The 53399-nt window shown below is 25.8% G+C and carries 53 protein-coding genes, 1 tRNA gene and 3 pseudogenes; 8 read left to right on the forward strand and 49 right to left on the reverse strand.

From position 1 onward, the window contains the following. Positions 1 to 67: 67 nt before the first annotated feature. The 11 genes from I2A66_RS15055 to I2A66_RS15105 form a co-directional block, all read right to left on the reverse strand. Positions 68 to 568, reverse strand: a complete 501-nt coding sequence (locus I2A66_RS15055) for a VanZ family protein (protein ID WP_195251920.1) — start codon at positions 566 to 568, stop codon at positions 68 to 70. Between the two features lie 168 nt (positions 569 to 736). Next, positions 737 to 1282, reverse strand: a complete 546-nt coding sequence (locus I2A66_RS15060) for a flavodoxin family protein (protein WP_147516081.1) — start codon at positions 1280 to 1282, stop codon at positions 737 to 739. A gap of 649 nt (positions 1283 to 1931) precedes the next feature. Continuing rightward, complete coding sequence (locus I2A66_RS15065) at positions 1932 to 2222, reverse strand: hypothetical protein (RefSeq protein ID WP_122639690.1); 291 nt, start codon at positions 2220 to 2222, stop codon at positions 1932 to 1934. A 371-nt stretch (positions 2223 to 2593) separates the two neighbouring features. Next, complete coding sequence (gene rbr, locus I2A66_RS15070) at positions 2594 to 3187, reverse strand: rubrerythrin (protein WP_122639692.1); 594 nt, start codon at positions 3185 to 3187, stop codon at positions 2594 to 2596. 93 nt (positions 3188 to 3280) lie between these two features. After that, the gene (locus I2A66_RS15075) at positions 3281 to 4255 is read right to left on the reverse strand and encodes a lysozyme inhibitor LprI family protein (RefSeq protein ID WP_195251921.1); all 975 of its coding nucleotides are present in this window, start codon (positions 4253 to 4255) and stop codon (positions 3281 to 3283) included. 253 nt (positions 4256 to 4508) lie between these two features. Beyond that, positions 4509 to 5018, reverse strand: coding sequence for a GNAT family N-acetyltransferase (locus tag I2A66_RS15080; protein ID WP_122639695.1), 510 nt, complete (start codon positions 5016 to 5018; stop codon positions 4509 to 4511). A 143-nt stretch (positions 5019 to 5161) separates the two neighbouring features. Next, positions 5162 to 5995, reverse strand: a complete 834-nt coding sequence (locus I2A66_RS15085) for a peptidoglycan recognition protein family protein (protein ID WP_195251922.1) — start codon at positions 5993 to 5995, stop codon at positions 5162 to 5164. A gap of 245 nt (positions 5996 to 6240) precedes the next feature. Next, a complete protein-coding gene (locus tag I2A66_RS15090) occupies positions 6241 to 7353 on the reverse strand; it encodes an AI-2E family transporter (protein WP_122639699.1) in 1113 nt (370 codons plus the stop codon). Positions 7354 to 7564: 211 nt separating this feature from the next. Next, a complete protein-coding gene (locus I2A66_RS15095; protein WP_147516084.1) occupies positions 7565 to 9883 on the reverse strand; it encodes a hydratase in 2319 nt (772 codons plus the stop codon). Positions 9884 to 10205: 322 nt separating this feature from the next. After that, positions 10206 to 10661, reverse strand: a complete 456-nt coding sequence (locus tag I2A66_RS15100; protein ID WP_122639702.1) for a hypothetical protein — start codon at positions 10659 to 10661, stop codon at positions 10206 to 10208. Positions 10662 to 10871: 210 nt separating this feature from the next. Next, the gene (locus tag I2A66_RS15105; protein WP_122639704.1) at positions 10872 to 11438 is read right to left on the reverse strand and encodes a hypothetical protein; all 567 of its coding nucleotides are present in this window, start codon (positions 11436 to 11438) and stop codon (positions 10872 to 10874) included. 324 nt (positions 11439 to 11762) lie between these two features. Here I2A66_RS15105 and I2A66_RS15110 point away from each other — a divergent pair, with 324 nt between their 5' ends. From I2A66_RS15110 to I2A66_RS17905, 3 genes are all read left to right on the forward strand, one after another. After that, complete coding sequence (locus I2A66_RS15110) at positions 11763 to 12614, forward strand: Cof-type HAD-IIB family hydrolase (protein WP_195251923.1); 852 nt, start codon at positions 11763 to 11765, stop codon at positions 12612 to 12614. A 64-nt stretch (positions 12615 to 12678) separates the two neighbouring features. Next, positions 12679 to 13266, forward strand: a complete 588-nt coding sequence (locus I2A66_RS15115; RefSeq protein WP_243238748.1) for a MurR/RpiR family transcriptional regulator — start codon at positions 12679 to 12681, stop codon at positions 13264 to 13266. 12 nt (positions 13267 to 13278) lie between these two features. Beyond that, the gene (locus I2A66_RS17905) at positions 13279 to 13530 is read left to right on the forward strand and encodes a hypothetical protein (protein ID WP_442970898.1); all 252 of its coding nucleotides are present in this window, start codon (positions 13279 to 13281) and stop codon (positions 13528 to 13530) included. 34 nt (positions 13531 to 13564) lie between these two features. Here the strand turns inward: I2A66_RS17905 and I2A66_RS15120 are convergent, their stop codons facing one another. From I2A66_RS15120 to I2A66_RS15170, 12 genes and pseudogenes are all read right to left on the reverse strand, one after another. Continuing rightward, on the reverse strand, positions 13565 to 14695 hold the full coding sequence (locus I2A66_RS15120; RefSeq protein WP_195251924.1) for a deaminase domain-containing protein: 1131 nt from the start codon (positions 14693 to 14695) through the stop codon (positions 13565 to 13567). Between the two features lie 177 nt (positions 14696 to 14872). Then, entirely contained in the window at positions 14873 to 15094 is a 222-nt protein-coding gene (locus I2A66_RS17810; RefSeq protein ID WP_243113351.1) for a hypothetical protein, read from the reverse strand. Beyond that, positions 15095 to 15352: pseudogene (locus I2A66_RS17910) on the reverse strand (GNAT family N-acetyltransferase); the annotation flags it as partial. It lies immediately after the preceding gene. A 141-nt stretch (positions 15353 to 15493) separates the two neighbouring features. Beyond that, positions 15494 to 17008 (reverse strand): bifunctional metallophosphatase/5'-nucleotidase, encoded by a 1515-nt coding sequence (locus I2A66_RS15130; RefSeq protein ID WP_195251925.1) that lies wholly within the window; start codon positions 17006 to 17008, stop codon positions 15494 to 15496. 73 nt (positions 17009 to 17081) lie between these two features. After that, positions 17082 to 18344 (reverse strand): ABC transporter substrate-binding protein, encoded by a 1263-nt coding sequence (locus I2A66_RS15135; RefSeq protein WP_195251926.1) that lies wholly within the window; start codon positions 18342 to 18344, stop codon positions 17082 to 17084. Between the two features lie 15 nt (positions 18345 to 18359). Continuing rightward, the gene (locus I2A66_RS15140) at positions 18360 to 19655 is read right to left on the reverse strand and encodes an MBL fold metallo-hydrolase (protein WP_122639713.1); all 1296 of its coding nucleotides are present in this window, start codon (positions 19653 to 19655) and stop codon (positions 18360 to 18362) included. Further along, a complete protein-coding gene (locus I2A66_RS15145; protein ID WP_122639715.1) occupies positions 19639 to 20457 on the reverse strand; it encodes a carbohydrate ABC transporter permease in 819 nt (272 codons plus the stop codon). The genes I2A66_RS15140 and I2A66_RS15145 overlap by 17 nt, the downstream gene beginning before the upstream one ends. Before the next feature lie 8 nt (positions 20458 to 20465). Continuing rightward, a complete protein-coding gene (locus tag I2A66_RS15150; protein WP_147516090.1) occupies positions 20466 to 21347 on the reverse strand; it encodes a carbohydrate ABC transporter permease in 882 nt (293 codons plus the stop codon). Next, entirely contained in the window at positions 21347 to 22417 is a 1071-nt protein-coding gene (locus I2A66_RS15155; RefSeq protein WP_122639719.1) for an ABC transporter ATP-binding protein, read from the reverse strand. The genes I2A66_RS15150 and I2A66_RS15155 overlap by 1 nt, the downstream gene beginning before the upstream one ends. Before the next feature lie 156 nt (positions 22418 to 22573). Continuing rightward, entirely contained in the window at positions 22574 to 23041 is a 468-nt protein-coding gene (locus tag I2A66_RS15160) for a hypothetical protein (RefSeq protein WP_195251927.1), read from the reverse strand. A 367-nt stretch (positions 23042 to 23408) separates the two neighbouring features. Further along, positions 23409 to 23795 (reverse strand): MerR family transcriptional regulator, encoded by a 387-nt coding sequence (locus tag I2A66_RS15165; protein ID WP_122639723.1) that lies wholly within the window; start codon positions 23793 to 23795, stop codon positions 23409 to 23411. Positions 23796 to 23911: 116 nt separating this feature from the next. Continuing rightward, entirely contained in the window at positions 23912 to 25036 is a 1125-nt protein-coding gene (locus I2A66_RS15170; protein WP_195251928.1) for an aldo/keto reductase, read from the reverse strand. 236 nt (positions 25037 to 25272) lie between these two features. Here I2A66_RS15170 and I2A66_RS15175 point away from each other — a divergent pair, with 236 nt between their 5' ends. Next, positions 25273 to 25839 (forward strand): cupin domain-containing protein, encoded by a 567-nt coding sequence (locus I2A66_RS15175; RefSeq protein WP_122639727.1) that lies wholly within the window; start codon positions 25273 to 25275, stop codon positions 25837 to 25839. 111 nt (positions 25840 to 25950) lie between these two features. Here the strand turns inward: I2A66_RS15175 and I2A66_RS15180 are convergent, their stop codons facing one another. After that, complete coding sequence (locus I2A66_RS15180; RefSeq protein WP_147516092.1) at positions 25951 to 27294, reverse strand: MATE family efflux transporter; 1344 nt, start codon at positions 27292 to 27294, stop codon at positions 25951 to 25953. 198 nt (positions 27295 to 27492) lie between these two features. Then, entirely contained in the window at positions 27493 to 28302 is an 810-nt protein-coding gene (locus I2A66_RS15185; protein WP_122639730.1) for an HAD family hydrolase, read from the reverse strand. A 262-nt stretch (positions 28303 to 28564) separates the two neighbouring features. On the opposite strand from I2A66_RS15185, the gene I2A66_RS15190 reads away from it, so the two are divergent. Both I2A66_RS15190 and I2A66_RS15195 read left to right on the forward strand, forming a co-directional pair. Next, positions 28565 to 28885, forward strand: a complete 321-nt coding sequence (locus tag I2A66_RS15190; protein WP_195251929.1) for a hypothetical protein — start codon at positions 28565 to 28567, stop codon at positions 28883 to 28885. A 160-nt stretch (positions 28886 to 29045) separates the two neighbouring features. Further along, positions 29046 to 29121: transfer RNA gene (locus I2A66_RS15195), tRNA-Asn, on the forward strand. A gap of 34 nt (positions 29122 to 29155) precedes the next feature. Here the strand turns inward: I2A66_RS15195 and I2A66_RS15200 are convergent. The 11 genes and pseudogenes from I2A66_RS15200 to I2A66_RS15255 form a co-directional block, all read right to left on the reverse strand. Then, the gene (locus I2A66_RS15200) at positions 29156 to 30097 is read right to left on the reverse strand and encodes an ABC transporter ATP-binding protein (RefSeq protein WP_122639734.1); all 942 of its coding nucleotides are present in this window, start codon (positions 30095 to 30097) and stop codon (positions 29156 to 29158) included. Next, a complete protein-coding gene (locus tag I2A66_RS15205; protein ID WP_207734792.1) occupies positions 30090 to 31169 on the reverse strand; it encodes an ABC transporter ATP-binding protein in 1080 nt (359 codons plus the stop codon). The genes I2A66_RS15200 and I2A66_RS15205 overlap by 8 nt, the downstream gene beginning before the upstream one ends. Positions 31170 to 31177: 8 nt before the next feature. Continuing rightward, the gene (locus tag I2A66_RS15210) at positions 31178 to 32191 is read right to left on the reverse strand and encodes an ABC transporter permease (protein ID WP_122639738.1); all 1014 of its coding nucleotides are present in this window, start codon (positions 32189 to 32191) and stop codon (positions 31178 to 31180) included. Then, positions 32184 to 33137, reverse strand: coding sequence for an ABC transporter permease (locus I2A66_RS15215; protein ID WP_147516095.1), 954 nt, complete (start codon positions 33135 to 33137; stop codon positions 32184 to 32186). Before I2A66_RS15215 ends, I2A66_RS15210 begins: the two co-directional genes overlap by 8 nt. 84 nt (positions 33138 to 33221) lie before the next feature. Then, positions 33222 to 34844 carry a peptide ABC transporter substrate-binding protein gene (locus I2A66_RS15220; protein WP_147516096.1) on the reverse strand — a complete coding sequence of 541 codons (1623 nt, stop codon included), beginning with the start codon at positions 34842 to 34844 and terminating at the stop codon, positions 33222 to 33224. A gap of 184 nt (positions 34845 to 35028) precedes the next feature. Continuing rightward, positions 35029 to 35634, reverse strand: a pseudogene (locus I2A66_RS17325) (DUF3786 domain-containing protein). Between the two features lie 383 nt (positions 35635 to 36017). Then, positions 36018 to 37856, reverse strand: a complete 1839-nt coding sequence (locus I2A66_RS15235) for a sensor histidine kinase (RefSeq protein ID WP_195251931.1) — start codon at positions 37854 to 37856, stop codon at positions 36018 to 36020. Between the two features lie 60 nt (positions 37857 to 37916). After that, positions 37917 to 38555: a ligand-binding sensor domain-containing protein gene (locus I2A66_RS15240; RefSeq protein ID WP_195251932.1), complete on the reverse strand. Its 639-nt coding sequence runs from the start codon at positions 38553 to 38555 to the stop codon at positions 37917 to 37919. Then, positions 38509 to 39195 carry a ligand-binding sensor domain-containing protein gene (locus tag I2A66_RS15245; protein WP_195251933.1) on the reverse strand — a complete coding sequence of 229 codons (687 nt, stop codon included), beginning with the start codon at positions 39193 to 39195 and terminating at the stop codon, positions 38509 to 38511. Before I2A66_RS15245 ends, I2A66_RS15240 begins: the two co-directional genes overlap by 47 nt. A 240-nt stretch (positions 39196 to 39435) precedes the next feature. Next, the gene (locus I2A66_RS15250; protein WP_195251934.1) at positions 39436 to 42594 is read right to left on the reverse strand and encodes an FtsX-like permease family protein; all 3159 of its coding nucleotides are present in this window, start codon (positions 42592 to 42594) and stop codon (positions 39436 to 39438) included. Between the two features lie 9 nt (positions 42595 to 42603). Then, on the reverse strand, positions 42604 to 43305 hold the full coding sequence (locus I2A66_RS15255) for an ABC transporter ATP-binding protein (RefSeq protein ID WP_147516101.1): 702 nt from the start codon (positions 43303 to 43305) through the stop codon (positions 42604 to 42606). 224 nt (positions 43306 to 43529) lie between these two features. Here I2A66_RS15255 and I2A66_RS15260 point away from each other — a divergent pair, with 224 nt between their 5' ends. After that, positions 43530 to 44096, forward strand: a complete 567-nt coding sequence (locus I2A66_RS15260; protein WP_122639749.1) for a TetR/AcrR family transcriptional regulator — start codon at positions 43530 to 43532, stop codon at positions 44094 to 44096. A gap of 63 nt (positions 44097 to 44159) precedes the next feature. Here I2A66_RS15260 and I2A66_RS15265 read toward each other — a convergent pair whose 3' ends face one another. Further along, positions 44160 to 44687: a dihydrofolate reductase family protein gene (locus I2A66_RS15265; RefSeq protein WP_122639751.1), complete on the reverse strand. Its 528-nt coding sequence runs from the start codon at positions 44685 to 44687 to the stop codon at positions 44160 to 44162. A 93-nt stretch (positions 44688 to 44780) separates the two neighbouring features. On the opposite strand from I2A66_RS15265, the gene I2A66_RS15270 reads away from it, so the two are divergent. Next, positions 44781 to 45722: a helix-turn-helix transcriptional regulator gene (locus tag I2A66_RS15270; RefSeq protein WP_122639753.1), complete on the forward strand. Its 942-nt coding sequence runs from the start codon at positions 44781 to 44783 to the stop codon at positions 45720 to 45722. Between the two features lie 50 nt (positions 45723 to 45772). Here the strand turns inward: I2A66_RS15270 and I2A66_RS15275 are convergent, their stop codons facing one another. The 12 genes and pseudogenes from I2A66_RS15275 to I2A66_RS17915 form a co-directional block, all read right to left on the reverse strand. Continuing rightward, positions 45773 to 46657 carry an FAD-dependent oxidoreductase gene (locus tag I2A66_RS15275; RefSeq protein WP_330615492.1) on the reverse strand — a complete coding sequence of 295 codons (885 nt, stop codon included), beginning with the start codon at positions 46655 to 46657 and terminating at the stop codon, positions 45773 to 45775. Continuing rightward, positions 46618 to 46731 (reverse strand): FAD-dependent oxidoreductase, encoded by a 114-nt coding sequence (locus I2A66_RS17330; RefSeq protein ID WP_122639757.1) that lies wholly within the window; start codon positions 46729 to 46731, stop codon positions 46618 to 46620. The genes I2A66_RS15275 and I2A66_RS17330 overlap by 40 nt, the downstream gene beginning before the upstream one ends. A 188-nt stretch (positions 46732 to 46919) precedes the next feature. Continuing rightward, positions 46920 to 48797, reverse strand: coding sequence for an FtsX-like permease family protein (locus tag I2A66_RS15280; protein WP_195251935.1), 1878 nt, complete (start codon positions 48795 to 48797; stop codon positions 46920 to 46922). Next, positions 48784 to 48981, reverse strand: coding sequence for a hypothetical protein (locus I2A66_RS17725; RefSeq protein WP_330566198.1), 198 nt, complete (start codon positions 48979 to 48981; stop codon positions 48784 to 48786). The genes I2A66_RS15280 and I2A66_RS17725 overlap by 14 nt, the downstream gene beginning before the upstream one ends. Before the next feature lie 9 nt (positions 48982 to 48990). Continuing rightward, positions 48991 to 49431 (reverse strand): annotated as a pseudogene (locus tag I2A66_RS17730) (ABC transporter ATP-binding protein). A gap of 294 nt (positions 49432 to 49725) precedes the next feature. After that, positions 49726 to 50013, reverse strand: a complete 288-nt coding sequence (locus tag I2A66_RS15290) for a cupin domain-containing protein (protein ID WP_243238750.1) — start codon at positions 50011 to 50013, stop codon at positions 49726 to 49728. A gap of 18 nt (positions 50014 to 50031) precedes the next feature. Continuing rightward, positions 50032 to 50583: a hemerythrin domain-containing protein gene (locus I2A66_RS15295; protein ID WP_122639760.1), complete on the reverse strand. Its 552-nt coding sequence runs from the start codon at positions 50581 to 50583 to the stop codon at positions 50032 to 50034. Between the two features lie 36 nt (positions 50584 to 50619). Further along, positions 50620 to 51258 (reverse strand): hypothetical protein, encoded by a 639-nt coding sequence (locus I2A66_RS15300; RefSeq protein WP_122639762.1) that lies wholly within the window; start codon positions 51256 to 51258, stop codon positions 50620 to 50622. Between the two features lie 238 nt (positions 51259 to 51496). Next, positions 51497 to 52729 carry a hydroxylamine reductase gene (gene hcp, locus I2A66_RS15305; protein WP_330615493.1) on the reverse strand — a complete coding sequence of 411 codons (1233 nt, stop codon included), beginning with the start codon at positions 52727 to 52729 and terminating at the stop codon, positions 51497 to 51499. A 15-nt stretch (positions 52730 to 52744) separates the two neighbouring features. Beyond that, positions 52745 to 52894 carry a hypothetical protein gene (locus I2A66_RS17735; protein WP_330566199.1) on the reverse strand — a complete coding sequence of 50 codons (150 nt, stop codon included), beginning with the start codon at positions 52892 to 52894 and terminating at the stop codon, positions 52745 to 52747. Between the two features lie 108 nt (positions 52895 to 53002). Beyond that, a complete protein-coding gene (locus tag I2A66_RS17740) occupies positions 53003 to 53173 on the reverse strand; it encodes a hypothetical protein (protein ID WP_330615490.1) in 171 nt (56 codons plus the stop codon). A gap of 137 nt (positions 53174 to 53310) precedes the next feature. Next, a complete protein-coding gene (locus I2A66_RS17915; protein WP_442970899.1) occupies positions 53311 to 53394 on the reverse strand; it encodes a citrate lyase subunit alpha in 84 nt (27 codons plus the stop codon). Positions 53395 to 53399: the final 5 nt, after the last annotated feature.

Consider the following 53399-nt stretch of genomic DNA (forward strand, 5'->3'; position numbering starts at 1 on the left):
TGTATATAATTAAATAAAATAGGACTATATAGAAGTCTAGACTTCTATATAGTCCTATTTTATTTAATTATATACAAGCATTAATAATAGGTTTTTTTTCATTTATATATACTCTATCTATTATATTCTTTATTTTTCCCTTATATAAAATATTAAAAGCAAACCAACCTATAGATCCACCTAGTATATTTAGTATTAAATCTTCTGGATAAAAGATTTTTAAATTTGATATATACAAAATATTAATAACTAACTTACTTAGTTCTATTGTGAATGATATTAGAAAAGATGTTGAAATAGACTTTTTTAAACTTCTTCTATTTTCATACTTTATACATAAATATATGATAAATGGTGATAAAATTAATATATTTACTCCAGTATGTATATGTGAAATAGTAATTCTTACAAGTATAAATATATATATTGTAAATATACTTGTCAAAACTTCTTCCCATATTCTAATTCTAATCTTATTTTTACTTTTATTCATTAATATTATAATTCTTGTAATTATCCAAATTAATAAACATAAAGCTAATAAACCCTTCAATCTAAATAAATGCATATTTGACTTCTCCCTAAATGACAATTCTCCCTCTTTAATATTGTTACTTATTATTTTATTCATAACTCATTACAATTTTATCATAACATCGGTGCGAAAATTGTCTAAACATAGGATTAAATCAACTTTTAATAATTAATTTAAATAAATATACGTTTACTATATAAATTATACACTCATTCCAAATTCTTCAGCTATTTTTAAACCTTCAGTATTTTTTATATCACCTTTTTCATTTAATCCCTTAAAATATAGCTTTCCTATATCCATCCAATTTAAATAATCAACTATTAAATCATATGAGTCCAATATACCATCAAAAGCACTATCATTAATGTCTTCTCCACATACTAATATTGCGCATTCTTTCCCTTTTAAACTTCTTTTCCCTATAGAAAATGGATAAAACTTATCTATTAACATTTTAAGTTGTGATGGAAATGAAAACCAATAAAGTGGAGTTGAAAATACTACTATATCTGCATCTTCTATTAATGGTGCTATTTTATTAAAATCATCATCCATACAACATGCTTTTTTATTTTGAAAACATTGTCTACATGATTGACATGGTTTTATATTAAGAAAAGCTGCTTGCTCTTTTTTTACAATATGACCAACTTTTCTAGCACCTGATATAAATGCATCTGCAACTAGATCACTATTGCCCTTTTTCCTTGGGCTACCTGTAATGACAAGTATATTCTTCCACATATAAAAATCCTCACTTATTTAACTTAACTTTGTATGTAATAATATATTCTTATAAAAACTTTTATATTACACTACTTCTTACTATATTTCGCTTAAGAACAAGTTCATTTTTTATTAGGTTAAAAATTACTTTCATTTGGTAAAATACTTATATGTCAAAACATAAGGAGAATAATTATGATTATAAATATAACTGATCCATCCAAGTCTAATCTAGATGATATGTTTAATAATTATAATCTTATAGAAAAATATTTTAGGGTTTATATTCAACAAATTAGTTCATGATATGGACCTATATTTTATGTATCTCTGGATGAGCCTACTGGTAATGATACTGTATTTAAAGTTGATGATTATAATGTCATTTTAAATACAGACTTAGCAAATAATATAGAAGTAATTAATATTTTTTATTCTGGTGGATTATTTAGAGTAAGTACAGACCTTGTTTGTAATGAAGAGTATTACTATGCACCTTGGTCTAAACCATGGTGATTATTTATAATTGATTATTGAATTTTAATTTTTATAATTAGTTTTTTATTTTATGTTTTATCCATATTCCTACTAGGAATATGGATAAAACATAAAAAGTTGTACATATATTGATAAGTTAATAAATATTTATACAACTTTTTATACTTTGCTATATTATTTTAATTGAAATATTTTTTGCATAATGTTCATTTATATATTTAATAGACTTAAATTCATTTTCATTAATTATCATTTCATAACAATACATGAATAAATTATTTATAGAAGAAGAGCTTTTCTTTTTTTGAGACTCACTAAAAAATAGATGCTTTATTGATTTCCACTTATCATCAAATATAATCTCTTTACCTCCATCTATTTTATTCATATCACATTTTTTTAGATAATTAGTCGGTATATCAAGAACTAAAAATTCATTAATTTTATTAGCATTAAACAAGTGTTCACAATTTGGAGGAAGAAAAAATATAGATTCATTTCCTATACTTAAGAATTTTTAGTTAGTTTCTATATTAATATTTCCGTTAATAGGTAAAATCAACTGTCCATATGGATGAGTGTGCACTTTGTTATTATCTTGATATATTCTACGTTCACATATTATACTATTCAAAAGTAAATTTCACTCCATATGTTATATTTATTTATAAAGTATATAATATTATACTTTATCTTACAAACTCATTAAATGAAAATTGATATAAAAAAGAACTAAGTATTCTAACTACCTAGTTCTTTTTTATATCAATCTCAAGTTAAATATTTAAAATAGTTATAAATTTATGTATTTTATTTCAAAGTCACTATTTTCTAGTTTTCAAAAGGTGATTTTGAATATAATATAAAATATCCTTGTGGATGTTGACATACAGGACATGATTTAGGTGCTTCTTTACTAGTATGAATATGACCACAATTTAAACAAATCCATTGCTCTTCTTTATCACTTTTAAATAATGTTCCACTTTCAATCTTTTGGGCAAAATCCCCAAACCTATCTCCATGAGTTTTTTCAATTTGAGATATTTGCTCAAAGCTATTAGCAACAGCTATAAAACCTTCTTCTCTAGCTGTATTTGCGAAGTTTTTGTAAATCTCTTCATATTCTTGATATTCATCATGTTGAGCAGCTCTTAGTGTCTGAACTATATTATCAAAAACCTCTACAGGATACCCTCCATCTATGTGTATAGTTCCTCCAGAAAGTTCCTTAAGATGGTTAAAAAATACTTTTGCATGTGCCCTTTCTTGATCTGCAGTATATAAAAATGCCTGCTCTATTAAAGTTAATTTATCTTGTTTAGCTTGTGATGCTCCAAAAGTGTATCTATTTCTAGCTTGACTTTCTCCTGCAAAAGCTCTCATTAAATTAACTTTTGTAATGCTATCTTTTAATAAGTTCATTTTATTTCCTCCTATTTATGGTAAATTCTTTTATTATTATCTCCTATAACCCTTTGAATTTATTCATTTTTAAATAAAAGAAAGTATACTATATTATTCTATACATTCAATTAATTCATAACATCGTTCTTTTGTTAAACTACATAACATTTCATTAACTTCTATATAACTTAAATTATCTTCTAAATCACTATGTTCTATATTTAACTTTTCTTCTTTTTCACTAATCCATTTTATTTTTTCATCTTTTAAAATTTTTATTTTTTCACTAGGTAAATATATTTCTAAATCATTATATATTTCATTTAAAACTAAGTCATATTTTTGATATAATGAATATAATATATCTCCATACTCTTTACTACTTAGCCCACTGTTAAATTTTTCTAAAGCACTTTCTTCTTCATTACTTATTATATAAATTCTATTTAAATATTCTTCTTTTATATATTCTAGATTATTTCTTTCTTTTTTACATTCCTCTATATATTCTTCTATAGGAATTAAAATATCAAAATTATCTTCATTTGAATAATATACTTCTTTTGTTATACTATCTATACAAAATCTAAAATCTATATCTTCATCTGAATTAATTATATATACACAATAATATTTTGATCCATTTAATTCTATAATACTATTAAGTCCAGATTCATCCGTTCCTATATTAAAATAGGTAGTATCCATTATATTACTTAACTTTTGTTTACAAATTTCTAACGCTTCTTCTTGTGATATATGTGTATCTTTAATTTGTTCAATTCTTTGTGTGCTTACTAAATTAGTTATATGTTGAGAATTTTTTTGATTTTGTTCTTCTTGGCTACTCTCTTCTATAAATTGACTCTTTTGACTATTACTAATATTATCTTCTGATGTTTTCATATATTCTATAATTTTTAATATAGTAAATGTCATACTTAATATTGTAATTATAAGTATTATTATTATAGCTTTTAACATATACTCATTTTTATTTATCATTGTATAATTTATATCTTGTCCGCAATTATTACAGTATTTAGCATCTTCATCTAATCTATTTTTACAAGTTGTGCATCTCATATTTTATTTATCCCCCCTTTTATAAATTATAGTATATTTTACTATATATTTACTTAATTATTATATTATTTTTACCTAAAATAATATAAATTCTATACTGTCATACATTTCTAATTCTTATTCTATGAAATTTATTTAAAGTTATAAAAAAGTGTAGTTAAGATTGTGTTCTCACAAGCTTAACTACACTCATAACAATAGTATCCGACTTCTATTTAACTATGAATAAATTAAATTTTATTATTTCTTTATATTATATACTTAGAATCTTCTCAAAAGCTATTCTTTTACTTCCATCGTCTAAAAGTACCAATCCACAATACTTAAATCTATTTTTATTAAGTGATCTTTGCATTGATATATTTTCCTCATGTGTATCTATCCTTATACTATTAATTCCTTTGTCTAAACAAATTTTCTCTACATATCTAATAATTTCAGATAATAAACCTAATCCTTTATAGGCATTATCTACTGCTACTCTATGAATAACAGCATAATCGTCATTACTTAACCACTCACCATCATAAATAGAATCATATGTACTTTCTCCATCAAAAGAAATAGCTGCTGTAGCTACAATTTCATTATCTTTTAATAATACATAACTATATTCATTTTCAATATCATTATTTATAGTTTCAATATTAGGATAGTTGTTTTGCCATTGATCTATCCCTTGTTCTTTAAAATAAACTTGAGCTTGATTGATAATATTCATTATACCAAACACATCTTCATTAATTGCTCTCCTAAACTTCATACTAATTCTCCTTTTTAATATATCTTAATAAATATATATACTCTTCAATAGATATACCATAATATCTATTTTTAATCAATAAAAAGAGAATCTATATCTTAATATAGATTCTCTTTTTATTACTTATATACTACAAATTTATATTACATATTAAACAATTTTTTCCAGCTATCAGGGCCAAAAAGTCCATCTATAGCTAATCCATTATTTTTTTGATATTCTTTTATTCTAGCAATAGTTTTAGGTCCACAACTTCCATCTATATCTAAATCTCCTAAAGCTTCTTGTAATAAAGATACAAGAGTTCCTTTCGTTATATATCCTTTTCCTACAACTCTATTTTTTACGGCTGCATAAGTTTTCGGACCTACATAACCATCAACATTTAGTTTTGCACTATAAGCATTGTTTAAATAAGTTTGTAACTCTTTAACCCAATCAGATTTTGTATTAGGTGAGATATGAATTATGTTACCATTATCATCATCTGAAGTACTTCTATTCATTTTATTTTTAACATCATTTTTAAACTTAATCCAAGCATTTGGATTATCTACAAACCATTTTGGACAAATTTTTCTTGTTATATCATAATGTCTAATCATATCATCAGTTGGGTCTAGATTATATTTTTCACATAAATAAGCACCTAATTCTACCATTGAGTTATAAGTAGCATCATTATAATGCCCATCACTTGTAGGATGGCAACATTCTATACCTATACTATAGCTATTTGCACTATTAGTTGTGTAAGCTATCTCATCATCTGGAACTATATAAAGTATTTCTCCTTTTAATCCTACTATATAGTGAGAACTAGCATATACCTTACTATTTTGAAAATAATTTCTATTAGCTGATGCGCTACTTCCAGGATTTGCAACATAGTGCCATGCTATTTTTGTAGTTTTACTTCTCTTAGTCCCTGGTCTTGAATATTTATTTATAGTTAAAAAATTAGTTGTTATATTCAAATATTTATACCTCCATATATTTGGTATTATTTCTATAAGTTTTAATTAAAGGTAGCAAAATTAGGCATATTTGAGCCTATTATAATATATGAAAATCATTTTTCTAATGATACTTTTATTATAAGTTTTATTCATTATATTTTATTAACATAATTACATCTACTAGGAGTTTATATTTTAGGAATGTTTAAAATAAAAAAGTCATGATTTTATTAATTTTAAATCATAACTTTTTTATTTTATAACTACTTTTTATGCTTAATTCTCTTATTTACATAATCTCCAAATAACTCATAAATAACACTTACAAGAGGCATGCCTATTATCATACCTATAACTCCAAATAAATTTCCTCCAACTATAATTGCAAATAATATCCATAACGAAGGAAGTCCTAAAGAATTACCAACAACTATTGGATATACAAATTTTCCATCTAACTGCTGAATACTTATGATAAGTACTAAAAATAATATAACTGCTGAAGGCTTTACCATAAGTATAATAAATGCTGATATCAAAATACCTACATATGTACCAAATATGGGTATAAAATTAAGTATAGGTATCATTATGCTTATAAGTAATGCATACGGTATTTTTACAAATGAAAATACTATAAAAAATATAGTTCCAAGAATTAATCCATCTGTAGATTGACCTAAAATAAATTTAGAGAATTTACGATTAGCTAACTTTAAAATATACATAATTTTCTCACATACTTTTTCACTAAAAAATGCATATATAACTTTTTTGAATTGTAATGCAAGGGTATCTTTAGTAAGCAATATATACATAGCTATTATTATTCCTAAGAAAAAATTAATAAACAAATTTGTAATACCAAGTGTAAAGTTAAATAAATTCGATATAAACATATTCATTAAGTTACCAATATAAGACATCGACTTCTGAACCATTGAAGGAATATCTATCTTAATATCATTAAATATATTTAATTTATCTGATTTTTCCATTATAAAACTTTGAACTGAACTTATATAATCTGGTATGCTATTAGTTAAAGTAGTTACACTCTCTATAAGTTGAGGCGCTATATAATTTATAAACGCAGCTATTACCAGACAAATTAATATTAAAGTTAATGCCAACGCTATTGTTCTTGATAAATTTTCATATTTCTTATGACTTTTCAGAAGTGGTTTTACTAATTTTTCTTCTATAATTTTCATTGGTATATTTATTAAAAATGCGATTACTCCACCGATTATAAATGGTTTAAATGCAATTATTATCCTACTTATTATACTTGGTACAAGCGCTGGCTTTATAATAAACAAGAGAAATATCATTATATATGTAGCTAATAAAAATTGATTTTTTAATTTAATCATTATTTCCTCCTATAATCCATACTTCTTACATTATTTATATTCTTCCTATTTTGTAATAAATTATATATTATTTAAATTCTTTTAAATTAAATTCTCTGTACACTGTATATCAAGAAAGCTTTAGCACAGTATGTTACTTATCTATTAAATTTGTATTAAAAAATGGTGAATTTATTATAAATTCACCATTTCAATAACTTCCATATCAAGATTAAATATGCTGTGCCTTAACTGTATCTAAGTTACGACTTCTATTGTAATTTATTAGAGATCCTGCCTTAATTATTTCTCTTTCTTCATATGTCATATTAGATATATATAAGTTTATTTCTTTTACTTCATTTCCTATTACATAAGCCTTTATATTCTCCATATCTTTATCTAGTAATTGCCTTATGTTAGGAACAAATATATAATCCCCTATATTAAACTCTGGTTCTTCATTAGTTTGAAATGGTATCATTCCCCAATTTATAACATTAGATCTATAACGCTTAGTTGCATATTCTTTACAAATATTAGCGAGCCCACCTATAACTCTTTGACAACTTGCTGCTTGCTCACGAGCTGAACCATCACCTGGTTTGTTACAGTAAATAACGCTTCCTATTTCTATATCTTCAATATTTATATTACTGAAATTATCTATTGATTTTATCTTCTTATAAGCTTCAGCCAAATCAAAATCCTTTTCTATAGGATTTCCGCCATTTATTCTATACTTTTCTACTTCATATATTTCTTTTGCTCTTGGTACATACCTCTCATCTCTTCTTGATAGTGTAAACTCTGCTAGACCTAGGGGATTAGACCTAAATGCAGATGTCTCTCCTGAGGGTATTAACTCATCCGTAGTTGTTACTTCATCCATTATTTTAGAACAAACTTTTAATAATATATTGTCTGTAAGTTTACTCATTTTAGGCCAATCTTTTATATTAGGACCATATACTAACTTAGCTTCTTTATTAGGTTTACTGTATCCATCATAAACTCTATTTAGATATGATATTTGATTAAATTCATAACTATAATTATCTAAGTAATCTATATCAAAATCAGTAGCTGGTGTTAATATTCCTCCATTAGCTGCAGTTGACGCTATACTTCTTGCATCCATTAATGCAACATATGATAACTGATTGTTTCCTGGCTTTGAACCTTCTCGATTTGGAAAATTTCTTGTTGTGTGTCTTATACTAAATGACCCATTCGCTGGAGTATCCCCGGCTCCAAAACAAGGTCCACAGAAAGCAGTTTTTATTATTACCCCTGAATTTATAAGTTCTATTGCAGCTCCACTTTTGATAAGCTCTGACATAATAGGTTGCGATGATGGATATATTGATAAAGAAAATTCTCCATTTCCGCAACTTTTATTCTTTATTATTTTTGAAGCTTCCATTATATTACTATATGTTCCACCAGCACAACCTGCAATTATTCCTTGATCTACTCTTAACTTACCATCTACTATTTTATCTTTTAAATTAAATTCAATTTCTTGGTTATCAAATAATTTATTTGCTTCTTCTTCTATTTCTTTTAATACTGTTTTTAAATTATTATTTAAGTAGTCTATTTCATAAACATTACTCGGATGAAATGGTAATGCTATCATTGGTTTTATAATACTTAAATCTACGTATATCATTCCATCATAATAAGCTACTTCATCTGGATTTAACTCAGCATAATCTTCTTCTCTATTATGAACTTTTAAGTACATTCTAACCTCTTCATCGGTTCTCCATATAGAAGTTAAACAAGTAGTTTCTGTTGTCATAACATCTATTCCATTTCTAAAATCAACAGAAAGATTAGATATTCCAGGACCTACAAATTCCATTACTTTATTTTTAACATATCCACTTTTAAATACTTTACCTATTATAGCTAAAGCTATATCTTGTGGACCTACACCTTTTTGTGGCTTTCCAGTTAAGTATACCCCTACTACTTCTGGGTAACTAATATCGTAAGTACTACATAGTAATTGCTTAACTAGCTCCCCACCACCTTCTCCAATAGCCATAGTTCCAAGCGCTCCATAACGAGTATGGCTATCAGAACCTAAAATCATTTTCCCACATCCTGCCATCATTTCTCTCATATATTGATGAATAACAGATATATGAGGAGGAACATATATTCCTCCATATTTTTTAGCTGCTGATAGTCCAAACATGTGATCATCTTCATTTATTGTCCCCCCTACTGCACATAATGAGTTGTGACAGTTAGTAAGTACATATGGTATTGGAAATTTCCTCATCCCTGATGCCTTAGCTGTCTGAATTATACCAACAAAAGTTATATCATGTGATGCCATAGCATCAAATTTAATCTTAAGTCTATCCATGTTATCTGAAATATTATGATTACTTAAAATTGAATATGTTATAGTACCTTTTTTAGCTTCATATTTTTTTAAATTTAATTTAAGCGAATTTACTTTTTCTGTATCTTCTTCTGATACTATCTCCATACCCTTAAGCAAATACGCTCCTTTCTTATATACAGATATCATATATATTATTTCCCCCTTTTAATATAAATTCTATATGCCAATTATATAAGTTTTAATACATTAACTCTTTAACTGATAGACTTATCATTTTCTTTATATTATAGTACATTTTTTACTTTTATTCTTGAAATTACCTTTTATCTATAAATTTATTAATAAATTTTATAAATTAAAAATTATGTTTATAATGAATATGTATTTGTTATATATAAAGCTTTTTAAATAATAAAATTAAACCTAGCTTATATTTAAAATATAAGTTAGGTTTAATTTATTTTAATCTAAGAAACTAGATTCTTAGATTAATCTATTTTCATACTATCTATTTCCATGCTTTATCTTTTTTACAAGGATACATATCTTTCCATTTTGATTTATCATCATCTTTATCCATAGGCTTACATCCACAATCAAATTCAGGTTTTTGTCCATGTTCTTTTTCACAGCCTTTTACTGTAGTTGATCCTAAATATTCGCATCCTTCATATACTGTTTCTTGACTATAGTGATATATATTCACATCTCTATAATAGTCTTTTACATGGTTGCATTCTTTAACATAATAATTGTTATATCTAGTGTAGTAATTTTCATAATAATTATCTTTTCTTATATTACATTCTTTACCTTGTATTTCTCTATATTTTTTATATCTTTTTACATCATTATAATTACATTCATGTTCATCATGTTTATATCCTTTTTCTTCATAATCATTATATCTATAATCCTTATTTTTATACTCTTTATAATTATCTCTATCGCAACAATAACCCATTGTCTTACCTCCATAATAATAATATATATTTGATAGCTTTTAACTTCTATCCATATATAATATGACTTTATTATAAATATTGTTAATATATTTTTCATTTTTTTACTTTTTTAGACATGTATAGATTTAAATATTCAACTCAAACTTATATTTAGCTTATATGTTTAGGATGAACATATTCAATCTATGAAACTAGATTTTTATTTTAATCTATTTCCATGCTCCACCTTTTTTGCAAGGACACATATCTTTCCATTTTAATTTATCATCATCTTTATCCATAGGTCTATATCCACAATCAAATTCATCTTTTTGTCCATATTCTTTTTCAAATTTTGGACCAAAGTCTTGTTCATATTTTTCTCCATATCCTTTTTCAAATTTTGGACCGAAGTCTTGTCCATCTTTTTGTCCATATCCTTTTTCACAATCTTTTACTGTAGTTGATCCTAAATATTCACATCCTTCATATATTGTTTCTTGACTATAATGATATATATTTACATCTCTATAATAATCTTTTACATGGTTACATTCTTTTGTATAATAGTTATTATATCTAGTATAGTAATTATCATAATAATTATCTTTTCTCATATTACATTTTTTACCTTGTACTTCTTTATAATTTTTATATCTTTTTACATCATTATAATTGCATTCATGTTCTCCATGTTTATATCCTTTTTCTTCATAATCATCATATTTATATCCATAATCTCTATTTCTATCATTTTTATACTCTTTATAATTATCTCTATCGCTATAATAAGCCATTATTTTACCTCCATAATATATTGATAGCTTCTAACTGCTATCCATATATATTATGCTTTTATAGTATATTTTGTTAATATTTTTTCCATATTATAAGCTTTTTGTATATTTTTCGATATTATATATATTTTTTTCAATAATCATTATAAATATATATAGATTTATAAATTTAACTTTTGTTAAGTTTATTTTATTCTGTGATAAATTTATTTCATTGTTTTCTTATTTTCTTATTTGTTTTTGACATATATTATTCATTTTTAATTCATTATATTTATTTATAAAATAATACCGATATAATTAAAATAGACAGTGGGAATTTTTATGAATAATATAAAAGTGATTATTATGGATGTTGATGGAACATTAACTAATAATAAAAAAATAATAACTAAAAAAACTAAAGATGCTTTAATTAATGCACAAAAATCAGGAGCAAAATTAGTTTTAGCTTCTGGAAGACCTACATCTGGCTTAATAGATTTTGCTAAAGAATTGAAAATGGATAAAAATAATGGTCTTTTAGTTTCTTTTAATGTATCTAAAGTTGTTGATTGCCAAACTAACAAGGTTTTATTTAATGAAACTATTAGCATTGAACATGGACAAGCTGTACTAGAACATCTAAAGAAATTTAAGGTTAAGCCTATGATTGATAAAGAAGATTACTTATACGTAAATAATGTTTTTGATAATGAAATAGAACATGATGGTAAACCTTTTAATGTGATTCAGTACGAATCTCGTGGTGGTAACTTTAAGTTATGTGAAGAACACGATCTAGCTAGCTTTGCTACCTATCCTTTAAATAAAATTTTAACTGCTGGTGATTCTAAGTACCTTAAAGAAAATTATATAGAAATAATGGAACCATTTAAAGATATTTTAAGTTGTATGTTTACCTCACCTTTCTACCTTGAATTTACAGCTAAAGGAATTGATAAAGCTAAGGCACTAGATAGCGTATTAGTACCTATGGGTTACAAAAGTGATGAAATGATTGCTTTTGGAGATGGACACAATGATATATCTATGATTAAATACGTAGGTATAGGAGTAGCAATGGATAATGCTGTTGATGATTTAAAGTCTGTATCTAATAAAATAACTTTATCTAATGAAGATGATGGTATTGCTCATGCATTAAGTGATTATTTTGATTGTATTAATATTTAAATTAGATAAATTTATAACACTAAAATTTTACAAAATACTGTATAATGTTCATGAGGTGATCTTCATGAACATTTTTAATAAATTAAATCAATTAACTAGCTTAACTGAAAATGAAAAAATATTAGCTAAGTATATGCAGAATAATCCTGAGAATTTTATAAAAATGAGTGCAAGTGAAATTAGTGATGCTTGCTTTATTTCAACTTCAACAATTTATAGATTATGCCAAAAGCTAGATTTATTAGGTTTGTCAGATTTAAAAATACAGGTTTCTTCATCTATTAATGAATATCTTAATGAGAAAAACGTAATCGACTATAACTATCCTTTTAACGGAAATGAAACACAATATGAAGTCATATTAAAGATGAAAGAACTATATGAACAAACCCTTATATCTTCATTAAATTTAATAGATATTAATCAGTTAAATTTAATTTCTAATGCGTTAAAAGACTCCAAGCATATAGACTTTTATACATCTGCTGGTAATATTTACTTTGCTGAAAATTTTAAGTTCCAGATGCAAGAAATAGGAAGATTGATCAATGTTCCTATAGAAGAATATCATCAGCGTTTAACAGCTTCTAGTAGTGATGAAAATCATGTTGCAATAATAGTATCATTTGAAGGAAGAGGTGCTATAATGTAAAATATAGCTGAAATATTAAAAAATAATAAAACACCTATTATTTTAATTTCTTCTACTAATGAAAACCCTCTTAATAAATATGCAACTTATCAATTATATCTAAGCTCAAATGAAAACCATTTCAATAAAATCTCATCATTTTCAACAAGGCTATCCTTATTATACATTTTAGATTGTATGTATACACAATTTTTTAAATTGAATTATAATGCAAATATAAAATATAAACTAAATACATATAATAAATTATCTAATAAAAAATAAATACTAAAACTTTTATATTTTTATTCTAATTTATTTACACTTCTCCATATTTTTTAATATATTTTATTTTTACATTTATATCTGGATGCTCATTACAAAACTGATTAATTACAAAATAACAACTTGGGCATGGTTCCCACTTACTATATAACGTAAGATTTCCTTTGTTTCTTAATTCTTTAGATTGTATTTTTTTATGTATTTCTTCAAAGATCTTTTTTTCACTGTCATTAATTCTATTGTAACCTATGCCTAATTTTCCTAACTTATTAACTTTGCTACTTCTAAAAAATTGCTTATCTATTGGCGGTGCTTTACAATAATCTACAATTTCATTACTACCACTTATTGCCTTAAATTCTTGATTATCATATTCTACTACAGCTATATTTATTGAATCCTGCAGAGTATTACTTTGATTTATTTTAAAAATTTTATCATCTTCAAATTTTATGTATTTGTTCATATTTCTTAATAATCTTTTCATTCTTGGTATATTACTATTTATATGTTGATGATACTCAACTGACCCTTTCTCTGGTTTAATATATTTAGAATCTAAATTTTTTGGTATATCCATTAATATTGTTTTAACTTGAGTTTTATCATCATACTTTTCTTCTATATTACTTTGCTTAGAAAGAATCATCTTTTTTAATAATTCTATATCTTTGGAGTATAGATAGTCTTTGCTTATTTTTTCTTCCAACTCATTAATCTTTGACTTTTCATCTTCATTTATATTTTGGATTATTTCTTTTTTCATTTTATCTATAATCTTTAATATATGGTCTACATTATCTTGTGAGCTTGGCTTTCTATCATATTCAATTCTGTCTATACGTAATTTTTTTATTTTACTTATTTCTTTACATAACTTTTCATGTTCATTTTCAAATATTAATATTTTTTCCACATAATCAATAAAATGTTTAACATCCCTTGCTCTATAAGTAACCTTAGAATTATCTATACACTGATACAAATAATTTATTAGACTTATATCTACATTAAATATACTTGCAAGTTCTTGCTTATAATTCATTTCATTTAATTGATTTATATTATATCCTTCTTTTTTTAAAGCATTGTTAAAATCTTTTATATTACTTATTTTTATCTTTTCTTTTTTTCTATTCTTGTGGCCAATATTCCTTGATGTCATGTCTACCTCATTATTTTTTATAGTTTCATAAGATATTATTTTATCATATTTCTAACTAATTTCTCATATTAAGTTTATCTTGAGATTTATTTTTTCCTTATGATTAAAAAAGAGGCTTAAATACAACATTAAGTATATTTAACCTCTTTCATCTTATAACTTATTCTAATCATAATATTAGTCATTAAATTCTGAATATTCCATTACTACGCTTTTTAAAAATATACAAAATTCATCATATTCTACCTTAGATAGATTTTTATCAAAACTCATTACTTTCAATCTATGTCCATCATATTTTTTTCTATAAGGAGGATGAATATGCTCAAATTCTTGTATCTTAAATCCTAAATTAGAATAAAAGTTTAATCGTTTAATTGATATATCATCTACTGGCATATCAATTTCTAATATAGTAGTTTTATTTTCTTCACAAAATTCTTTTAATATTTTACTTCCATAACTTTTTCCTCTTAAATTTTTATCTATTGCAAAATGCTCTATATACCTATAACTATTAATTTCCCAATAAAATAATATCCCTATTACTTTATTATTATCACAGACAACATTACATTTATATTTTTCATTCTTTAATACATCTATTTGATCTTTTTCTGTCCTTCGCTCAAATATAGGGAAACTATTTATATATATATATTCATTGCGTCATCATAATAAGGATCTTCTTTTGCTTCTATTCTTATAAACTTCATTCTTTACCTCTTCTAATTTTCGTATATATTATTTGATATATAATATCATGTAAATATATATATATTTCAATATCTAAAAAAATTAGCTTTTTATAAAGTAATTATTTTTTTCATTAACAACAATTTTCTTATTTTTTTGAATATAATCAATAATTACCTCACTCATATCTAAATTAATTTCTTTAACTACTTTACACCCTTCATATGCAGGATAAATAGATGTATTGCTAGCTCTATAGTTATTTAAAACAATAGTATAATCTTCATCCATAGAAATATCCTTATTATTTTTTTTCATATAAACAACTCTGTCATAAAAATTTCTAGATAAATCTATTTTATAATCTAAACCACCATAAGTATCATAATTATAATGTTGAACTTTTGGAACAAGAAACTCTTTATTTACTACTACTTTTTTATCTTCAATTACAAAGTAAGTTGCACTTTTTTCAATAGCTTTTTTTAATTGCTTTCCTGTAATAGAAAGTACCTTTAATGTATTTGGGTAAGGATAATTTATCAAAACATCCCTAATAGATATCTTCTTTGAAAATCCTATAGCACTGTCAAATACAGATAAGGCAGAAAAATCAGCACCAGAAACATCTAACTGAACTTGATGTAAGAAATTTATAAAAGGATGACCTTTTAATCTTGCTAAAAATATGTCATCTACTTTCATATCTTTATCAAATTCTCCTATAACTTGATCTAAATAAACTTCTAAATCTTTTTGTGTATCTTTAAATATATTTTCTAGTTTATTATCTATTTCATTATCTAAACTACTAACATCTACTAATTCATAAGTTATATCCTTATTATCAGTGTCTATAATGATTTTGGAAAAGCTTTGTCCATTATTCATTGGCTGAGAACAAATTACATTCTTTATCTTCGTTATAAATGCACGATGCTGGTGTCCACTTAATATCATATTTATAGAGTTAAAGTTTTCTAATAGTTCACTACCTTGATTCTCTTTTGTAAGTGCTTCTGTTGGAGTCATATCTTCATCTAAACTCTTTTCAAATCCTCCATGATAACAAACTATTATAAAATCACATTTATCTTTTAATTCTTCTTCATACTTTTTATATTGTTTTACAGGATCTAAAAACTCTAAATTTCTTATATTTACTTCTTGCTCCCAATTAGGTATATAAGAAGTTGTAAAGCCTATACATCCTATTTTAAAATTTCCAAATTCAAATATTTTATATGGTTTAGTATCAAAAGGAAGACCTTTTATATTAGCATTTATTATCTTATCAGATACTAAGCTATATGCATTTTTTAAGTAATCTAATCCATAATTAAATTCATGATTTCCTAATACATAAACATCATAATTTATAGCTTCTAATCCTTTTATTATAGGATTTTCATTTATATTTTGTTTAGATAAATAATGTGTAAGTGCGGAACCTTGAACTAAATCACCACAGTCTACTTTTAAAGATGCATCAAATTTTTTCTCATCCTTTAATATATAACTAGCAATTTTTAAAAAACCTAATGGTTGATCTTTTACATAGTTTGTAGGATAAATATACCCATGTAAATCACTAGTTTGATATATAACAATTTTCATAAACTTTATTCCTTTCTTATATAATTAAAACTAGGGCGTTATCTTTAGATAAGAAAACGCCCTAGTTACTTATTTATTCCCAAATAGATGTTAAAGTAGATTTAAATGTTTCTAACTTATCTTTAACATCTGATTTTGTATCTGCTAGTATTGATTCTAATACTGTATTAGATTCACGGAATGCACTATCCATACCTTTTATAACTGGATTTGTAAATAAATCACTAGTTGCATCAGCTACAATCGGAGCTATTAAACTTCCTGAATTTTTATATTCATCTGATGTAATAGCACTTTCTCTAACAGGAATATATCCAGTTTTCTTAGCCCAAGCTATTTGATTTTCTTTTGTTGTTAAAAATTTTAAAAATTCATATGCTGCAGTTTTTTGTTCTGCACTTGCACTAGAAAAAACAAATAAATCTGTGCCTTGTTGCATTACTTCTTTTGATGGGTATGGAGCAACACCTATTTCAAATTTATCTCCAACACCTTCTTTTACAAAGGCTTCACCTGCATTAGAACCAACATATAATGCTACTGTTCCATTTCCAAATGGTCCAGATAAGTATTTGTCCGTTCCTGCTATTCTAAAATATCCACCTTTTATTCCATCTAAGTAATAATTTACTGCTTTTAATGATTTATCACTTGTTGGATCTAAATCTTGATTAAATACTACACCTTCATTTTTTAAATATGTTGTATAGTAATTACTTAATGAATCAAATCCTCCACCAACTATTTTCTCTTTTTCATAAATTTCTTTTGATGCCTTTGCAAATTCTTCATATGTTGTTGGTACAGCTATATTTAATTTGTTAAGTAATGTTTTGTTATACCATAAAACTTCTGTTGATTTATTAAAAGGCATTCCATATATCTTACCATCTATTGTTGATGCTTCTCTAAATCCTTTTACTATATCATCATAATTATCAAACTTAATAGTTTCATTTTCTATATATGGTTTTAAGTCAACTACTAAGTTTTCATCTATTGCATTTAATAGCCAATCAGGATAGGCTTGAGTTAACGTTGGTAAATCCTTAGGACTTGCCATTGTCGCAGTTATTTTTTGCTGTAAATCTGGGTAACTAGATTGATTTTGAAGAGTTACAGTTATATTAGGATTTTCCTTTGTAAAATTATTTGCTAATTCTTGTAGTGCTTTTTCTTGGTCACCATTCATTGCATGCCAGAAAGTAATTTCAACAGGATTGTTTAACTCCGTAACTATTTCTTCATTATTACTTAATGTATCTTCTTTTTTTCCAGAACAACCAACCATTAAACTAAGTGATAACACTAGTGGTACTAAAGTCTTAAATTTCATTATTTTATGCCTCCTTTAAATTGTTTGATTTTTCTTTGGTAATAATCTCTCTCCATGCTCGTTATAAAGCTTTTCAGGCTTATAAGAGTGTATTGGAACTAATAGTTTAGGTTTAATTAAATCTATTATCTTTATTAAATCTCTTGGATGAGCATGTCCACTACATGATACTGCTATAAATTCTATATCTTTTTCTTTAAATCTATTTACAAAAGGTTCATAACTAGGATCAAATGGTCCTAGAGGAACTGCATTTGAGTGAATATAAATTCCATTTTCTTTTAATCCATTAAAATCTTTAAGAGCTAAATTATCTAATTGCCACATATATTTACTTTCATCTTTTAATAGCTCTTCAAAACCAATTTCATATTCTGGATTTAATCCATAATCTTTATCATCTAATTTATAGTAATATGATTCATAGTCAGTAGCTTCTTTTAAAACATAAGAATAATATGCATCTAATACAACCTTTCTTGTATTAGTTTTTATTATGTTTAAAATCCTTTCTATATTAGATATATAATAATTAAATGTTATTTGCTTGTTAGGATTATTATTTACAATTTCATTAATTTTTGTTATCAGCTCATTTTCATTACATACGTCATTCTCATCCTTCTCATCATCAAAATCTTTAAATGAAACTGTAACTCCTTCTATTAATAAAACATCACAGTTTTCACTTTCTTTACAAAACTGTAAAGTATCTTTTTCTCTATATCCATGTAATCTTATATCTCCTGTATAAGAAATAACTAAATCAGGAGTTTTTATAAGTAGCCCACATGCACCATATGCATCGTGGTCTACAGGCATAACTTTTACTTTTATTTTTCCTACTTCAATTATTTCATTTTCTTTTACTCCAATTATATCCCTAGTATTTGATTTTCCTTTATTATAAAGAGGAAAGAGAAAATCATTATTTACATTTAATGTATTAAGTAAAGACTTTGTACCTTCTAATGTGTATATGTCTATATTAGGATTCAAGTAATTTATAATTTTTGAATGATCTAAATGCATATGTGATAAAAACACAGCAGTATTTTTAAAATTATCTTCACTTGATTTATATCCCTTAAGAGGAATACTTGGGTCGTACATGTTATTTAAATAAGGTACTAATTTTTCATCTAATAATTCTTGTAAATTAGATGGTTGAAACTTAGAACTTGGATTATATTCACTTCCAAAATCAAAGAATATATGGCTATCTTCATAGACAATTTCTATAATTGTCCCTCCAATAGTTAGTATTCCATTATGAAACGTTATTTTTGTTTTTTTATCCTTTAATACCACTGCTAGCAACTCCTTTAATTATTTCTTTTCTAAATATTAAATATATTATTAATATAGGTACTATCGCTATTGTAGATGCAGCCATTTGTAGCTGAACATTTGTTCCACTTTCTGTTGCAAATGCACTTAATCCATTACTAAGTAATCTCATTTCTTTGCTATTAGTTACAAGTATTGGCCATAAGAAAGAGTTCCATCCACCTATAAAGCTAAGTATTCCCATTGTGAATAATGATGGTTTTATAAGGGGTACTAGTATTCTTGTAATAAATTCTAAGTCACTACATCCATCAACTTTAGCTGCTTTATAATAAGATATAGGAATACTTGAAATATAACCTCTCAAATAAAATATATAAAACACACTTGCTAGTGATGGTACAATTAAAGCTGTGTATGTGTCTAATAATCCTAGTTGTGCTATTGTTTGATAATTTGTAAATACTGTAACTTCATATGGCACCATTAGTAAAGTAACCATTGCCATTGATAGTATATTTTTAAATTTAAACTCTAACTTTACTAGTGCAAATGCTGATAGTACAGATGTTATTAATGTTCCAAGTGTTGATACCCCTGCTACAAAAACTGTATTAAAGAAATATCTAACAAAAGGAGCTTGCTTCATTGCCTCTTTAAAGTTTTGCCATTGAAAAGACTTTGGAAACAATGTTGGAGGTATACTAGTCGCCTCTTGAAAAGTCATTAAGCTTGATAAGATCATATATACAAATGGAAATAATGTTATAATCGCCATAATGAATATAAATATTTTTGCTATAACTGAATTAAATTTTTCCATATTTTCACCTACTTAGATATTTTCTTCAATACATAGTTTTGAATTAACGTAAATATAAGTATAAGAACAAATAATATAACTGCAGCTGCCATACCTTGCCCATATCGATATTCAACGTAGAATTTATTAAAAATATAAAATACTGCTGTAGTAGCACTATCTGCAATTCCCGCTTTTCCATTAAATATAGCAAAAACTTGGGCATATACCTTGAATGCATTTATAAAGTTAACCATCAATAAAAATGTAATAATTGGTATCATTTGAGGTAAAGTTATCCTAAAAAATTGCTCTGATTTACTTGCTCCAAACATATCTGCAACCTTATAATAACTTTCATTTACATTTCTAAGTCCTGAAATTAATATTATTATATTAAATGCAAGACCTGACCATATACCAAATATGATTAAGGTAAACATACTCATTTTAGGATTGTCCAAAAAGTTTATTGGCCCCACATTTATAAATCCTAATAGATAGTTTATAAATCCATAATCTTTATTTAGTAAAAATCTAAATACTATCCCTACAGCTATAATACTTGTTAAGTATGGTATGAAAAATATAGTCTCAAAAATATCTTTATATTTAATTTTTTCAAAAATAGTTAATGCTATAATCATTGCAATAATTACACCTATTGGCACTACTGTAAATGCGTACAAAGTTGTATTGATTATTGCTTTATGAAATTTAGGATCACTTAATACTATTTGATAATTTTTAATACCATTAAACACTAAGTTATTTAAAGTACCTTTTTGAAAAGATATAATAAATGTTTTTATCAATGGATATACATGAAATATTATGATTATAATTAAAGATGGTAATAGGTATAACCATGCATGTGGTGCATTTTCTGCACTATATTTTAGCTTCTTCATTAGTAAACCCTCGTTCCGTCTTCTTTAAATATATAAATGCCTCCATATTCAATATCAAATCCTACTTCATCTTTTTCACATATACCTTGATTTATATCTGTAATTGATTTTGCATTTTTATTATTAATTTTAAAATTTAATATACAATCTTTACCTATTAATTCAACAGTTTCTATTTTTGCTTTAAATAATGAATTATCACTTACAACAAAATATTCTGCCCTTATACCAATGATATATTTACTTTCATTAAAATCTTCTTTTATTCTATTTTTTGTAAGTAAATTTAAATCTATAGAAAAATCTTTTCCAACTAGCATATCTCCTTCTTTATGCATTTCAAAAATATTGATAATTGGGTTTCCCATAAATTTTGCTACAAATAAGTTTGCTGGTTCTAAATATAAATTTTGAGGTATATCAAATTGTTGTACAATACCTTGATTCATTAGAACTATTCTATCACTTATCGATAAAGCTTCTTCTTGGTCATGAGTTACAAATATTGTAGTAATACCTATTTCTTTTACAAGCCTTCTTATCTCTTCCCTTATTTTTAATCTAAGTCTTGCATCTAAATTACTAAGTGGTTCATCTAAAAGTAATATTTTAGGATTTTGAACAAGTGCTCTTGTTATCGCAACTCTTTGCTGTTGACCTCCAGACATTTCTCCAGGTTTTTTGTTAGCTAATTCTTCTATGCTGGTTATTTTCATATACTCTTTAGCTATTTTCATAGCTTCTTCTTTTGGCTTCTTTTTGTTGCCAACAGTTAAAGGAAACATAACATTTTCTAAAACTGTCATATGTGGATATAGCGCATAATTTTGAAATACTAATCCTATATTACGGTCTTTAGGATGCTTATTTATAATAGATTCATTATCAAATTTAATATCTCCACTTGTAGGATCTAATAGACCCGCTAATAAATTTAATATAGTTGTTTTTCCACATCCACTAGGACCTAGTAAACATATTAGCTCTCCTTCTTTTATTTCAAGGTTAATACTTTTTAATGCTTCATATCCATTATCATAAACTTTTCTTAGTTTATTTATATGTATCATGTATTTCTCACCTCTCATAAAGATATTATTTCTTCAAATTAAGAATCTTATTATTAAATATAAAAAAAAATAGTAGTATTCATTTTTTATGAATACTACTATTTTTTTTTTTTTAACTTAAGATATTGATATTTCAATGAATTTAAATGTTTTACATTATATACTAATCATTTTATCTTGTATAAATTTTATAAATTCTTCTTCTATTTTATTAAACTTCTTTGTTTTTGAATATATAAACCAGGTATTTCTTGTTATATTTTTCCCTCTAGAATCTAATAAAGAATACAACTCTAAATTATATTTATTTTTAAACTCATCAGCTAAAAAGCACGTGGTATATCCAAGGCCTTTATCTATTAGCTTCCACGCAAAATCAATATAACCAGAGGACATACCTTTGTGTTGATTTTCTTTATACCTTTCATTCCGACACTTATTAAGTATTTCTATACTCTTATAATTACTTTTATAGTCAATACGTTGCATTTGAAGAAGTTTATCTATATCAATAGTATATTTAGATACTATATATGCTTTATCTTGTTTTACTAAAACCTTATTTACTGCCCCTTCATAATCTCCGCATACAAATCCTAATGCTAAACTATCTTCACCTAACATTCTAAATAAATTATTGCTTTGTTCATTTACAATATCAAAACTTACCCCAGAATGATCCTTAGAGTAGTCAAATAGTTTTCTTCATATAGATAATATGATTTACTTATATCATCATCTAAATCATTCATTTTTTATATACTCATATTTATATGCGAAATTCTCTTTTTTAGCTTTAGCTTGCTTAATTTGAGTTTCATCTAATAATTGTGGTCTATCTGTTAACCGTGTTGCTTCTTTTCCACAATTAGGGCAAAATTTTGTTTCTTCTTTAGACTCTACTCCACAACTACTAAAAAACCACTCAATTACATCTTACCTTAACGTAATTGAATGGCTTTTATACTATTATGAATTTATATGAAACTTACTAATTATCATTCTTTCTTAACTTTTCTTCATGTAGTAAAACTCTATCTTCATATCTATCAATTTTATTATCTAAACGATCTAAAATTAATTGCATTTCTTTAATTTTATCAGCTAACTGATTTCTTTGATCTATAAGTAGTTCTTTTCTAGCTTTAATAGTATTGTTTCCTTGTTTAAATAAAGTAACATATTCAATTAATATTTCTATAGATAATCCCGCACTTCTCATACACTTTACAAATTCAACCCAGTTACAATCTTCTTGAGTGAAATCTCTAACTCCACTAGATTTTCTATTTACAGGAGGTATTAAACCAATCCTTTCATAGTAACGAATTGTGTCTGCTGAAATTCTATACTTTTTACTTACTTCTGTTATTGTCATAAACTGCACTCCTTTTTTATTAACTGATTGATGTATTGATATGATAGGTTATGTTCTTCACATAATTTTACCATAATATCCTACTTTAAATAAATATACTTCTATCAATTTTATATTTATTCTTCACTTTCAAATGTTTTAGCTACATCTTTTAAAAATTCTGTGATTTTTATATGTTGAGGACAGCTTCTTTCACACTTATTACATTCTACGCACTCTGATGCTTTTCCATATCTCTTTGTAAGATTTTTATAGTATACTCCTTGTGTGGAAAACCCTCTATTAAATTCTTGTTTTTCAGTATTATAAAGCGCAAAATACTGTGGTATTGGTATATTTTTGGGACAACCTTCTACACAATATTGACATGCAGTACAAGGAACTACTATTGAATTATTAATCATATCAACTGCTTTATTAATTATATCGAACTCTTCATTATTAAGAGCTTTAAAGTTTTTCATATATGCTGTATTGTCTAATAATTGATCCATAGAAGACATTCCACTGAGAACCATTATTACATTTTCATGACTTGCAGCAAATCTAATTGCCCAAGAGGGTACTGACATATTTTCATTATAATTTTTAAATAAATCTTCTACGTATTTAGGTACTTTAGCAAGTGATCCACCTTTTACTGGCTCCATAACTATAACTGGCTTATTATGTTTTGTCGCTACTTCGTAACATTTTCTAGACTGAATACTTTCATTATCCCAATCTAAGTAATTAATCTGTAATTGAACAAATTCTACTTCTGGATGCTCACTCAATATCTTATCTAATAAATCAGCACTATCATGGAATGAAAATCCTATATGTTTTATTTTTCCTTCTTCCTTTTTATTTTTTATAAATTCAAAAGCATTAAATCTTTTTGCTGTTTCATAATTTGTAACCCCTAAATTATGAAGTAAATAGTAATCAAAATAATCTAAACCTGTTTTTTCTAATTGCTCATTAAATATTCTTTCTAAATCTTCTTGATTCTTCAAAAACATAGTAGGCATTTTTGTTGCAACAGTAAAACTTTCTCTTTTATGTCGCTTTACTAATGTTTCTCTTAGTATATTTTCACTTTCGAAGTTATGGTACATATATGCCGTATCAAAATAAGTAAATCCTCTTGCTATAAAAGTATCTACCATCTTATTTACTTGTTCTATATCTACATTTGATTGATTATTTTCATCTATAAGCGGTAAACGCATAAATCCTAATCCCAATTTTTTTGCCATACTTTAATCCCCCTTTGTATGAATTTATTTATATCTTACAATATTAATCTTAGTACTTAGAGTTAGCTCTAAGTCAAGTAAATTTCATATTAATCTAGATTTTACTTATACTCTTTTTTATCCAATACCTAATATCTCTAAATATACTCAGTATATTTACATATTTATAATAATCTTTATCATACAATATTTTAGAGTCTAAAAATTTTGAAAGTATTTAAAAGGAGTAACTAAGTATGTATTATAATCTTATAAGATTATATAATTATTACAGTAATTCACAAATATATAACAGATATCCATATTTTGCATGGTCAAATCCACAAATGTTTTATATGTATCAAAATAATCTATGGAATGAGAGAGAAATCGATCAGCCTAATACTGAAAAGAATAGTATCAAGCTAAGTGATTATGGACCCGAACCACTTGTAGTAAATCTTGAAAATGCTGCTGAAAAGAATAATAGATTTAGAACAGTAATCTGGACAGGAAATAACTTACAAATTGTATTAATGAGCATTCCAGTATCATACTCAGTAGATCCTTACCTAACAAAAACAAGTGATCAATTTATACATACATCATCTGGTACAGGACTTATAAAAATCGGTACTAGTCAGAATGAACTCGATTATCAAACATACATTAATAAAAATTCATCTGTTATAATACCTTCTTGTAAGTGGGTCACTATCTTAAACTTAGGAAATGTTCCACTTAAACTTTATATAACATATGCACCACCTGAATTCGCGAATAACACTATGCATGAAACTAAAACAGATTCACTTAAAAAATAAATACTGGATGGTTATATAACTTTATAATTGATATAAAATACCCATACATAATTATATATAATTATGTATGAGTATTTTTACTTTTATATACATATTCAATTGAAAACTATATTATTCATATCTAAAATTTTTACTTAACCAGTTACCTTTAGAGTAGTAAATAATTGTAAATATATTTGTAACTATCCATGTAATAGGATAGCTTAAGTAAACAATATTTATATCTTTATAATGAGATATCATAACACTTAGCCATAATATTCTAAGTCCACACATACATATAGTTCCAATTATCATAGGAATAAATGTTTCTCCAGCACCTCTCATTACGCCCATTAAAACTTCATTTATAGCATATATACTATAAATAGGTACTATCCAATATATAAACTTACTACCTTCATTAATTACATCTAAGTCTTTAGAGAAGATTCTTATAATATCACTTGCATTAAATAATATTATACTTCCTATGATAATAGTCAAAGAAACGCATATTATCATACTTATATTTTTTCCTAATTTTACTCTATCAAATTCACTTGCACCTACATTTTGACCTACAAAATTTGATACAGCTAAAGCAATAGCTGAAATTGGCATATATATAAATCCTTCAATCTTATAATATATTGTATATCCTGCCATTACATTTAACCCAAATATATTTACCTTTGATTGAACTATTATATTTGCAAAGCAAACTAAAACTGACTGTATACCAGTAGGTATACCTATTAATAAAATTTCTTTAAGAATCTTAAAATCTATTTTTATTTTATTAATAAATAATTTATACACTTCACTAGTTTTTATAAGCTTAATTAAAATTAATATAGAAGAAACAAATTGTGCAATAGTTGTTGCCATTGCTACTCCTGCTACACCAAGTTTAAATACAACTGCAAATACTATATCTAAAATTATATTTGTAATTCCTGATATTGCAAGGTAGTATAGAGGTGTCTTGGAATCTCCTACAGCCCTTAATATACCACTCCCCATATTAAATATCATCATAGGTATCATGCTTATAAAATATATCTTTATATATGTAATTGCAAATGTCAATACATTATCTGGTGTATTTATCCATCTTAAAAACATACCACCAAACGTTAAGCCTAAAACCATAAGTAAAAAGCCAGATATTAAACTAAGCGCTATTATAGTATGAACTGATTTATGTATTTTATCTTTATCATTTTTCCCAAAAGATTGAGAAATAATAACACTTGCTCCATTCGATATACCTATAAAAAAGTAAATCATAAATACTACTATTAAATTACATGACCCTACTGCCGCTAATGCATTTGCACCTACATATCTACCTACTATTGCAACATCTACTGTATTATATAGCTGTTGAAAAAGATTAGATATTAGTATAGGAATAGCAAATAAAGTAATCTGCTTTGCTATATTACCTTCAGTCATTTGATTACTTGTCATCTAAAATCCTCCCAATAAAAATAAAAAGCCAATGAGATTTTTAACTGTATAATTTGTAAAATCCCTTTGACTTTGATAATATTTCTCAATTATTAAATAATATATCATATTGCTTAAACTTATTCAATGTTTTTCTAATTAATAAAGTGATCTGCATAAAAAGTACTAAATTTTCATGAATCTCACTTTTTCATTTATTTATAAAGCATTTTCTTTTTGTAGTATATATTTTTCAATCCCTAAAGCTACACCATCATTATAAACTGTGTCTGTAATTTCTTTTGCATACTTTTTAACGTCATTATTAGCATTCCCCATTGCTATACCACACCCAACTGTTGATAGCATCTCGATATCATTTTCTCCATCTCCAAATGCATAAGTATTTTCTATAGGTACATTAATATATTCTAATGCTTTTAATATACCTGCTGCCTTTGTACTTTCTTTAAAGTACAATTCAAGATGTATCTGATTTATACTACTAAAATATCCATACTCTGGAAAATTATTTATAAACTTTACACATTTATTCATAGTATCCTTGCTAAGGCATAGCATCTCAACTTTATGAATATCAAGCTCTTCTAGGTTGTATTCTCTCTTAAAATACTTTTTAGACATACCCACTTTATCATAAAAATCATGTAATTCTTTATGTTCATTTTTTACATATGAGTATTTTTCACCTTCTAATACATATTGAATATTATCTTGATCTAATTTAGATACTAATTCTTTGATAAATTCATTATTCATAGGCTTACTATGAATCGTTTTTCCATCTATCATTACATGAGCACCATTAGCTAAAACAAATCCATCAAAACCAAAATCTCTTATTTCTTTGCTTAAAAAAGCATACGGCCTTCCTGTTGCAATAAATACATAATCTCCTCTTGATTGTAAATTACGTATTACTTCTTTTACCTTTGGTGTAATATCTCTAATACCTGCAAAACAATCTATTAAAGTTCCATCTATATCTAAAAATACCGCTTTTCTCATAATAATCCCCCTTCATTTTTTCTCATAATAATCCCCCTTCATTATTAGTCATTATCATTTTATATTTTGCTCTCTCTTTTACTATTTTATAGAAATAGAACTTTCTTGTCAATTTGAGAGGATTCCGCTAAAATAGTATTTACTATTATCATATATAGAATAAAGGGGAGTTTATATAAATAAAGTGAAAAAATATAGTTTAATATTTATTTTTATAATATTTTTAGAGATTGAATTATCAGTAAATTTTCTATTTAAACAAATGGATTCAAAGTTAACATCAATAGTAATGTATAATAATTCAATTAAAATCATGAACTCTATTTACAATATAGAGGATATAACCAATGTAGAGTTGCTTGATAAAGTAATACTTTCAGGAGGTTCAGGTAGTAATACTCCTAATACCAATAATGGATTTTATAAAGTTAATGGAGATAATTTTAAATCCAAAGTATGTATCCATAATAAAGTAAGCCCTTTTATAAGAGTTACTACTAAAGATTTGGTAATTATTTTTAATGAAAATAATTCAAATAAAACTAATGCAATTTATAAGGAGTTAGTAAAATTAGTAAAATAAGATAGTTTATAAAATAAAGTATATTTTTAATAGTAAAAAAGATCATCTTATATTGCTACTCATTAGTTTGTAATATAAAATATTAATAAAATTAAATAAACTAGTTATAATAATAACTGTAAGGGACAGTTAAAAAATTTCTATTTTATATAAAATATTTGGGAATATGGCTCAGTTGGTAGAGCAATTGACTGTTAATCAATGGGGCACAGGTTCGAGTCCTGTTATTCCCGCCAATAAAAAAACTCTTAGTTTAAACTAAGAGTTTTTTTATTTTGACTTAGCCACACTCACCCATTTTTTTAACTCCTCTTTTGTTGCTAAAACACTATGTGTACCTTCAATTAAATGCTCTACACCTTTAGAATAATCAACACCTTCTTCCTTTGCATCGTAACTAAATGTAACACGTTGTTTTTCAACAATAGGATTTGGAGAAGGAATAGCACTTAATAGTGATTTTGTATATGGATGAATAGGATTTGAGAATATCTCCTCTGTAGTACCAGTCTCTACAATATAACCCAAATGAAGAACTCCAATACGATCAGATATATACTTAACCATACTCAAATCATGTGCTATAAATAAATATGCCGTGTTAGTTTCTTTTTGAATTTTCTTCATAAGATTTACAACTTGAGCTTGTATTGACACATCTAGGGCAGATATTGCTTCATCTGCAATGATTAAATCAGGGTCCATAATCAAAGCTCTAGCAATTCCTATACGTTGTCTTTGCCCTCCAGAAAACTGATGAGGATATCTATATGCATGTTCTTTGCTTAATCCTACTTTTTCTAATATATTATATACTTTTTCATCTCGTTCTTGTTTTGATGCACACATTTTATGAATATCTAGTCCTTCTCCAATAATATCTAATACTTTTTTCCTTGGATTTAAACATGCCATAGGATCTTGGAATATCATTTGCATCTTAGTTCTAAGTATTTTTATTTCCTCATTACTCATTTTTCCTGATATATTTTTTCCATTAAATATTATATTTCCTGATGTTGGCTTATATAATCTAATTATGCTACGTCCTGTTGTAGATTTTCCAGAGCCAGATTCTCCAACAAGTCCATAGGTTTCTCCTGGATATATCTCAAAAGAAATACCATCTACTGCTTTTACCGTAAATTTACGATTAACTTTAAAGTGTTGCTTTAAATTTTCAACTATTAATAGTGGTTCCACATTACTCACTTAGACCAGCCTCCTTTCTCATTTTAAGTAGGCGTTTTTTTAAAGATTCTGGCATTTCTATATTTGGTGCATTTTCATGACATAACCAGCTAGCTACACGATGAGTTCCTCCTACATTAAATATTGGGGCTTCTTTTCGATAATCAATATTTAATGCATAAAAGTTTCTAGGAGCAAAGGCTTCACCATCTATTTTTTGTATAAGATTAGGAGGTGTTCCTGGAATAGTGTATAACTCATCATCTTCCGTTTCTAAATCAGGCATAGCGCTAAGTAGCCCCCAAGTATATGGATGTCTTGGATCATAAAATACTTCTTCTATACTTCCTTTTTCAATAATTTTTCCTGCATACATAACAGCAACATAATCGGCTACCTTAGCTACAGCTCCTAAATCATGAGTAATATATATTACAGATAAATTTCTTTCCACTTGAATTTTTTTAATAAGTTCAAGTATTTTAGCTTGTATTGTAACATCTAAGGCTGTTGTTGGTTCATCACAAATCAATACCTCAGGCTCACAGCTAAGTGCAATAGCTATGACTATTCTTTGGCGCATACCACCACTTAATTGATGTGGATAATTTTTCATACGTTTTTTAGCATCTACAATTCCAACTTCCTCTAAAAGATTTACTGCTTTATTAAAAGCTTCTTCTTTTGATAAATGATGATATATCATAGCTTCCATAACTTGTTTTCCTATTGTCATAGTAGGATCTAAGCTTGTCATAGGATCTTGGAATACCATTGCAATACGTCTACCACAAATATTTTTCCCCATCTCTTTTTTACTTAATTTGACTATATCTTCTACAACTAAGTTACCATCATTTTCTTTATCATATGTAAACTCAATCAATCCACTTTTAATCACTCCATTTGAGCTTATATTTCCCATAATTGCCTTTGTTGTTACTGATTTACCAGAACCTGATTCTCCGACAATGGCTATAGTTTCACCTTTGAATAAATCCAATTTAATACCTCGAATAGCATCTATCATTCCTCTTCCTGTTTTAAAAGATATTGAAATATCTCTAATTTTTAATACTCTTTGTTTTCCCATAATAACACCTACATTTCTTTCATTTTTGGATCAAACGCATCTCTAAGTCCATCAGCCATAAGGTTAAAACTTAGCATCAATAAAGCAAGAATTATAACTGGAATAATAACCATATATTGAGATACTAAAATAGATTTATATCCTTCATTAATAAGTGTCCCAAGTGATGCAGTAGGAGCTGGTATTCCAAGACCTATAAAAGCTAAGAATGCTTCATAAAATATTGCATTTGGTATAGAAAACATTGACATAATTATCAATTGACCAAAAATATTTGGAAGAACTTCTTTAAATATTATGAAAAAGTCACCTGCTCCAAGAGTTCTAGATGCTAAAATAAATTCTTGTTCTTTTATTTTTAAAACTTGAGCTCTTGTAATACGGGCCATGCCAATCCATCCAGTTAGCATTAAAGCTAAAATTATTGTATATAAAGAAGGCTTAAATATTAGCATTAATAATACTAAAATTACTAAACTTGGTATACTATTTATAATTTCTTGGAAACGTTGCATTACATTATCTACAACACCTCCAAAATATCCACTAATAAGCCCATATAACATTCCAATAAAAATATCAATAAACACAGCTGCTATTGCAACATATAAAGAAATTCTGCAACCTGACCATACACGAGTCCATAAATCACGTCCTAGTGTATCCGTACCAAAATAATGATATGTATCTTTAAAATCAGGGTTATCATATTTATTTACATTATTTACCTCACCATCAAATATACCAATTTTCTCTATAATAGGAATTCTAGGTGCCATTGATTGCTCACTAGTTGAAACTTTATCAAATTTATATTTACTAATCATAGGACATATAATAGCAAGAGCAACAATAACTAAAATACATATACCACCAATCATAGCTCCTTTATTATCCGTAAAACGATTTAAAACATCTTTAAAAAAAGGAGTATCAGGAATGACTTCATCTTTATTAATATCATGTTTATCTCTAACTAACTCAAAATCATCATTTTTAAATTCATATTTTTCACTACTCATTGCTACTCCCCTTTCCTAGTCTAATTCTTGGATCTATTATTCCGTATAAAATATCAACTAATAACATAATTACCACATACATAACACTGTATATAAAAGCTACTGCCATTGTAACATTATAGTCATTTACAGTTATAGCTTGAACTAACAAACTTCCAAGACCTGGAATACCACATATTTGTTCAATTACCATACTTCCTGTCATAAGGGCTACTAAAATTGGCGCAAGAACAGTAATTATAGGAACAAGAGTATTTCTAAGAGCATGTTTTTTTATTAATGTTCTTCTGTCTAATCCCTTAGACTCTGCTAAAAGTATATAATCACTTTCCATAACTTCAATCATCTCACTTCTTGTAAATCTAGCTACATTAGCAATTACAGAAACAGAAAGCGCTATTACTGGTATAATTGCAGATTTTATTGGATGTGAAGAATTATAAAGTATTGGTAGTGCAGGCATTTTTACTCCAAATATAATAAGTAAAATTAAACAAAATACAAAAGATGGAATGCTAACACCAAAAACTGCAACTACTGTAGATAACGAATCCAAAACTGTATTACGATTAAGAGCTGCAAATATCCCTAATAAAATTCCTAAAATCGTACCTAATATTACAGCTGCTAATCCTATACCAAAACTAATTGATATACGAGGTAAAACAAGACTTGATACTGGAAGATTTCTTGAAATACCATAAGAAATTCCAAAATCACCACTTAACATATTTTTAAAATACACTACAAATTGCTCCCATATAGGTTTGTCAAATCCATATTTAACATAAATTAAAGCTTTTTGTGTTTCTGTTAACTTTTCATCATTAAAAGGTGTACCTGGCATAAATTTTAGCATAACAAATAGTACAAATACTATTATCATAAGTGTAATAGCTGACATAACTAATCTTTTGCCAATATATTTAAGCGTCGATTTATCCATAAATTCCCCTACTTTCTATTCCTAATAAACAAACACATTATGGAAAAACACCACAATGTGTCTGTATATAATACTTAATTTCTATTACTCAACTATCTCAACATTTTTATAGATATATGGTACACCCACAGCATGAGTTTCAATACCTTTTACATTTTCGCTTATTAAGCTAGCTCCTCCAACTTGGAATATAGGAGCCACTGGATAGTCTTGCATACAGATACCTTCAGCATCTTTTAATAACTGCCATCTAGTTTCCATATTTTGTTCATTGCTAGCTTCTTTAATCTTCTCATCATATTCTGCACTAGAGTAATCTCCATAGTTATATGAGTTACCAGTAGTCATTAAATAAAGATAAGTCGTAGGGTCAGCATAGTCAGGACCCCAACGAGTTAATGATATGTCGAAATCACGTGCTTTTTGCATTTCTATACGATTATTCTTTTCTTGAGCTACCATTTCAATAATAAGCCCCTCAAGTGTTGATTGTAAATTAGATTGAAGGTATTCAGCTGCAGATTTTGCAGGATCTGCATTATCAAATAACATAGAAAGTGTAATTGACTCTACTCCTAATTCTTTAAGTCCAGCTTCCCAAGCTTTTTTAGCTTCTTCTACATTTGTTTCAATATAAGTAGGTGCTGTTTCTCTATAATCTTTTCCATCTGGACCTGTTGTAAGTTCAGTAGGAACAAAACCATTAGCAACTATAGAACCATCTTTTAATACATTATTTACTAAGTCTTCTTTATCAATTGCTAAAGAAATAGCTTTTCTAATATTAGCATTTGCTAAATACTCATTTGCATAGTTGTACTGGAAGTACCATAAATAACCTTCTAACACTTCTGTGTATGTACTTGAGCCTTTATATTTATCAACTAAATCTTTATTTAACTTAGTAAAATTAACGTCTCCACTTTCAAATGCTAAAGCAGAACTTGATAAATCTTTTACAATATTGAATACTAACTTATCAACCTTAACTGCATCTGCATCATAATAAGATTCATTCTTTTCTAAAACGTACTTACTACCAGTTTCCCAACTAGTCATTTTGTAAGCACCGCATGCAAGCATATTTTCTGGTGTTAATGCGTATTGATCACCTTTTTCTGTTGCAAATGCCTCATTTATTGGATAGAATACAGGAAAAGACATTAAGCTTTCAAAGTATGCACAAGGCTTAGAAAGTGTTATTTCTAAAGTAGTATCATTTATAGCTTTTACCCCTAGTTCACTTGCTTCTTTTTCTCCAGAAGTTACGGCATCTGCATTAGCAATACATGCTCCATCTTCACCATATAAATAATTGTACTCTGCATCAGCGCTTGAAGCTGTTCTTTGCCAAGCATATACAAAGTCATTTGCAGTTACTGTTGTTCCATTATCCCACTTAGCATCTTTTAACTCGTAAGTATAAGTTAATCCATCTTCACTTATCTTTGCTTTATCCTTAGCTAATGCAGGAATAATATTTCCGTCTGCATCTACTGTTAACAATCCATCAACTGTAGCTTGAATTGCCTCAAAAGATGATCCGTCTGTAGCATAGCTTGAATCCATCGATATAATATCTAATTCTTTTGCTAAAGTAACTGTTTTTCCATCAAATGAATCATTTGATGAGCTACAAGCGACTAAAGAAAATACCATTGTCAATGAACATAATGTTACTAATATTTTTTTAAACCTTCTTTTCATTGTACGTCCCCCTATTTAATATATATATTAATTGTATATTTATGTTTTAAAAAGGTTAATTATTTTTCTTAATTTTCTGAATTTTTATTAAATTCCAATTTTTTAGCTTTACTCTATACTAATACTAAAAGACATAGGTATAATTAAGACTTTGTAATTATATCTATGACTTATTATAATTTATTTAATTAACTAGTTTATTAGATATAGAATACCCTATTCCAATTACCGTTTCTATATGTACTAAATATGATATTGATGAGTCATATAAGATAGTAGCATTAGGTGAAATTTCATCGTCACCTTCCCATATTGCTATGCAGATACTTATTTTAGGAAGTATTTTAAATTCATATCCTTTATCACCTAATTTAATATATTTTGCTCCTAAGTTTACTACTCATTTTTCAAATTCATCAATGTTATACCCAAATATATTTATAAGTTTTTTTATTGATGTATTATAAAAAGCTGGATAAAATAACGCCCCTCCATTTGGAATTTCTTTTAAGCTTACCCATTTATTAGTTTTGTTTATATTTTCAGTTGAGTATGTAAGATAGTTTAATATAATTATAGAGTCATCAATTAGTGGCTCATGTTTATCTTTTTCTCTATGTATTGTTTCAGTTTCAATGTCTAATATGTAATCTTCATTTAAAAAATTTACAATAAATTGCTTGCTTTCTTTGTTATACTTTACATCTAGCCTTTTTGATATATCAAATGGATCTAGTTTTTTTAATCTATACCATTCATTTTTATATGCAACTTTATAATTACTTTCCATATATAATCTCCCTTACCCCTATATAATAATTTTATAATTTTTATATTAATTCTTGTAACCTACGATATCCTTTCATAGTATCATCCTTCATTTTCTCGTTACATATAAAATAATTATTTTTCAATTTTACAATAATATATGTCTACTAGTAATATATTTTTCATATTGTTTTCTATGTTAATTTATTTATTTTATCAATATAACATATCTTATTATAAAAATATCATTTCTAATAGAAAAATTCATATACAATAATTTCTTTTTTATATATTATCTTTATTTCTACTAGGTATTTTTACTTTTATTTTATTAACTATACTCTCTAAATTATTACTCAATAATTTAGCTCTTCAATTGTTATATATAATTATTTGTTATATTATTTACTCACTGTATACAGGAAGTACTATTATAAACTCACTCCCTAAACCAACTTTACTATTTACATATATATATCCACCATGAAGTGCAATAAGTTGTTTAGTTATAGTAAGTCCCAGTCCACTTCCACCTTTTTGTTCGGAATTTTTATCTACCACTTGATTAAATCTATCAAAAATTATATTTTGATTTTCTTCACTAATACCTATTCCATTATCTTTTACAACTATCTTTACTTTATCACCTAAGTCCTCTATTAATACTTCAATTAATCCTCCTTTCGGTGTAAATTTAACAGCATTGCCAACTAAATTTATAATACACCTTTCTATATCAAATTTATCACATCTAATTGACTTTTCTTCTACATCAGTATCAAAAATCAATTTAAGTCCTTTTTCTTCTATATAATCTTTCATATCAAGAACTGTTTCTTCAACCAAATAAACTATATCTTCTCTTTGTTTATGTATTATATAGTTATTATTTTCAATCTTTGTATAATCAATTAAATTGTTTATTAATCCCAATAATCTATTGCAGTTTCTATCCATTATATCCATATAATAAGAAAGTTTTTCAATAGTTATAAATTTATCATTTTTAATAAATGATCTTATTAATTGATTTATACTACTTAATACATTCAAAGGAGTTCTCAGCTCATGTGATAGATTAATAAAGTAATTATTTTTATTTTTTTCTAATTCTAGTACTTGATTGAACAATTGTTCATTTTTATCCATTTCTTTTCTTAACTCATAAGTTCTTTTATTAACTAATCTATCTAACTTTTTAACCTTATTTGCATATGCATATATTGCTAAAATTATTAAAATATAATAAATGAATATAGCATATTTACTTTTCCAAATAGGTGGATTAATAGTAAAAATTACAGAGCTTTCTTCACTTTCTACTCCATGATGTGTTATTGTTTTTACTTTTAAAGTATAATCTCCTGGTGCTAAACTTGCAAATACAAGTGAATTGCTATTAGTTACACTCCAATTATCTTCTAATCCTTCTAACTTATAGTAATATTTAGTTGTTTTTGTATTTTTATAGTCATTTGTAAAAAAGCTTATTTTTATATTATTTTGATTAAATTTAAGCTTTATATTTGATATATATTTTTCATTTATACCATTTATCTCAAAGTTATCAAATATAACTTTTGGCTCAAATGTAGATAACTCTATATCATCTATATTAAGAACATTAAATCCATTTATACCACCAAAATATATAGATCCATCTTTACTTTTAAAACATGACCTTCCATTAAATTCATTAGACTGAATACCATCTGTAACTGTAAAATTGCTAAATACTCCTTCTTTGATTAAAAATTTAGATATACCACCATTTGTACTCATCCATATATCATTATTTTTATCAACTAATATTCCATATACAGTATTATTTATTAAACCATCATTTTCTGTATAATACTTAAATTTATCTGTGCTTAAATTTAGGATATTAATACCATGACTAGTTCCAACTAATATGTTTCCATTTAAATCTTCAGTTATATATCTTATAGAGTTGTTACTTATACTATCATTATCATTATTTTGATATATTTTATACTCCTTAGTGTCTGGATTTATTTTAATTAATCCTCCTTCTAAAAAGCATCCAATATAATAATTTCCTTTTGAATCTTCATATACAGCTCTTATAAATTTATCTGATACTCCTATGTTATCAAGTATATATGTAACATCTATAATTTTTTCATTATTTACATCTAATATCGCTAATCCTTTATTAGTTCCTATCCATAGGTAACCTTTAGAGTCTATAAATAAAGACCTTATTTTATTTGATGGCAAACCATCTTTATCTGTATAATTGGTTATAGTATACCCTTTATCATCATTTTGAACTAAAACCTATAATCCTTCATTCGTACCTATAAATACATAGTTATTAAATCCAGTTATATCTTCTATTAAGTCACTAATAATATTACTATTTTCTTTATTTAAATGTTTTATTATATCTCCATTTATAACATTTACTCCATTTTCATTAGTACCTATCCATAACGTTTTATTATCATATTCATATATACCATGAATTATATTTCCACTTAAACTATTTTCATCATATGGATTAGATTTAAAATGAATAAAGTTACTATTTGGATTAAATAATGATATACCACTATAAGTACCTACCCATATAAGTCCACTGCTATCTTTTAGTAAACAAAATGTTTCATCATCTATCAAACTATTGTTTTCATATGGTTCTTTATTATAGGTTGTAAATACTTCTTTCTCATAATCAAAGTTACAAATACCTTTATCAGTAGCAATCCAAAGCTTTCCTTTTGAATCAAGTAATATATCTTTTGTATTATTACTTGGGATTGAAAATTTATTTTCACTATTTTTGTAGTTATCAATACTTTTATCATCTAATTTTATCTTAAATAATCCATTATCTAATGTACAAATCCATATATTCCCTTTTGAATCATCATATATATATATTATATACTTCACTATTTCCAATTGTATCTTCATATCGTTTAATTATCTCTAAATCTTTATTTAATTCTATTAATCCATTATCTGTTCCAACCCATATATTCCCATATAAATCGTCTTTAACCGAATATATATATTGACTAGGAAGTTCATTTTCTAAAACCCTAACAAACTTATCATTTTTTTCATCATATAAATTAAGACCATCTACTGTAGATGCAATTATTTTATTATCTTTAGTACAAAGAATTTGCCATAAGTTATTATTATATAAATTTCCACTATCTTCTTTTGAATAGTAATTCTTTACCTTATCTGTATCAGGATTTATTTTACTTAGTCCTCCTATAGTCGAAACCCATATGTATCCATTTTTATCTTCTATAATATCAACTATATAATTATTTGCTATCGAATTTTCATCATACTTATCGTGTTTATAATGCTTAAACTCATATCCATTATATCTGTTTAAACCATCATTAGTGCCTATCCATATATATCCTCTACTATCTTGATATATAGATTCTACTGTTGATTGAGATAATCCATCTTCAATTGTTATATTTTTGAAGTTAAGACTTTCACTTATATTTGCATAACTTGTATCAACTTTCATAAATGAAAATATAAATACTAAAACTAAAATCATCTTTATATATTTATTTTTTATCATAATTCACCTTTAAATTCTTGATATTAAGCGACAAATTTCTGTTTTTATTGCTATTTACTATTTCAGTATATATTAATTTAATCTATTATGCTAGTTAAAATTAACATGGAAATAATTTTTATATTAAAAAAAATATTTATTCTATCTATATATAATAATTTCAAATAAATTCGCTTTGCATTCTTATAAAAAAAGAGCAATTATTTTAAACTATAAAATAATTGCTCTTTTAATTTATTATTATTCATTAGACTTTAACGCATCTATCATATCAACTTTCTTTAACTTATTATGCATCATAATCATAACTATCATTGAGAATAACATTGTTATTAAAGCAGAAAATACATAACTATTTATAAATATATCTGGATACATCATCATAGTGTCTGTTTCTGATGTGTAAAGTATAAAGGCATGAAGTATCTTTCCTAAGAATGATCCGGCTAGTATTCCAAATAATGTAAGTATTACATTTTCTCTTAATATATACATAGTAACTTCATTATCATAAAATCCTAATACTTTTATAGTAGATAATTCTCTTATACGCTCTGATACGTTTATGTTATTTAAATTGTATAAAACTACAAAAGCAAGACTTCCTGCAGATATTATTATTACTAACATAACCATATTTAAATTTGCATTAGATTCTTCACTAGAAGCTTTTATATCTGACATTAATGTAACATTTATAACATTTTCACAATCCATAAGCTTATTAGAAACTTCTTCTTTATCTATACCTTTATTAAAGTTTAAAAATTGTGAATTGTACTCTGCATCTTTGCCAAATATCTCTTTGTAATATGAAGGAGACATATACATATAATGTGACAGATAATTCTCAGATATATTAGAAACTTTTACATCTAGTAAGTCATTATTTTCATCTTTCATAGTTATGGTGTAACCAGCTGATGTACCTAATAAATTAGCTAACTTTTCACTTATAATAACGCCATCATCTGATATTTTATATTTTTCCCTAGATTTTCTATTATTTAATACTATGAAATTATCAAACCTATCTGTACTTTCTGGAACATATAAACTAACACTTTGCTTATTCATTCCCTCTTTACTAAATGTAACCGATTCTTGATGTATATTTAATTTACTTTCATATCCTTTTAAATTATTTAAAGTATTGTTATATTCTTTATTTTCTTCTTTATTATAAGTGTCATCAAAAATCACCATAGCATCATACTTCCATAATTTATCAAATTGTTTTTCTAGTATAACTGTATTAGAATCCTTCAGGGCAAATCCTGTAATAAGCATTGCCATACACCCAGATATTCCAAGTACTGTCATTATCATACGTTGCTTATATCTAAAGATATTTCTAAATGTAACTTTTTGATTAAAGTTTAACCTACTCCATAAAGGTTTAATTCTTTCTAATAGTATTTTCTTACCTAGCTTTGGTGCCTTTTGTCTCATAAGATTAGATGGTGTACTTTTAAGTTCAACACTTAATACGAATAGTGCAGCACCAACTGTACATAATATTGATATTAATATAGATTGAACTATATATGATGGATAATAGTATACAGTTAATCTTGGTAAATTATATAAACTTTTATATGATTCATTAATTACATTAGGAAGTATAGTACATCCTATTAAGATACCAAGTATACTACCTATGATACTAGCTAAAGATGCATAAACTACAAACTTTCTAGATATTTCAAAGTTATTATATCCTAGGGCTTTAAGAGTTCCTATTTCACCTCTATTTTCTTCTACCATTCTTGTCATTGTTGTTAAACAAATCATAATAGCTACTAAGAAGAAAAATACTGGTAAAACTGATGCTATACTATCTAAACTATTTATTGCATCTTTAAGACCCGAATATCCAACATTATCATTTCTATCAAAGAAGTAATACTTTCCTTCTTCTATATCATTAAGTTTATCCTCTTCTTTTTTTATGTTTTCTTTAGCTTCAGTTAATTTAGCTTTATTTTCATCTATTTCTTTTTCACCATCAATTAAACTTTTTTCTGAATCTGCTAGTTGTACTTTAGCCTTATCAAGTTCTGCTTGTCCTTTTAGTTTGCCTTCCTCTAGTTCAATTTCTCCTTTTGAAAGTTCAGCTTTGGCACTATTTAACTGTTCTTGAGATTCTTTAAGTTTTGCTTCACCTTCAGTAAGTACACTTAACTGTGTTTCATATTGTACTTTACCTTCTTGATAACTTACAATACCATCTAGTAAAGTTTCAAAATTAGGCATTTCACTAGATATATTATTTTTTAAATCATTTAAATCTTGATCTGGATCAATACCTAAATTTAAAAACTCTTGTTTTGTATTATCTAATGTATTCTTGGCATTGATAAGATTAAGTTTACCTTCTTCAATAGATTTCTTTTGCTTTTCAATCTCACTTTGCGCTGCACTTATTTCACTTTTTCCTTGTGAAATATTTGCTTCACCTTCTTTTATCTGATTTTTATATTCTTTTAAACTTTGATCATACTTAACTTTACCATCTTCAAGCTTTACTTTACCATCTTCTATTTCTTTTTGAGCACTTAAAAGTTTAGATTCATTTTCTTTTATTTCTTTATACGCTTTATCAAGCTCTTCTTGAGCGTCTTTCTTTATTTCTTCAACTCTCTCTAAACCTCTTTTTGAATATAAAGCTTCAAGATATTTAGTGTTTTCCTCCATTTTATCTTTATACTCATCACTGTAAGTGTCTATATTTTGAAGATTTTTAAATCTTACATATATTTCTGTATAAGCGTCCACTTCTATGTCTTTACTATTTAATAAAGCAAAGTAATCAATAGTCCCTTTTCCAATAGTTGTTGTTCCCCTTGATTCTTTTTCCATATACATAGGACTTCTTACTATACCAACGATTTTAAATTCCTTTTGCTTAAAAGAATTCATAGTTTCTTCATCAGTATCAATTACATAAGTATCTCCAATTTTCAAACTCTTATCTACCTTTAAAGCTTGTTCATCTAATGCTATTTCACCACTATTTTGAGGTAGGTTTCCATCTAATATAATGTAGTCATTTATATTATTATCTTTATTATACTCCATAAATTTTACTACACTATTTTTATTAGTAAGATTAGCATCTATTGTATGAGAAGCATAGTAATCTAGTATCTTATCATTATTTTCAAGTAAGTTTAAATCACCTTCTGTCAATCCTAAACTTGATACTATTTTACTGTCCATAAGTTTTTGATTATTATACAATTCGTTTACAGATTCATTTATATCAGGACCAGATGATTTAATTCCTGCATAAAAAGCTACACCTAACAAAATAATTATTAATATTGAAGCAAATCTGGCTTTTGAAGATAAAATTTCTCTTATAATGGATTTCTTATATGCTTTACTATTTTTCACATTTCACCTCTACCACTCAATATTTTCAATTGGAAGTGGATTTTCATTTACTTCAATACTTCTGACCTTCGCATCATTAATTCTTATAACTCTATTAGCCATTGGTGCTATTGCTGAGTTATGTGTAATCACAATAACTGTAGTTCCCGTATTTCTGCAAGTATCTTGTAGCGTTTTTAAAACTTGCTTTCCAGTTTTATAATCAAGTGCTCCTGTTGGTTCATCACAAAGTAAAATTTTAGGATTCTTTGCAATTGCTCTTGCTATAGAAACCCTTTGTTGTTCACCACCCGATAATTGAGATGGGAAATTATCTTTTCTATGACTAAGACCTACTAAATCAAGTGTTTCATCTACATCAAGCGAATCCTTTGAAATTTGTGTGGCTAACTCTACATTTTCTTTCGCTGTTAAGTTTTGTACTAAATTATAAAATTGAAATACAAATCCTACATCATGTCTTCTATATTTAGTAAGTTGCTTATTACTAAACTTTGATATATCTGTTTTATCAATTATAATCTTACCTTCATCACATGAGTCCATTCCACCAAGTATATTAAGTACAGTAGATTTTCCTGCACCACTTGGTCCTAATATTACAACAAACTCCCCTTTTTCAATAGAAAAGTTAATTCCGTTATTAGCTACTATTATATCGTCTCCGACTTTATATCTCTTATATGTATCAATAACTTCTATATATGACATTTTAACCTCCCTTTTTATGATAAATACATATTGTTATACAAGTTATTAAATAGACACTTTGTATATTTAATACTATAATATATTATAAATATTTAAGAAATTATAGACAATAGTCATATAAAACCATACCGTTATTAAATAGACATTTTTTTATTTTTTGTTTATTTAATAACATCTTACTTAAAATTGACTTATATAAAATATTTATCTTAAGGAGTATTTAGATGTCTGGAGTTAAAGGAAATCGTAGAGTTATATATACTAAGAAGGTTATTAAGGAAAGTTTAATTGAATTACTTCAAACGAATGAAATTCATGAAATTACAGTTACTAATATATGTAAAAAGGCCGATATTAATAGAGGAACTTTTTATACTCATTATAATGATGCATTTGATCTTTTACAATCTATGGAAGATGAATTATTTGATAAAGTAATTGAATATTTAAATGAAACGCCTTTTGAGGAATATACAGATGCATTGTTAATAAAAGTACTTGGGTTAATTGCTAAAAATAAAGATTTATGCAAAATATTATTCTGTAGACAAAGAGATTCTAGAATAATTGATAAAATATTATATATATCAAGTAAAGCAAATATTGAGCAAGTTATTAGTCGATCTAATAATATTAATGAATTTAATTTTGATTATTTAATAAGATATTCCGTTGGTGGTATTTTAGCTATTATACAGGTATGGCTAGAAAATGATATAGTTGAATCGCCTAGTGAAATAGTTAAAATAATAAATGATATAAATAAACTAAATCATAATTGCTTCAATTAATTACTTATTAAATTAAAATTATAGCTATAAGCTTATACTAATGCTTACAGCTATAGTTTTAGTTTACTTATTTATCTTTAAGTATTTTAAAATTATAATTCCATCTTCTATTGAATAATAATCCAAATGTAAGTCTATTTTAGTATTATTACCTAAAAATAAAGGTCTACCTTTTCCTAGAACTGTAGGTATTATTCCAAATATATACTCATCTATAATATTTTCTTTAATAAATTCATCTATAAGAACCCCTCCGCCGAATAAGTATATATTCTGCCCTTTATTTTTTAAGTCTAATATTACATTACATATTTCATTATTTATAAAATGAATATTATCAAAATCTTCTTTATCTTCTGAAGTTGCTACGTATACCTTCTTATTTTTGTACTCTTTATGCATATTTTGCTCATAACATCTTTTTCCCATTACTACTATATCTATATCTTTTAGAAACTCATCATGGCTCCATTTATTTTCTGTATCTAGCAAGCTATTGTTATTTCCAATTATCCAATTATATCCACCCTCTTCATCTGCTATATATCCATCTATGCTCATTGCTAAGTTTAGTATTATTTTTCCATTCATATTTATTCTCCTTTATTATACTTATATATTGATAGAAAATAGATTATAATATATAATAACTGACATCTTATGTCATATTAGAGAGGAAATTTTATGAAAGCAGATAGATTAATTTCAATTTTAATGTTATTACAAATACATAAACAATTAACAGCAAGTGATTTAGCTAAAAGGTTAGAAGTATCTGTTAGAACTATTTATAGAGATATCGACTCTTTAAGTTCCCTAGGTATCCCAATATTCACCAATAGAGGAACTAATGGCGGCATAAGGCTTTTAGGTGATTATAAAACTAATTTAACTGGCATTAATAAAAATGAACTTTATTCTTTATTTTTACCATCTGGAAATAAAATTTTAGAGGACTTAGGTATTGAAAAATTAAAAGATTCTACTATGCTAAAAATTCTAGAAAATTCTTCTATTGATCAGATAAAAGAAATTGAAAATATTCAAAACTACATTTATATTGATATGCATACTTGGAGCAAAAGCCCTATTACTACTAATAAATATGTTTTAGGTATTTTGCAAAAAGGAATTTGGAATCATAATATCTTAAAAATGATATATAGAAAAATAGATGAAACAAAAGAAGTAATCTTAAAGCCTTTTGGTCTAGTTTGTAAAAGAGGTACTTGGTATGTTATAGGTGAAAATAATGACATTATCAAAACTTATAAAGTTAGCTCTATTGAGTCTGTAATTTTAAATAAAGAAAAGTTTGATAGACCTAAATGTTTTAATTTAGAAAATTATTGGAAATGTAGTACAACTAAATTTAAAAATTTAATACCTAAATATAATTTTACGTTTAAGGTTAATCCTTCTATTATAAATCATATAAAATCAAGGCCATTTATTACTATTCTTAAAGAAAATAACAATTATATTGATATAAGCTTTGATTCTTTATTTCAAGGAATAGAATTTGCTTTTGGATATGGTAAGGATATTGAAATAATACACCCTATTGAAGCTATAGATGAAATAAAAAGAAAAGCTTTAGATATAATTAACTTATATAAATTATAAATAAAATATCTCCTATAAATTAGGGTATATTTTATTTATAATTTTAATTTTTAATATATATCTTTAAATAAATGTTTATTTTCGTCTATATATTTTTCGCATTCAGTTGCAGCTATTGCTCCATCAGATACTGCTGTAACTACTTGTCTAAGGGATTTTTGTCTTAAATCTCCACAAGCATAAACTCCTTTTATATTTGTATTCATATTATCATCAGTGGTAATATATCCATAATCATCTAAATCTATAATATCTTTAAATATATCAGTAGCTGGTATATAGCCTGCTAAAACAAATAAGCCAAAAGCTCTATCTTCTTTTGAAAGTTCATATCTACTTTTTTCATTTGTAATATTATTTATATACTCTATATATGTTGGTTGAGCTTCTCCTCCTAGTTCTACTATTTCAGTATTAAATTTAACTTCTATTTTATCATTTTCTAAAACTCTATTTGCAATAGATTTTGCACAAGAGAACTTAGGCTTTCTAACAAATATATTCACCTTTCTTGCAATTCTTGCAAGGAATAAAGATTCTTCAGCTGCAGAATATCCTCCACCTATTACGAATACATCTAAATTTCTATAAAAGTTACCATCGCAAGTTGCACAATAAGACACACCTTTTCCATAAAATTTATCTTCACCTTTAAAACCTACTTTTCTAGGCTTTGCTCCAGTGGCAATTATAATTGATTTAGTTTTAAAAACAGCATTTTTAGTTTTTATTATTTTTATTTTTTTATCTAACTCCATAGATATTACTTCACTATACTCAAAATTAACACCAAAGCTTTCAGCTTGTTTTCTCATAGTATCAATTAAACTAGGTCCATCAGTTTCTATTATTCCAGGATAATTTACAATTTCAAAAGTTGTAACAGCTTGACCACCTAAGTATTCCTTTCTATTATTAATGTATCTAAGACTGATCTTCCTGCATAAATTCCAGCAGATAATCCAGACGGTCCTCCACCGATTATTATTACGTCATATAACTTATCCATGTCAATTATCTCCTATCAAGTTCATTTATAAATTTATATCTTTTGTATTTATTATTTTCATTTATTAATGTATTTATAATAATATTATTTATACTTGATTTTATAATAATCTAGGTAAGTTAATATAAAGTAAAAATCTAGTTAAAAGCTTTAATTTTACTAATAACTAGATTTTTATATTCTATATCTTATTTAGTTAAACTTATATATTTTCTAGCTGTTAATATATAATATATTAAGTATATAGCTAAAAAACTAACTATTGTGGTTGAAGTTAGTAATATACTATTTTGATTAAACAAATCAGTTATAGCATATCCAGCTACTATACTATGAGTAATAGATACTAATGCTGGAATCATAAAGAAAATACCAATTTGTTTATATATAGCTTTATTTATATATTTTTGATTTGTTCCTATTCTTCTTAAAATATCAAATCTTCTCTTATCTTTACTAGCGTCTGATATGCATTTAAAGTACATTATACTTCCAACAGATATAACAAACACTAATGCTAAAAATAGTCCTATAAAGTAAATTGCATTTATAAATCCATAATCATTGGGATTAAATTCATTTACACTATATAAATCTATATCACTATTATTTCTTATATAACTTGCTATTTCTTTTGTATTATCAAAGTTCTTTAATGTAATCGTAGTTATATTAAACTTATCTTTTCCTATGGTTTTACTTAACTCATTGTAAGCACTGTTATTTACTGCTAAAGTTATCTTATTTTCTTTAAATAGTCCAAACAAACTAAGTGGAGCTGAATCAATTATATTAAATTTTTCTCCATTTATATCTATACTTATATTAAAGTTAAATCCATTAACATAGTTTTTAGGTAGAATTAATAATGCTTGGTTGTTTTTTAAATTATGCTTTAATATTTTATCATTTAATTCTCTATTGTTTACTATATTTTCAATCTCTGAGAATTTTATTATATTAATATTATTTGCAAGCGGTATTTGAGAAGATTCTACTTCATAAGGTATGACCTCTGTAGTAAGCTTATAATCTATTTTTTCCTTACTTAAATTAATTGCATTATTTACAACTTCATTATTTATATCTCCTATATAAGTCAAGCTATATGGATACTCACTATCTTTTCCTTGTACTAATAAGCTTTTAGTTGTTATTGCTACTATAGCTGAAGTTAAACAACATGTTATTAGAATTGCAATTTGACCTAAAACCTTATTATTATCTCTTATCCTAAAAATTATATTATTATAACTAAGTACATTAGTTCCTTTATATAAAAAGTTTTTATTATCTATTAGTTTTGAAACTATAAAAGTAAAGAATCCTTTAAATAATAATGTTGTTCCTAGTATAACCATTAGAACTGTAATCATTATAGCAATTGGAAACGGTATATTAAATTTCTTATAATAAAGTATAATAACGTAAGCTATTATTATAACAATAAGTCCTAGTATACCTTTATAAGTTTTATTTTTATTATTTTCATTTTGATATATACTAGTTGCATATATAAGCTTAGTTATATCTGTATTTACTAAACTTATATATTCTTTTATAAATACAAATACCAATATAACTAAGAACATAATTAATGTTATTATTACTCCTGGCATACATATTTCAAATTTAATTGACTTATTTACAAATGAAATCTTAGCTAGTGCCATTAAAAATAATTTATTACTTATAATCCCCCCCAATATACCTCCAACAAGAGCAACTATTCCTATTAATAGTCCTTCTTGAGTAAATAAAAAAGCTATTTTATTATTTTCAACACCCATAAAAGTATAAATTCCAAATTCTTTTTTTCTTTGTTCTATAAAGAATCTACTTGAATATGAAATAAAGAATATAAAAAATAAAGAAAGCACTACTGCTGATACTCCTGCTATAGATGATGCTACTTCTAAGTTTTCTAATTGCTTAAATTGATTACTAAATACTAAGGTTTCAAAATTATAAAAAACTACAATAGAAAGTATCATTGAGAATATATACATTCCATAGTTTTTTATATTTTGCTTTAAATTCATTAATGACAATTTAAACAATTTCATTTATTTCACCTCCCATAGCAGTAAGTAAATTCATTATATTGTTATAAAACTCTTTTCTATTTCCACTATTATCTATTCTTGCATTTAATCTTCCATCTTTTATAAATATTACTTTTTTAGAATAACTTGCACTAAATGGATCATGAGTAACCATTATAACAGTAACATTAAACTTTTTATTCATATTATTTAATCAACTTAGTAGTTCTGTTGAAGATTTAGAATCAAGTGCTCCTGTAGGCTCATCTGCAAATATAATACTTGGTGATGTTATTAGTGCTCTAGCTGTTGCAACTCTTTGTTTTTTACCACCCGCTAATTCATATGGATATTTTTTTAGTTGATTTTCTATTCCAAATAATTTAGCGAGTCTCATTACTTCTGATTTTATTTTATCTTGCTTTTCATTTGAAATAATAAGTGGCAAAGCAATATTATCCTCTATACTCATACTATCTAATAAATTATAGTCTTGAAATATAAATCCTATATTTTCTCTTCTAAATTTAGATAGTTCTTTATTATTTAATTTACCTACATCCTTACCTTCATAATATACATTTCCTTATGTAGGCTTATCTACTGTTGATAAAATATTTAATAAAGTAGTTTTCCCTGCTCCCGATGGTCCCATTATAGAAATAAACTCACTTTTTTACTTCTAAATTTATTTCTTTTAAGATTTCAAATGTATTTTTACTATTTCTAATCTCTTTCTTTAAGTTTATTACTTTTAACATAACTTCCTCCAAATTCAATTAAGTTTTATTACAATATTATTTTATATTTTAAATAACTTTGCTTCCATCCATTAACCTTACAGTATTTATATCTAATATAACATTTATGTAACATTGTACAAAGCTTATTAATAGTAATATAATATCTTTATAAATAAAAAGATTGCCCATATGGACAATCTTTTTATTTATAAAGATATCGTAACTAGTACTTTACTTGTTACCCTTGCTATTACATTGTGTTCTACTCTTGCATCAAAAGGTAAAAAATCCCCTTCTCTTAATTCAAATTTTTCTCCGCCTACAAATTCTATATCTATAATACCATCTAAAACTTGTATAGTCGCATAACCATTATGTGAATGATTTGGAAGTCCTTTATCTTTTTCAAATTTAAAAAATAAGGTTTTAAATTTTTCATTTACTACTAAAAACTCTCTATTTGTATCTATTTTATTTATATTTATAGGATTCATATTAATTACCTCCATATTTTATTTAACATATTTATTTTCTAAGTTTTTTAGTATTAATATACATCTATCCTTAACATTTAAGTTATTTTCTTCAAATTCTATACACTCTTCATTTATTGTGCTTAATATACTTTTATCTAGTTCTCTTTGTGCAAACTTATATATGACTTTATCTTCTTTATCAATATGTCTTTCTAGTAAATGCGTATAAGATATAGCATTTGCTATTACATCTAACTTAGATTCTTCATAACCTGACTTTAAGTTTACTAAAGCTTGTTTTAAGTCTCTTATATATAATCTACCTAATTCATGTTCTACAAGCATTCCATTTTTTATAACTCTTTCAGCTACCTCCCCTAAGTTTTCAATCATCTTATTAAAAAGCATCTTTTCTTCTTTTTTATGATGATGAGCATCCGCATAATTTGATATAAAATCTATTATTAATTCAAAATCATAATAATTTATATCTTCACCTTGCAATACTTTAAAACTTACAGCTCTAACTACTTTTAGCATACGTTTTATATATTGATGTTCTTCATTCATTATTTCTATTGCATTCATTCGAAATCTCCCTGTTGTATATTATTTTGTATACTTTTAATTTTTCTTACTTATAACATAAGTTTTATCTTCTTTTTCAATATAATTAAAATTACTATTAACTTCACTTACAAAAGCTTTTATCCATAAATTTCTTAATTTATAGAATATATCAACATCAATATTTTCTTTATCCCATATATCTTTGTGTACACATATTCTTCTTATCCATTCTACTTTATCATCTTCTGAAGTTATTATTTGATTTACTCTATCGCATGGCATACCATCTAATATATAGTCATTAATACTTGTATATATTTCTGTCGCAGTTGTAAGATTTTTACTTTGTTTAACTTCTTTAGCTGCTTTAATACCTTGAAATGTATATATTTTTTCTATTTTTGCTAGTGAATTTTCATTATTTTTTAATATAGATTTTGTTAATATAGCCATTCTTCCTTCTGCTGAATGTATTTTACTTTGTAACCATCCGTGTATATTACCAGTATCTATCATATCTTCTAAATTTTTATTTGGAAGTTTTTCTTCATATTTTAGATTAATTTCATTTGTTAAACTTTCTATATCTAAACCTTCATTTTTAGCTAATTTAATTATTTCATCTTCTAATCCTTCAAACCATAATATTTTATTAAATAACCAATAATGTATCTTTCCTAAAAATAAACTCATTTTTATTCCTCCTATTTTAAAGTGTATTTTATATACTCTTTTATTTTCTTAATTTAAGTAATCACATTTGTGATTACTGTAATTGAATTATATAATAGTTTAGTTTATATTTCTGTAACATAAGTTACAAATTTTAATAAAATAAAAAATAACTGTACCTAGGAATTTAAATTATTCAAATTCTTATTCTACAGTTATTTTTAGAGCTTAATTATACATAATTAAATAACATATATTTTTATTTTAATCCTTGTTGTAAGCAAGTTTTTAAATCATCGTCTGGTGTACTTATTGTTCTTAAATCAAATGTATCAACTAAATATTGAAGTACATTAGGGCTTAAGAATGCAGGAAGTGTAGGTCCTAGGTATATTCCTTTTATTCCAAGAGATAATAATGCTAATAAATCTGCTACTGCTTTTTGTTCATACCAAGATATTATTAACGATAATGGTAATCCATTTACATCAGTTCCAAAAGCATCTGCAAGTGCTGTTGCAATTCTAACTGCTGAATAAGCATCATTACATTGACCAACATCTAATAGTCTTGGAAGCCCTGCTACTTCTCCAAATTCTAGTTTATTGAATCTATATTTACCACAAGCTAATGTAAGTATCACACAATCTTTTGGTACTTTTTTAGCAAATTCAGTATAATAATTTCTTCCAGGTCTTGCTCCATCGCATCCACCTATTAAGAAGAAATGTCTTATTTTACCTTCTTTAACTGCATTAACGATTTCTTCTGCATGAGAAAGTGTTGCATGATGTCCAAATCCTACTAATATTTCATGAGGTTCTTGATCTTCTTCATATCCACCAAGTTCTAGAGCTTTTTCTATTATTGGAGTAAAATCTTTTTTACCGTCTTCATTTACGCTTATGTATTGTACTCCGTCCCATCCTACTACACTTGTCGTAAAAATTCTATCTTTATATGTTTCTCTAGGTCTCATTAAACAGTTAGTTGTCATTAATATACATCCAGGTATATTATCAAATTCTTTTTGTTGGTCTTGCCATGCTCCACCAAAGTTACCTACTAAATGAGGATATTTTTTTAATTCTGGATATCCATGACAAGGTATCATTTCACCATGTGTATATATATTTATTCCTTTACCTTCTGTTTGTTCAAGTAACATTTGTAAATCCCATAAATCATGTCCTGATACTACTATAAATGGACCTTTTTTCATATGCACATTTACTTTATGTGGTGATGGATTTTTATAAACTGTAGTATTAGCTTCATCTAACTTTTTCATAACAGCAACACTCATATCTCCAGTTCTCATAGTCCATCTTATTAATTCTTCTACACCTAAATTATCATCAGTTGTTGCTTCTAATACTCTTATGTAAAAATTATCTACTTGATCATCATAATATCCAAGTTCTCTTGCTTGATGACCATATGCTGATATTCCTTTTAAACCATATACTATAGTTTGTCTTAATGATCGTATATCTGGGTCTAATTGTTAATCATACATTATACCTGCTTTTTTTGCATCTTTTAACATTTCAGCCTTTGTATCACTTAAGTTATATGTAGCATGTTCTGTATTATTTTTTATGATTCCAACTTTACTTCTTAAAGTTTCTTTTATCTTTTGAGACTCCTTTAACATTTTTACATGTACATCTGCATCAAAATTTACATTAGTTAAAGTTGTAAATAATGAATTTTCTACAAAACTAACTATATCTTTATCTACATTTTCACCTTTTTCAACTATTTATTTTGCATAACAACTTATTCCTTTTATTTGAAATATAAGTAAATCTTGAAGTACTGCTATTTCAGGTGTTTTACCATAAACACCAATCTTAGTACATCCTTTTCCTCCAGCTGTTTGCTCACATTGATAGCAAAACATTGGATATTCTATTGCCATGTTATTCTCCATATTTATTTCTCCTTATATATTTTTAAGTACTAATTTATAATTCCCTAAATCTGTATAAAATATATATTACTATTATGATTTTCGTATAAATAAAAAAAATCGATGGAAAAACTTATCCATCGATTTTTATACTTAATCTACTTTTTTATTTTTCTTATAGTGTCTATGATGCTTCCATCTCTGTATTCAACTACAGCAACTACTTCATCTGTAAACTCTATTTCTT

This window comes from Romboutsia sp. 1001713B170207_170306_H8, from assembly GCF_015550495.1.
Classification (GTDB): domain Bacteria; phylum Bacillota; class Clostridia; order Peptostreptococcales; family Peptostreptococcaceae; genus Romboutsia_E.

What these genes read in the sequence shown, in the direction of transcription:
- I2A66_RS15055 (WP_195251920.1), bottom strand. Translation starts at nt 568, where the DNA reads ATGCATTTATTTAGATTGAAGGGTTTATTAGCTTTATGTTTATTAATT.
- I2A66_RS15060 (WP_147516081.1), bottom strand. Translation starts at nt 1,282, where the DNA reads ATGTGGAAGAATATACTTGTCATTACAGGTAGCCCAAGGAAAAAGGGC.
- rbr (WP_122639692.1), bottom strand. Translation starts at nt 3,187, where the DNA reads ATGAACTTATTAAAAGATAGCATTACAAAAGTTAATTTAATGAGAGCT.
- I2A66_RS15075 (WP_195251921.1), bottom strand. Translation starts at nt 4,255, where the DNA reads ATGAGATGCACAACTTGTAAAAATAGATTAGATGAAGATGCTAAATAC.
- I2A66_RS15080 (WP_122639695.1), bottom strand. Translation starts at nt 5,018, where the DNA reads ATGAAGTTTAGGAGAGCAATTAATGAAGATGTGTTTGGTATAATGAAT.
- I2A66_RS15090 (WP_122639699.1), bottom strand. Translation starts at nt 7,353, where the DNA reads ATGATTAAATTAAAAAATCAATTTTTATTAGCTACATATATAATGATA.
- I2A66_RS15095 (WP_147516084.1), bottom strand. Translation starts at nt 9,883, where the DNA reads ATGATATCTGTATATAAGAAAGGAGCGTATTTGCTTAAGGGTATGGAG.
- I2A66_RS15100 (WP_122639702.1), bottom strand. Translation starts at nt 10,661, where the DNA reads ATGGGTTATTGTTGCGATAGAGATAATTATAAAGAGTATAAAAATAAG.
- I2A66_RS15105 (WP_122639704.1), bottom strand. Translation starts at nt 11,438, where the DNA reads ATGGCTTATTATAGCGATAGAGATAATTATAAAGAGTATAAAAATGAT.
- I2A66_RS15110 (WP_195251923.1), top strand. Translation starts at nt 11,763, where the DNA reads ATGAATAATATAAAAGTGATTATTATGGATGTTGATGGAACATTAACT.
- I2A66_RS15115 (WP_243238748.1), top strand. Translation starts at nt 12,679, where the DNA reads ATGAACATTTTTAATAAATTAAATCAATTAACTAGCTTAACTGAAAAT.
- I2A66_RS15120 (WP_195251924.1), bottom strand. Translation starts at nt 14,695, where the DNA reads ATGACATCAAGGAATATTGGCCACAAGAATAGAAAAAAAGAAAAGATA.
- I2A66_RS17810 (WP_243113351.1), bottom strand. Translation starts at nt 15,094, where the DNA reads ATGCCAGTAGATGATATATCAATTAAACGATTAAACTTTTATTCTAAT.
- I2A66_RS15130 (WP_195251925.1), bottom strand. Translation starts at nt 17,008, where the DNA reads ATGAAAATTGTTATATATCAAACTAGTGATTTACATGGGTATATTTAT.
- I2A66_RS15135 (WP_195251926.1), bottom strand. Translation starts at nt 18,344, where the DNA reads ATGAAATTTAAGACTTTAGTACCACTAGTGTTATCACTTAGTTTAATG.
- I2A66_RS15145 (WP_122639715.1), bottom strand. Translation starts at nt 20,457, where the DNA reads ATGGAAAAATTTAATTCAGTTATAGCAAAAATATTTATATTCATTATG.
- I2A66_RS15150 (WP_147516090.1), bottom strand. Translation starts at nt 21,347, where the DNA reads ATGAAGAAGCTAAAATATAGTGCAGAAAATGCACCACATGCATGGTTA.
- I2A66_RS15155 (WP_122639719.1), bottom strand. Translation starts at nt 22,417, where the DNA reads ATGATACATATAAATAAACTAAGAAAAGTTTATGATAATGGATATGAA.
- I2A66_RS15160 (WP_195251927.1), bottom strand. Translation starts at nt 23,041, where the DNA reads ATGTTAGGTGAAGATAGTTTAGCATTAGGATTTGTATGCGGAGATTAT.
- I2A66_RS15165 (WP_122639723.1), bottom strand. Translation starts at nt 23,795, where the DNA reads ATGACAATAACAGAAGTAAGTAAAAAGTATAGAATTTCAGCAGACACA.
- I2A66_RS15170 (WP_195251928.1), bottom strand. Translation starts at nt 25,036, where the DNA reads ATGGCAAAAAAATTGGGATTAGGATTTATGCGTTTACCGCTTATAGAT.
- I2A66_RS15175 (WP_122639727.1), top strand. Translation starts at nt 25,273, where the DNA reads ATGTATTATAATCTTATAAGATTATATAATTATTACAGTAATTCACAA.
- I2A66_RS15180 (WP_147516092.1), bottom strand. Translation starts at nt 27,294, where the DNA reads ATGACAAGTAATCAAATGACTGAAGGTAATATAGCAAAGCAGATTACT.
- I2A66_RS15185 (WP_122639730.1), bottom strand. Translation starts at nt 28,302, where the DNA reads ATGAGAAAAGCGGTATTTTTAGATATAGATGGAACTTTAATAGATTGT.
- I2A66_RS15190 (WP_195251929.1), top strand. Translation starts at nt 28,565, where the DNA reads ATGGATTCAAAGTTAACATCAATAGTAATGTATAATAATTCAATTAAA.
- I2A66_RS15205 (WP_207734792.1), bottom strand. Translation starts at nt 31,169, where the DNA reads ATGGGAAAACAAAGAGTATTAAAAATTAGAGATATTTCAATATCTTTT.
- I2A66_RS15210 (WP_122639738.1), bottom strand. Translation starts at nt 32,191, where the DNA reads ATGAGTAGTGAAAAATATGAATTTAAAAATGATGATTTTGAGTTAGTT.
- I2A66_RS15215 (WP_147516095.1), bottom strand. Translation starts at nt 33,137, where the DNA reads ATGGATAAATCGACGCTTAAATATATTGGCAAAAGATTAGTTATGTCA.
- I2A66_RS15220 (WP_147516096.1), bottom strand. Translation starts at nt 34,844, where the DNA reads ATGAAAAGAAGGTTTAAAAAAATATTAGTAACATTATGTTCATTGACA.
- I2A66_RS15240 (WP_195251932.1), bottom strand. Translation starts at nt 38,555, where the DNA reads ATGAAGATACAATTGGAAATAGTGAAGTATATAATATATATATATGAT.
- I2A66_RS15245 (WP_195251933.1), bottom strand. Translation starts at nt 39,195, where the DNA reads ATGATAAAAAATAAATATATAAAGATGATTTTAGTTTTAGTATTTATA.
- I2A66_RS15255 (WP_147516101.1), bottom strand. Translation starts at nt 43,305, where the DNA reads ATGTCATATATAGAAGTTATTGATACATATAAGAGATATAAAGTCGGA.
- I2A66_RS15260 (WP_122639749.1), top strand. Translation starts at nt 43,530, where the DNA reads ATGTCTGGAGTTAAAGGAAATCGTAGAGTTATATATACTAAGAAGGTT.
- I2A66_RS15265 (WP_122639751.1), bottom strand. Translation starts at nt 44,687, where the DNA reads ATGAATGGAAAAATAATACTAAACTTAGCAATGAGCATAGATGGATAT.
- I2A66_RS15270 (WP_122639753.1), top strand. Translation starts at nt 44,781, where the DNA reads ATGAAAGCAGATAGATTAATTTCAATTTTAATGTTATTACAAATACAT.
- I2A66_RS17330 (WP_122639757.1), bottom strand. Translation starts at nt 46,731, where the DNA reads ATGGATAAGTTATATGACGTAATAATAATCGGTGGAGGACCGTCTGGA.
- I2A66_RS15280 (WP_195251935.1), bottom strand. Translation starts at nt 48,797, where the DNA reads ATGAAATTGTTTAAATTGTCATTAATGAATTTAAAGCAAAATATAAAA.
- I2A66_RS17725 (WP_330566198.1), bottom strand. Translation starts at nt 48,981, where the DNA reads ATGAATAAAAAGTTTAATGTTACTGTTATAATGGTTACTCATGATCCA.
- I2A66_RS15290 (WP_243238750.1), bottom strand. Translation starts at nt 50,013, where the DNA reads ATGAATCCTATAAATATAAATAAAATAGATACAAATAGAGAGTTTTTA.
- I2A66_RS15295 (WP_122639760.1), bottom strand. Translation starts at nt 50,583, where the DNA reads ATGAATGCAATAGAAATAATGAATGAAGAACATCAATATATAAAACGT.
- I2A66_RS15300 (WP_122639762.1), bottom strand. Translation starts at nt 51,258, where the DNA reads ATGAGTTTATTTTTAGGAAAGATACATTATTGGTTATTTAATAAAATA.
- I2A66_RS17735 (WP_330566199.1), bottom strand. Translation starts at nt 52,894, where the DNA reads ATGTTAAAGGAGTCTCAAAAGATAAAAGAAACTTTAAGAAGTAAAGTT.
- I2A66_RS17740 (WP_330615490.1), bottom strand. Translation starts at nt 53,173, where the DNA reads ATGGAGAATAACATGGCAATAGAATATCCAATGTTTTGCTATCAATGT.